The 57045-nt window shown below is 52.7% G+C and carries 56 protein-coding genes, 1 tRNA gene and 2 pseudogenes (2 of these 59 only partly in view); 21 read left to right on the forward strand and 38 right to left on the reverse strand.

Annotation, left to right across the window (positions count from 1 at the left end):
- Both ACXIZX_RS10760 and ACXIZX_RS10765 read right to left on the reverse strand, forming a co-directional pair.
- Positions 1-965 carry the 5' portion of an MFS transporter gene (locus ACXIZX_RS10760; protein ID WP_179450519.1) on the reverse strand. The gene continues 271 nt to the left of window position 1, outside the view, so the window shows 965 of its 1236 coding nt (coding positions 1-965); it begins with the start codon at positions 963-965; its stop codon lies beyond the left edge, outside the window.
- A 63-nt stretch (positions 966-1028) separates the two neighbouring features.
- Positions 1029-1982, reverse strand: a complete 954-nt coding sequence (locus ACXIZX_RS10765; RefSeq protein WP_479404118.1) for a sugar phosphate isomerase/epimerase family protein — start codon at positions 1980-1982, stop codon at positions 1029-1031.
- Positions 1983-2304: 322 nt separating this feature from the next.
- Here ACXIZX_RS10765 and ACXIZX_RS10770 point away from each other — a divergent pair, with 322 nt between their 5' ends.
- A complete protein-coding gene (locus ACXIZX_RS10770; RefSeq protein WP_154193782.1) occupies positions 2305-3186 on the forward strand; it encodes an SIS domain-containing protein in 882 nt (293 codons plus the stop codon).
- A gap of 11 nt (positions 3187-3197) precedes the next feature.
- Entirely contained in the window at positions 3198-4130 is a 933-nt protein-coding gene (locus ACXIZX_RS10775; protein WP_479404870.1) for a ribokinase, read from the forward strand.
- A gap of 43 nt (positions 4131-4173) precedes the next feature.
- Here ACXIZX_RS10775 and ACXIZX_RS10780 read toward each other — a convergent pair whose 3' ends face one another.
- Genes ACXIZX_RS10780 through ACXIZX_RS10790 form a run of 3 tightly spaced genes read right to left on the reverse strand, consistent with a single transcriptional unit; the run spans position 4174 to position 7095 of the window.
- Positions 4174-5049 carry a transporter gene (locus tag ACXIZX_RS10780; RefSeq protein WP_479404119.1) on the reverse strand — a complete coding sequence of 292 codons (876 nt, stop codon included), beginning with the start codon at positions 5047-5049 and terminating at the stop codon, positions 4174-4176.
- Positions 5046-6095 carry a phenylacetaldoxime dehydratase family protein gene (locus tag ACXIZX_RS10785; protein ID WP_479404120.1) on the reverse strand — a complete coding sequence of 350 codons (1050 nt, stop codon included), beginning with the start codon at positions 6093-6095 and terminating at the stop codon, positions 5046-5048. Before ACXIZX_RS10785 ends, ACXIZX_RS10780 begins: the two co-directional genes overlap by 4 nt.
- A gap of 1 nt (position 6096) precedes the next feature.
- Positions 6097-7095, reverse strand: a complete 999-nt coding sequence (locus ACXIZX_RS10790) for a carbon-nitrogen hydrolase family protein (RefSeq protein WP_479404121.1) — start codon at positions 7093-7095, stop codon at positions 6097-6099.
- 154 nt (positions 7096-7249) lie between these two features.
- Here ACXIZX_RS10790 and ACXIZX_RS10795 point away from each other — a divergent pair, with 154 nt between their 5' ends.
- Positions 7250-8191, forward strand: a complete 942-nt coding sequence (locus ACXIZX_RS10795) for a helix-turn-helix domain-containing protein (RefSeq protein ID WP_479404122.1) — start codon at positions 7250-7252, stop codon at positions 8189-8191.
- Here ACXIZX_RS10795 and ACXIZX_RS10800 read toward each other — a convergent pair.
- From ACXIZX_RS10800 to ACXIZX_RS10810, 3 genes are read right to left on the reverse strand one after another with little or no spacing between them, the layout of a single operon-like run.
- Positions 8188-9168 carry a LacI family DNA-binding transcriptional regulator gene (locus ACXIZX_RS10800; RefSeq protein ID WP_479404123.1) on the reverse strand — a complete coding sequence of 327 codons (981 nt, stop codon included), beginning with the start codon at positions 9166-9168 and terminating at the stop codon, positions 8188-8190. The two genes, ACXIZX_RS10795 and ACXIZX_RS10800, sit on opposite strands and share 4 nt — an antisense overlap.
- Before the next feature lie 57 nt (positions 9169-9225).
- Positions 9226-10299, reverse strand: a complete 1074-nt coding sequence (locus ACXIZX_RS10805; protein WP_479404124.1) for a sugar phosphate isomerase/epimerase family protein — start codon at positions 10297-10299, stop codon at positions 9226-9228.
- A gap of 12 nt (positions 10300-10311) precedes the next feature.
- Positions 10312-11553 carry an MFS transporter gene (locus ACXIZX_RS10810; protein ID WP_479404125.1) on the reverse strand — a complete coding sequence of 414 codons (1242 nt, stop codon included), beginning with the start codon at positions 11551-11553 and terminating at the stop codon, positions 10312-10314.
- Positions 11554-11767: 214 nt separating this feature from the next.
- Between ACXIZX_RS10810 and ACXIZX_RS10815 the strand changes: the two genes are divergently transcribed.
- Positions 11768-12157 carry a cupin domain-containing protein gene (locus tag ACXIZX_RS10815; RefSeq protein ID WP_479404126.1) on the forward strand — a complete coding sequence of 130 codons (390 nt, stop codon included), beginning with the start codon at positions 11768-11770 and terminating at the stop codon, positions 12155-12157.
- Here ACXIZX_RS10815 and ACXIZX_RS10820 read toward each other — a convergent pair.
- Positions 12154-12828, reverse strand: coding sequence for a GntR family transcriptional regulator (locus ACXIZX_RS10820; protein WP_008107597.1), 675 nt, complete (start codon positions 12826-12828; stop codon positions 12154-12156). The two genes, ACXIZX_RS10815 and ACXIZX_RS10820, sit on opposite strands and share 4 nt — an antisense overlap.
- Before the next feature lie 115 nt (positions 12829-12943).
- Between ACXIZX_RS10820 and ACXIZX_RS10825 the strand changes: the two genes are divergently transcribed.
- From ACXIZX_RS10825 to ACXIZX_RS10840, 4 genes are read left to right on the forward strand one after another with little or no spacing between them, the layout of a single operon-like run.
- On the forward strand, positions 12944-13624 hold the full coding sequence (locus ACXIZX_RS10825) for a DUF2848 domain-containing protein (RefSeq protein ID WP_479404127.1): 681 nt from the start codon (positions 12944-12946) through the stop codon (positions 13622-13624).
- A gap of 7 nt (positions 13625-13631) precedes the next feature.
- On the forward strand, positions 13632-14975 hold the full coding sequence (locus ACXIZX_RS10830) for an amidase (RefSeq protein WP_479404128.1): 1344 nt from the start codon (positions 13632-13634) through the stop codon (positions 14973-14975).
- A 2-nt stretch (positions 14976-14977) separates the two neighbouring features.
- The gene (locus ACXIZX_RS10835) at positions 14978-15613 is read left to right on the forward strand and encodes a hypothetical protein (RefSeq protein WP_479404129.1); all 636 of its coding nucleotides are present in this window, start codon (positions 14978-14980) and stop codon (positions 15611-15613) included.
- The gene (locus ACXIZX_RS10840) at positions 15606-16919 is read left to right on the forward strand and encodes an MFS transporter (RefSeq protein ID WP_179450498.1); all 1314 of its coding nucleotides are present in this window, start codon (positions 15606-15608) and stop codon (positions 16917-16919) included. The genes ACXIZX_RS10835 and ACXIZX_RS10840 overlap by 8 nt, the downstream gene beginning before the upstream one ends.
- Before the next feature lie 77 nt (positions 16920-16996).
- Here the strand turns inward: ACXIZX_RS10840 and ACXIZX_RS10845 are convergent, their stop codons facing one another.
- Both ACXIZX_RS10845 and ACXIZX_RS10850 read right to left on the reverse strand, forming a co-directional pair.
- Positions 16997-17200 carry a hypothetical protein gene (locus ACXIZX_RS10845; RefSeq protein ID WP_101764092.1) on the reverse strand — a complete coding sequence of 68 codons (204 nt, stop codon included), beginning with the start codon at positions 17198-17200 and terminating at the stop codon, positions 16997-16999.
- 61 nt (positions 17201-17261) lie between these two features.
- On the reverse strand, positions 17262-17891 hold the full coding sequence (locus ACXIZX_RS10850) for a TetR/AcrR family transcriptional regulator (RefSeq protein WP_479404130.1): 630 nt from the start codon (positions 17889-17891) through the stop codon (positions 17262-17264).
- 285 nt (positions 17892-18176) lie between these two features.
- Here ACXIZX_RS10850 and ACXIZX_RS10855 point away from each other — a divergent pair, with 285 nt between their 5' ends.
- A complete protein-coding gene (locus ACXIZX_RS10855; protein ID WP_008107582.1) occupies positions 18177-18386 on the forward strand; it encodes a CsbD family protein in 210 nt (69 codons plus the stop codon).
- Between the two features lie 43 nt (positions 18387-18429).
- Here ACXIZX_RS10855 and ACXIZX_RS10860 read toward each other — a convergent pair whose 3' ends face one another.
- Positions 18430-18708, reverse strand: a complete 279-nt coding sequence (locus tag ACXIZX_RS10860; protein ID WP_179450494.1) for a hypothetical protein — start codon at positions 18706-18708, stop codon at positions 18430-18432.
- A gap of 78 nt (positions 18709-18786) precedes the next feature.
- A complete protein-coding gene (locus ACXIZX_RS10865; RefSeq protein ID WP_479404131.1) occupies positions 18787-19410 on the reverse strand; it encodes a response regulator in 624 nt (207 codons plus the stop codon).
- Positions 19411-19627: 217 nt separating this feature from the next.
- Between ACXIZX_RS10865 and ACXIZX_RS10870 the strand changes: the two genes are divergently transcribed.
- The 7 genes from ACXIZX_RS10870 to ACXIZX_RS10900 all read left to right on the forward strand — a co-directional run bounded on the left by ACXIZX_RS10870 (position 19628) and on the right by ACXIZX_RS10900 (position 26080).
- Positions 19628-20158 (forward strand): fimbrial protein, encoded by a 531-nt coding sequence (locus ACXIZX_RS10870; protein WP_479404132.1) that lies wholly within the window; start codon positions 19628-19630, stop codon positions 20156-20158.
- A gap of 291 nt (positions 20159-20449) precedes the next feature.
- Positions 20450-22969, forward strand: coding sequence for an outer membrane usher protein (locus ACXIZX_RS10875; RefSeq protein ID WP_479404133.1), 2520 nt, complete (start codon positions 20450-20452; stop codon positions 22967-22969).
- 47 nt (positions 22970-23016) lie between these two features.
- Positions 23017-23760 carry a fimbria/pilus periplasmic chaperone gene (locus ACXIZX_RS10880; protein ID WP_479404134.1) on the forward strand — a complete coding sequence of 248 codons (744 nt, stop codon included), beginning with the start codon at positions 23017-23019 and terminating at the stop codon, positions 23758-23760.
- A gap of 26 nt (positions 23761-23786) precedes the next feature.
- Complete coding sequence (locus ACXIZX_RS10885; protein WP_479404135.1) at positions 23787-24269, forward strand: fimbrial protein; 483 nt, start codon at positions 23787-23789, stop codon at positions 24267-24269.
- A gap of 62 nt (positions 24270-24331) precedes the next feature.
- Complete coding sequence (locus tag ACXIZX_RS10890; RefSeq protein WP_179450483.1) at positions 24332-24763, forward strand: fimbrial protein; 432 nt, start codon at positions 24332-24334, stop codon at positions 24761-24763.
- A complete protein-coding gene (locus tag ACXIZX_RS10895) occupies positions 24763-25293 on the forward strand; it encodes a fimbrial protein (RefSeq protein ID WP_479404136.1) in 531 nt (176 codons plus the stop codon). Before ACXIZX_RS10890 ends, ACXIZX_RS10895 begins: the two co-directional genes overlap by 1 nt.
- Positions 25294-25303: 10 nt before the next feature.
- Positions 25304-26080, forward strand: a complete 777-nt coding sequence (locus ACXIZX_RS10900; protein ID WP_179450479.1) for an MrpH family fimbial adhesin — start codon at positions 25304-25306, stop codon at positions 26078-26080.
- Between the two features lie 21 nt (positions 26081-26101).
- Here the strand turns inward: ACXIZX_RS10900 and ACXIZX_RS10905 are convergent, their stop codons facing one another.
- From ACXIZX_RS10905 to ACXIZX_RS10930, 6 genes and pseudogenes are all read right to left on the reverse strand, one after another.
- Positions 26102-26953: an aldo/keto reductase gene (locus tag ACXIZX_RS10905; protein WP_179450477.1), complete on the reverse strand. Its 852-nt coding sequence runs from the start codon at positions 26951-26953 to the stop codon at positions 26102-26104.
- Positions 26954-27071: 118 nt separating this feature from the next.
- Positions 27072-28124 carry an alpha/beta hydrolase gene (locus ACXIZX_RS10910; RefSeq protein WP_479404871.1) on the reverse strand — a complete coding sequence of 351 codons (1053 nt, stop codon included), beginning with the start codon at positions 28122-28124 and terminating at the stop codon, positions 27072-27074.
- 57 nt (positions 28125-28181) lie between these two features.
- Positions 28182-28322: pseudogene (locus ACXIZX_RS10915) on the reverse strand (flavodoxin); the annotation flags it as partial.
- Between the two features lie 109 nt (positions 28323-28431).
- Positions 28432-29085 (reverse strand): annotated as a pseudogene (locus tag ACXIZX_RS10920) (carboxymuconolactone decarboxylase family protein); the annotation flags it as partial.
- Positions 29086-29103: 18 nt separating this feature from the next.
- Complete coding sequence (locus tag ACXIZX_RS10925) at positions 29104-30315, reverse strand: multidrug effflux MFS transporter (protein WP_479404137.1); 1212 nt, start codon at positions 30313-30315, stop codon at positions 29104-29106.
- Positions 30316-30436: 121 nt separating this feature from the next.
- Positions 30437-31276 carry a DUF817 domain-containing protein gene (locus ACXIZX_RS10930; protein WP_479404138.1) on the reverse strand — a complete coding sequence of 280 codons (840 nt, stop codon included), beginning with the start codon at positions 31274-31276 and terminating at the stop codon, positions 30437-30439.
- A 230-nt stretch (positions 31277-31506) separates the two neighbouring features.
- Between ACXIZX_RS10930 and ACXIZX_RS10935 the strand changes: the two genes are divergently transcribed.
- Positions 31507-32694, forward strand: coding sequence for an IS4 family transposase (locus ACXIZX_RS10935; protein WP_479403451.1), 1188 nt, complete (start codon positions 31507-31509; stop codon positions 32692-32694).
- Between the two features lie 65 nt (positions 32695-32759).
- Here the strand turns inward: ACXIZX_RS10935 and ACXIZX_RS10940 are convergent, their stop codons facing one another.
- From ACXIZX_RS10940 to ACXIZX_RS10960, 5 genes are read right to left on the reverse strand one after another with little or no spacing between them, the layout of a single operon-like run.
- Positions 32760-34139, reverse strand: coding sequence for an NtaA/DmoA family FMN-dependent monooxygenase (locus ACXIZX_RS10940; protein WP_179450457.1), 1380 nt, complete (start codon positions 34137-34139; stop codon positions 32760-32762).
- Between the two features lie 19 nt (positions 34140-34158).
- Positions 34159-35781 carry a dipeptide ABC transporter ATP-binding protein gene (locus ACXIZX_RS10945; RefSeq protein WP_479404139.1) on the reverse strand — a complete coding sequence of 541 codons (1623 nt, stop codon included), beginning with the start codon at positions 35779-35781 and terminating at the stop codon, positions 34159-34161.
- Complete coding sequence (locus ACXIZX_RS10950) at positions 35781-36638, reverse strand: ABC transporter permease (protein ID WP_479404140.1); 858 nt, start codon at positions 36636-36638, stop codon at positions 35781-35783. Before ACXIZX_RS10950 ends, ACXIZX_RS10945 begins: the two co-directional genes overlap by 1 nt.
- Positions 36635-37657, reverse strand: coding sequence for an ABC transporter permease (locus ACXIZX_RS10955; RefSeq protein WP_479404141.1), 1023 nt, complete (start codon positions 37655-37657; stop codon positions 36635-36637). Before ACXIZX_RS10955 ends, ACXIZX_RS10950 begins: the two co-directional genes overlap by 4 nt.
- Complete coding sequence (locus ACXIZX_RS10960) at positions 37654-39264, reverse strand: ABC transporter substrate-binding protein (RefSeq protein ID WP_479404142.1); 1611 nt, start codon at positions 39262-39264, stop codon at positions 37654-37656. The genes ACXIZX_RS10955 and ACXIZX_RS10960 overlap by 4 nt, the downstream gene beginning before the upstream one ends.
- A 299-nt stretch (positions 39265-39563) precedes the next feature.
- On the opposite strand from ACXIZX_RS10960, the gene ACXIZX_RS10965 reads away from it, so the two are divergent.
- The 3 genes from ACXIZX_RS10965 to gap all read left to right on the forward strand — a co-directional run bounded on the left by ACXIZX_RS10965 (position 39564) and on the right by gap (position 43006).
- Entirely contained in the window at positions 39564-40784 is a 1221-nt protein-coding gene (locus tag ACXIZX_RS10965) for an acyl-CoA dehydrogenase family protein (RefSeq protein ID WP_479404143.1), read from the forward strand.
- Positions 40785-40939: 155 nt separating this feature from the next.
- On the forward strand, positions 40940-41920 hold the full coding sequence (locus ACXIZX_RS10970; protein ID WP_179450445.1) for a GlxA family transcriptional regulator: 981 nt from the start codon (positions 40940-40942) through the stop codon (positions 41918-41920).
- A gap of 78 nt (positions 41921-41998) precedes the next feature.
- Positions 41999-43006 carry a type I glyceraldehyde-3-phosphate dehydrogenase gene (gap, locus tag ACXIZX_RS10975; RefSeq protein WP_479404144.1) on the forward strand — a complete coding sequence of 336 codons (1008 nt, stop codon included), beginning with the start codon at positions 41999-42001 and terminating at the stop codon, positions 43004-43006.
- Positions 43007-43049: 43 nt separating this feature from the next.
- Here the strand turns inward: gap and phoA are convergent, their stop codons facing one another.
- A complete protein-coding gene (gene phoA, locus ACXIZX_RS10980; RefSeq protein ID WP_479404145.1) occupies positions 43050-44456 on the reverse strand; it encodes an alkaline phosphatase in 1407 nt (468 codons plus the stop codon).
- 244 nt (positions 44457-44700) lie between these two features.
- Between phoA and ACXIZX_RS10985 the strand changes: the two genes are divergently transcribed.
- Positions 44701-44788 (forward strand) — tRNA-Ser (locus ACXIZX_RS10985).
- A gap of 79 nt (positions 44789-44867) precedes the next feature.
- Here the strand turns inward: ACXIZX_RS10985 and ACXIZX_RS10990 are convergent.
- The 13 genes from ACXIZX_RS10990 to ACXIZX_RS11050 form a co-directional block, all read right to left on the reverse strand.
- Complete coding sequence (locus ACXIZX_RS10990; protein ID WP_479404146.1) at positions 44868-46211, reverse strand: VasL domain-containing protein; 1344 nt, start codon at positions 46209-46211, stop codon at positions 44868-44870.
- 35 nt (positions 46212-46246) lie between these two features.
- The gene (tssE, locus tag ACXIZX_RS10995) at positions 46247-46702 is read right to left on the reverse strand and encodes a type VI secretion system baseplate subunit TssE (RefSeq protein WP_137386000.1); all 456 of its coding nucleotides are present in this window, start codon (positions 46700-46702) and stop codon (positions 46247-46249) included.
- On the reverse strand, positions 46699-47235 hold the full coding sequence (gene tssJ, locus ACXIZX_RS11000; RefSeq protein WP_479404147.1) for a type VI secretion system lipoprotein TssJ: 537 nt from the start codon (positions 47233-47235) through the stop codon (positions 46699-46701). The genes tssE and tssJ overlap by 4 nt, the downstream gene beginning before the upstream one ends.
- Positions 47213-48280, reverse strand: coding sequence for a type VI secretion system baseplate subunit TssG (tssG, locus tag ACXIZX_RS11005; protein WP_479404148.1), 1068 nt, complete (start codon positions 48278-48280; stop codon positions 47213-47215). The genes tssJ and tssG overlap by 23 nt, the downstream gene beginning before the upstream one ends.
- Positions 48244-49998: a type VI secretion system baseplate subunit TssF gene (gene tssF / locus ACXIZX_RS11010; protein ID WP_479404149.1), complete on the reverse strand. Its 1755-nt coding sequence runs from the start codon at positions 49996-49998 to the stop codon at positions 48244-48246. Before tssF ends, tssG begins: the two co-directional genes overlap by 37 nt.
- 105 nt (positions 49999-50103) lie before the next feature.
- Complete coding sequence (locus tag ACXIZX_RS11015; RefSeq protein ID WP_479404150.1) at positions 50104-50571, reverse strand: hypothetical protein; 468 nt, start codon at positions 50569-50571, stop codon at positions 50104-50106.
- Complete coding sequence (locus ACXIZX_RS11020) at positions 50568-51587, reverse strand: polymorphic toxin type 44 domain-containing protein (RefSeq protein WP_479404872.1); 1020 nt, start codon at positions 51585-51587, stop codon at positions 50568-50570. Before ACXIZX_RS11020 ends, ACXIZX_RS11015 begins: the two co-directional genes overlap by 4 nt.
- A gap of 629 nt (positions 51588-52216) precedes the next feature.
- Positions 52217-52639 (reverse strand): DUF1240 domain-containing protein, encoded by a 423-nt coding sequence (locus tag ACXIZX_RS11025; RefSeq protein ID WP_479404151.1) that lies wholly within the window; start codon positions 52637-52639, stop codon positions 52217-52219.
- Between the two features lie 604 nt (positions 52640-53243).
- Complete coding sequence (locus ACXIZX_RS11030; protein WP_479404152.1) at positions 53244-53627, reverse strand: DUF1240 domain-containing protein; 384 nt, start codon at positions 53625-53627, stop codon at positions 53244-53246.
- Between the two features lie 60 nt (positions 53628-53687).
- Entirely contained in the window at positions 53688-54125 is a 438-nt protein-coding gene (locus ACXIZX_RS11035; protein WP_179450370.1) for a DUF1240 domain-containing protein, read from the reverse strand.
- A complete protein-coding gene (locus ACXIZX_RS11040) occupies positions 54115-55371 on the reverse strand; it encodes a PAAR domain-containing protein (protein WP_479404153.1) in 1257 nt (418 codons plus the stop codon). The genes ACXIZX_RS11035 and ACXIZX_RS11040 overlap by 11 nt, the downstream gene beginning before the upstream one ends.
- A gap of 28 nt (positions 55372-55399) precedes the next feature.
- The gene (gene tssA, locus ACXIZX_RS11045; protein WP_479404154.1) at positions 55400-56980 is read right to left on the reverse strand and encodes a type VI secretion system protein TssA; all 1581 of its coding nucleotides are present in this window, start codon (positions 56978-56980) and stop codon (positions 55400-55402) included.
- Positions 56980-57045 carry the end of an ImcF-related family protein gene (locus ACXIZX_RS11050; protein WP_479404155.1) on the reverse strand. 3351 nt of this gene lie beyond the right edge of the window, so 66 of the gene's 3417 nt are visible here — the last part of the coding sequence; the start codon falls outside the window, past its right edge; its stop codon occupies positions 56980-56982. Before ACXIZX_RS11050 ends, tssA begins: the two co-directional genes overlap by 1 nt.

Consider the following 57045-nt stretch of genomic DNA (forward strand, 5'->3'; position numbering starts at 1 on the left):
ATGCCGCACAGACACAGCACGAACGCCATCACATAGAAGTTATGGCCCAGCACCTGCGGCACCGCCCAAACCAGAATCAGCACCGCGGCATAGCCAAAGCCGCCGACCCACATGATGGTGGTACGCCAGCCAAACTTATCGCCGAAGAAGCCAAAGAACAGGTTGGCAAAAATCGCCACCAGGAACACCGCCGACCACATATGCAGCCATTCGGTTTTGCTGTAGCCAAAACTGATCAGATACAGCGGCAGGAAGGTGGCTAAACCATATTGGGCGATGCCGTTGACCGATTTCACCACCAATCCCATGGCGATCACCGGACGCTGCAAAATGGTGATGCCTTTAATTAACTCCGCCGCGCTGAAGGGGTGAATTTCAGATGCAGGTACCACGTCACGGTTCACCCAAATGCCTAACACTGATCCCACCACCACAAACACCATACCGATCCACAGCACATGAATTTCGCCCATTACCGGCAGTGCCAGCGAGGAGAAGAACGGACCGATGACACTTAAACCCAGCGAGAAGGTAAACCAGAACCAACCCACTGCGGTAGAACGGCGCTCCACCGGCGTGCTGTAGTTAATCCAGATGAGAAACGAGTAGGCAAACAGCGGATAACCGATGCCGCGAATGGCATAAAATGGCAGCATCCAGGCCATGTGCATGGTCTTCAGACCAATGCCGATAAACCCGATGCTGCCGATGACGAAGGTGATCAGCCCATACACCATCACTTTGCGCGGTCCGAGGGTTTGCACCAGTACGCCAGTTACCCAGGCCGCCAGCGTCACCGTGACACCGTATGCGGTGATCAGATAAGAGGCCTGCGCGACGGACAGCCCTTTATCCACCAGCCAGATGGCAATCCACGCTTGTTCTACACCATCGCCGATCATAAATATCGCGAGGCCGATATAGCCCCAAAGCAAGTTTTTAGGCAAACCTATTTTATCGAACATAGTTTCCCCCAGTGTCAGACACTGACTGGTCGTAGTTAATAGAGGTAAGTTTTAATTTTGTTTTTATTCAGCGATGATTTTCATCAGCATGCCCTGCACTTTCAGTGCATCCTGGCTTTTAATCAGCTGATCGATCTCATCAATGCTCAGGCGGTCGATAAAGCTTGAAAGCGCTTTATACATGCGAATATTTTGCGCGCATTCGGCAACCGGATCTTCACGGCTTGGGAAGGTATCGAAATAGATCAGGCCGCTGAAGTTAACGCGTTTTGCGTAATAGATGTATTCCAGCGTCTGCATCAGATGCACTGAACCCAGCATCAACCCATCATCAAAATGGCCATAACCATCATTTAGGTGGAAACCCACCAGACGGTTTTTGCGTGCCGACTGGAACAGCGAGAAAGCGGGATTCTCTTTCTTCATGATCATGTGGCAGAAATCGAGGGTAATACCGAGATTGTTGGAGCCCACGTCATCAATCAGCATCAGCGTTGAAGAGACATCACCAATAAAGGAGAAGGTGCGCGGCTCATATGGCTTGTATTCAAAGCTGAATTGCATATCTGCGTGGGCCTGCGTCACGGTCTGTAATGCGCTGACCAGCCACTCATAGGCGCGGAAATAATCCTGCTGGAACGGATAATCGTAGCCATCGTAGCCAAACCACAGCGTGACGGTATTCCCGCCGAGGTATTTGCACATCTCTGCGGCTTCAAGGGTAATTTCAATCGCTTTTTTACGCAGTGCGGCATCCGGATTGGTGAATTCACCATCGATGAACTCTTTGTTATAACGCAGTGCAATGCCACCGACCTGCAAATTGTTATCGGCGATGGTCTGCTTGATCAGTTCTTTATCCTGACCAATAAAATGTTCCGGATAATTCAGCTCAATATGCGTCAAGCCCGCAACGGTACCCATACGCGTAATAAGATCGCAAGTATCCATTTTGTTCTTCGCCGCAAACAGATCGGCTCTGGAGCGAAATGAATTTATACGTGATGAGAATTTCATTTGTAAATTACCTTTAATGGGATTTCCACTTTCTTATAAATGAGAATATTCCTCAGGTAAATGCGGTCAGATAAATACTACCGCTAATAAAATAAAAAAGTGATTTATCATAGTGAAAATTTTACTGCGAGTAAAACCATTAAATTACAACAAGTTAAATACTCATTTTCCTGCCAGTAAAATAACAGACGCAATTGCACTACTAATATTTTACTGACAGTAAAATGCATCAGTAAAACGTTTTACAGCATGTGATCCAGTTAACACTTTTCCCCTAATCACCATGCTAGCTTAGCGACAACGTTTTTATTGAGCGCTCAACATGCATAACCGACTTAAAGGCAATGAGATATTCCTGCTGGCTCGCACGCTTGCACCTGAGCTGGGAAAAAAGGAACGTTCTATTGCACGATTTATTGACGACAATCCGCAGTCATTATCTAAAATGTGCATCACTGATATTGCGAATTATCTGAATGTCAGCGTATCGAGCATTACTAAAGTATCGAAGAAACTCGGCTTTACCGGTTTTCACGATCTGAAAATCAATATCGCCCGACAAGTTAGCTCGCAGGAAGAGATTATCGATATTCCAGTGATTCCGGATTCAGAGAAATATGTTGAGCAGGTGATTGAAAGCACCTTTTTAAATTCAGTGCTGGCGCTGCAGGATTCCCTGAGCGTAATTAACAGTGCCGTGATAAAAGCGGTGGCGTATCTGTTTATTAATAAGCCAGAAAGCGCGCGCATTTTTATTGCCGGATGCGGTGGTTCAGGCTCAATCTGTGATGACTTCAATCATAAGCTGCTGAAAATTGGCATCTTCTCATCGGTGTTCAGTGACAGCCACAAGCAGTTGATGACCGCCTCGTTGATGCAACCCGGCGATATCCTGCTGGCGATTTCCCACTCCGGCCAAACCACAGACATTATCCAGATGGTAAAAGCGGCGAATGAGAACGGCGCAGAAACCATCTGCCTGACCAATTATCCCAACAGCCCACTGAGTTTAATTGCCAGGCACTCGATTATCTCCTCGGTTAAAAACAATCCGATTACCGGAGAAAACGCCACCACGCGCATTGTGCATCTGAATATTCTCGATGCCATTTTTACCATTATCGCCAGCAAGACCAGCGAAAAAAGCCAGACCAGTTTACACAACACCAGAAATGCGGTTGCGTCCAAACGCACCGCCAATTAAGGGCCGAAATGATGAAACATAATATTGTTGTTATTGGCAGTCTTAACTACGACATTCTTGTCCAGCAGGATCGCCTGCCGGAAATTGGGGAGACGTTTACCGGCAACGAATTAATGCTAATGCCGGGCGGAAAAGGAGCAAACCAGGCGGTTCAGTGCGCCAAGCTGGGCTTGAACGTCAATATGGTGGGCTGCGTTGGCAATGATATTTATGGCAGTGAGCTCATAAAATCGCTGAATGAAAACGGCGTTTCGGTGGATAACATTAGCCAACGCGGAAAAACCTCGGGCATTGGCATCGTGCAGATTCTGGAATCCGGTGATTACTGCAGCACCATTATTAAAGGCGCAAACTACCTGATTACCGAATCCGACATTCACGATGGGTTATTCAGCGATCGCCCACTGTTAATCCTGCAGTCGGAAATTCCCGACCCTGTGGTTGAACGTGCCATCAGCGTGGCACGTCGTCACGATTGCCAGATTTTGCTCAACAACGCGCCAGCACGCGAAATCTCTTCGCAGGCGCTGAGCCAGGTTGATTTTCTGGTAGTGAATGAGACCGAAGCCAGCTTTATGAGCAAAACTTCCGTCACTTCGGTCAAGGAAGCGATGACCTGCGCAGCAGCGCTACAGCAAAAGGTGAATGGCCGGGTGATTATCACGCTGGGCGAGAAAGGCGCGGTGTTATCCGGTGATGCAGGTGCCAGACATTATCCCGCCGTGTTCTGCCCGGATGTGGTGGATACCACCGGCGCAGGCGATTCATTTATTGGCGGCATTGCCTATTGCCTGGTGAACAACATTGCTCTGGAAGACGCGATTCCTTTCGCTGCTGAAATCAGCTCCTGCTCAATCCAGAAATATGGCGGTCAGAGTTCTTTCCCGATGCTGCCTGATGTGGCACACGCGCTGACGCAAAACCGCCAGCGTCTGTTTGGCTGAAACTCACACCTACTGGTAAGCCGCTAACCGCATAGTGGCTTACTTAAAACAGCAGCCCCAACCGCAAGCTGATATTGGTGTCCTGCCTGAATCCCTGCTCTACCTTGATATCACATCCAGCGGAAAGCTGGAGCTGAACGCCTGGCATTACAAAATGGGCCGCCGACAGCCGCAAATAGCTGCTGTTGAGTCGGTCGTCCTGAGCAGTGCCATTAACGCGACTCTCCGCGCCGGTTATCCATCCGCCGCCAATGCCAAACTGTGTCGCGGGTGTCAGGTTATAGCGCAGATAAGCCTGATATTCGTAGCGCGGACTCTGCCTGAGCGTGCTGCTATTCGCGCCATAAGCATCATTCGCCGTGACCCAGGAAACGTCAGTACCGGTTTCAAATGCCCACGACGCAGAGAAATGGTGGATCCACACGCCCTGCAGCAGATAGCGCCAGCGATTTTCCCCAACGTTGAGTGCTTTTTGTTGGTCGTAACTGCCGGTTGGCGCATAGATAAACGGCGCCAGCGAGAGCAGATCCCTGCCCTGCGCATCCAGATTGAACTTGAACGGCACGCCAAAAATCACGTCACCCAATCCCGAGGCGTTGCCTAGTGCGCGCGCATCGCCCATCGCATCCGCGCTAACCAGGGGAACAATTACCTGCGGTTCGATGCTGATATTTTCTGCCGGGCGGAAGCCATGAATAAAGCGCAGCAGCGTGGCTTGAGTCCGCAAGCGGTAATCAGCGTTGACCTTCTTCCCCTGCGAATAATAATCGTCGCTGTGGGAATACTGAAAGTAGGCCAGCGCGAGGCTTTTATCGGCTGGCAGCATTTCGTAATCGCCGGGAGAAAACTCCAGCGCATAAGCAGGTAAGCACAGCGTTGCTGTCACCCAGGTCGCGATAGCACTGACTGTTTTCTTCATAACGATTCTCCGACGAACTGCCGCAATAAGCCGGTGTTCGCATGACAGTTGATGTACTCAAAATGCTGAGCCGATGCTGGAACCACCACGATTTCGTGCCACAGCCGCAGCGCGATATTGAAGTTCAGCTCCTGCACGTAACGCATAAATCCGCCGAAAATCGCCACGTGGGTAGGATGGCTTTTTGCCCACAGCTCAAGTGCCGCCATATCGGTAAAATGCGCCAGGCCAAAGGTCTTCTCCGTCACGGCATGCGTGTTCACATCAATGACCTGCATATAGCGACAGTTCATACAGCCGATGGTGTGGCCGCTGTCGCGCAGAAAGTGCATGCCTTCGCGCAGCACCGGTTCCACCTCTCTAAGGTACTTTTGTCTCTCTTCTTGCTGGGTAGCCGACCAATCCTGCCCGGAGCGGATCAGGCAGAGATTTTCCCGGCCAGACAGCACAACGCGTTTGCCGGTGCGCGTCGCTGATGGCGTCATTCCACTGCCACTTAGCGCATCGAACTGCGCGCGCGGCAGGCGATCGCGCGCACTGCCCCAATAGCCGTGCTCCTGCATTTCGCCACTCATGCCATCAGCCAGACAGGCCACGCCTTCAGGCGAGGCACGATCGGAGAAAATGGTTTCAAACCTGTCGGCTTGCGGGCTCACGATCTCGAGAAAGTAGCCATATTCGCCCGCTTCTCGTTCCGCTGCGTGCCACCATGCAGAAAATAAGCTGCCTGTTTTCCAGCGCTCAAACTGCTGCTGCGACGGCCAGTAGGCAATGGCGATCAGGTTATGAAACCCGGCGTCGTCTATATACGCCGCCAGGTCCCAATGTTCTGGCGCGTACGGGGAAGAAAAGCGTCCAGTCACCGCATTGAGAGCCACAGGCGCGACCGGAGTGGCTGCCTGAACGCCGAAGTACGCCATCACTACCTGGCCGGAAAGTGGGGAGAAGCGCGCCGTCCACGCCGGAAAAGGGGGTTGATGATCGTCAGGCATCGCCATCGGACAACGGCGCGCGACACGCAGATGCGCAGGAATAGCGGATTCCATGTTATTCCTCCTCTTCAGCTGGCAATTCACCTTGCAGCTCAGCAGGCAAGCCGCGTTTGACCACCGGCGGTTTGGCGGCGGAATTAAACAGAAGCTGGGTCACATCGGGACGTGAATAGTGTCCCACAGGATCGGCCGCCAGTTTGGCGAAGATGATGGCCGAGGGTGCCAGCGTGGCTAACAGCAAGCCCTCTTCATGTTCACCGAGCGGTGTGGCAAGTTCGCTGCCGTCCGGACCATAAATGCGGGCATGTCCGCCACCGGCGCTGAGTAATGCGCGACGGGCATCGTCCGGGCACAGCAGTTCGATCATCTCTGCGGAAACCACCGAGCAAGGTGCCAGCACGAAACACTGCCCTTCGGCGGCATACAAACGCGAAGCCGCCATGTTGACCTCGGGACCCAGCGCCGCTGTGGCGTTGTTGTAGAGACTGAAACTCGGCCAGGCGGCAATGTGGATCTCTTCATGCTGGGAATACATGGCGTAACGCGAGAGCGGCTGCAGATGCTCCCAGCAGCAAAGTGCGCCAACCACGCCAAGCGGCGTTTCCCAGGTGGTCAGTGAAGAACCGTCGCTCTCGCCGAACAGCGTCCGCTCGACGTGCGTCGCCTTAAGCTTGCGGCGCGTACCGATGGTTTCGCCGTCGCTGCCAATAATCCACTGCGAGATGTAAAGGCTGCCGTGGTCGCGCTCACTGAATCCGAGCACCACCATCATGCTGTTCTGCCGCGCGGCATCGGCAATGCGTTTCGCCTGCACGCTATCCAGAACCAGCGAGTTCTGATGATAGTCATACACCAGCGGCATATTCACGGCAGGTGAGTTCAACCACAAAAACCACGGATAGCCCGGAATCCAGGTTTCGGGAAAGGCGATCAGTTCCGCACCCTGCGCGGCGGCTTCCTCAATCAGCTTGATGGTTTTATCTATCGTCCCTTCCAAATTCATAAACAGTGGCGCGGCCTGTACGCAGGCCACGGTAATCGGTTTGTTCATCATGTTGCTCTCTCCCAGGTGAATGAAAATTAACTGGCAACAGATATAACCGCCGCGCCACGCGCAGGGTTATGACAGGAAGGAAGGGATGATTGTCCAGAATGGAAATGGCCTGGAGTTTGCAAGCAATGCCTCACCTAACGCTGAGGATGCAGGCATGAAAACCTTTAACACCGCCGACGTTTTGTATGCTGATCGCACCGATTACTGGCGCCACGCCATCAGCCAGACATTTGTGCCGCTGGAGAGCACCTATGCGGGCAGCGAGCGCAACGGCATCCTGCAAGCGGGCGTTTGGGGCGATCTGCGCTTATCCGAGGTGAGTTGCAGTGCGCAAGAGGTGATCCGTGGCCGCAAAGGCGCCGATAACAGCCCGGATAATATGATTCTGCTGAGCTTTGTCAGTCAGGGAAAAACCTCGGTGCTGCAGGGCGGAAATCATGCCTCGCTCAGTCAGGGTGAGTTCGCGCTTTACGACACGCAGTTTCCCTATGAGCTGCACCTTCATGGTGAGACGCGGCAACATGTGGTGCAAATTAGCAAAGATCATCTGAGTCAACGAGTGGGGAAAACCGAGCATTTGTTGGCTAACGCCTTTGGCAAACAGCATCCGCTGATGCCCTTCTTGCAGATGCTGTTAAACAACCTGATGACGCTGCCCGAAGACATTTCACTCAAGTATGCCGCCATGCTACACGAGCAGTTTCTCGAACTGCTGACATCGGTGATTGCCGACGAGTGCAGCAACCGAAGCCAAGCCAAAACCTATCACGGCTTGCTGTTCCAGATGAAAATCATGATCAACCAGCGGCTGGCCGATCCGGCGCTGACCGCCGCAACCATCGCTGACGCCTTTGGTATTAGCTCGCGCTATCTCAACATGCTGTTGAAGAAAGATGACACCTCGTTTGGTCGCTATGTGCTCAATCAGAGGCTGATAAAATCCGCAGAAGCTTTGCATTCTCCGCTGCATCGCGCCACACCGATTAGCCAGATTGCCTGGCGAACGGGCTTTAGCGACATGCCGCACTTCTCGCGCGAGTTCAGGGCGAAGTTCGGCTGCTCACCAACCGAGTATCGCCAGCAAGCAACCGCTTAAGTACTGGCACGCACCACAAAGTGCCAGTCCATCATAATGCGTTGAGCCGGCGAACCAGGCTGGTCGATCTTATTCAGCAGCAAAGCGAACGCTTTGCGCCCCATATCGCGCGACGGCTGCGCCAGCGTGCTCAGTGGCGGCGTGACCATTTCGGCGAGGTCGGTGCCATCAAATCCGGTCACCGCAATATCCTGCGGTACGCGCAGTCCGGCGGCGTGAATCGCTGAGAGCGCGCCCGCCGCTAAGGTATCCGACACCGCGAACACGGCATCTGGACGCTCGGGCGCTGCCAGCAAGCTTTCCATCGCCTGTTTACCGGCATTAAAACTCAGATCGGTGGCGTAAGAGATGGCCTGCCAGCTACGCTCTTCCTGGATAAGTTGCTGCTGATAACCCGCCTGTCGCAGCTGCGCATATTTATAGCTGAGATCATGGTTGATTAACGCAATACGCTGTCGTCCCCTGCTCGCCAGATACGCCACTACGTGCTTTGATGCCTGCACATCATCAATGCCGACGCAGGAGACATCCCCAGCATCAGCGTATTCCGCGCACTGCACCCAAGGCGTTTCGCCAATCAGCTGTGCCAATTCTGGCAACTTACTGAACGCATCCATAGTGATAATGCCATCCACCATTTTACCGGCCAGCAATTGCAAACTGGAGCGGGAGCGCTCGATGTCTGAACCAGAATTACACAACAGAATGCGATAGCGGTTCTTCTCCGCCTGCTCCTCAATGCCTTTCACCAACTCGGCGCAGAAAGGATTGGAGATATCCGACACCATAACGAGAATCATTGAGCTACGTGCAGTGCGCAACTGACGTGCTAACAAATTTGGCTGGTAATTACTCGCTTTAATGGCGTGCAGGACTTTCTCACGATTCTGCGCTTTTACCGTGTCGCTGTTATTCAGCACCCGTGAAACGGTCGCCACAGAAACGCCCGCTAAGCGGGCGATTTTTTGGATGGACATGCTTGCAACTCTTGCTCAGTCAGATACAACGGAGGCTAACATAAATCCGCGCCCACCTTAATCATGCGACTCTGCCGCACTCAGCCCCAGTTGCATGCGGATGCTGGCCGCTTGCTGCGATTGTGCGGCGAAGTCATCGAATGCCCGATCGGCCACCGGAATGATGTGGCGACGAATAAACTCAGCGCCCTCGCGCGCGCCGGTTTCCGCCTCTTTCAAACAACATTCCCACTCCAGAACCGCCCAACCGTCATAATCGTATTGCGCCAGCTTGCTGAAAATGGCCGGGAAATCGATCTGTCCGTCACCGGGTGAGCGAAAACGACCAGCACGATCTATCCAGCGCTGATAACCGCCATACACACCGCTGCGTCCGTTCGGCAGATACTCGGCATCTTTAACGTGAAACGCCTTGATGCGCTGATGGTAGATATCGATGAACTGCAGATAGTCGATATGCTGCAAGTGCAAGTGACTGGGATCGAACAAGATGTTGCAGCGCGGATGATTGTTCACCAACGCCAGGAAGCGTTCAAACATCACGCCATCATGCAGATCCTCACCGGGATGGATCTCGTAACAGACATCAATGCCGTAGCGGTCAAACTCGTCGAGCACCGGCAACCAGCGCCGTGCCAGCTCTGAGAAGGCTTCACTCAATAGCTGAGGATTATGCGGCGGCCACGGATAGAGATACGGCCAGGCTAACGAACCGGAGAACGTAGCGTGGGCCTGCAATCCCAGCCTGGCCGACGCGGCTGCCGCCAGCTTCACCGTCTGAATCGCCCATGCGGTGCGCTTTTCCTTGTCACCGCGTAAAGCGGCGGGTGCGAAGCCATCGAAGGCGACATCGTGCGCTGGGTGGACAGCAATCAGCTGACCTTCCAGATGCGTCGATAATTCACTGATCTGCAAGCCGTAGTTCGCCAGTAAACCCGTCACTTCATCGCAATAGGTTTGACTGGTTGCGGCGTGCGACAGATCAAAAATCTTCGGGTGATTACAAGGCACTTGTAACGCCTTATAACCGAGCGCAGAAGCCCATTGCGCCAGCCCTTCCAGTGAATTAAACGGTGGCTGCGGGCCAATAAACTGCGCGAGAAAAATTCCAGGTCCTTTTACCGTTTTCACGTACACCTCCAGTCAATCAAACTTTTCATCCCGGTATTTAAAGGTGAAGAGGAAAAGAACGGCGATCACCGCCGCCGCAATCGCGGGGATCCACCAGAATGTTGCCCAGTTTTGCGCCGTGCCCTGTCCGGCAATCAGGCGGTTGTAGAGTGCGCCGGAGATCTGCGAGCCCAGCAGCATGCCGATACCGTAGGTGAACATTACCACCATGCTTTGCGCCTGCCCTTTCACTTTTTCCCCTGCGATGCGGTCGGTGTAGATAAAGCCGACCACAAAGAAGAAGTCGTAACAGACACCGTGCAGCAGAATGCCCATGTAGATCAGTGCGCGGCTTTCATCGCTCATGCCCATGGCGAACAGCGCGTAACGCACAAACCACGCCACCATGCCGACCAGCAACATGTATTTGACGCCGAGGCGGCGGAACAGCAGCGGGATCACCAGCATGAAGAATATTTCCGACATCTGACCAAAAGACATCGCGGTACTGACGTTACTCACGCCCGCATCCGCCAGCCAGGACGCGGTGTAGGCGTAATAGGTGCCGAGCGGGATGGAGATCAAGGTGGCGCAGAGCGCAAACACAAAGAAGTGCCGTATTTTCAGTAGCGCGAAGGCATCCGCGCAGAACAGATCGCGCACTTTTAACGGCATGCCTTTCGCCGGTGCTGGCGTATGCGGCAGCGTCAGGCTGTAGATCGCTAACGCCACGGAACAAATCGCGGCCAGAGTGAAAATCCCGGTGCTGGAGGCGATGCCGGTGACACCGATAAAGATGCCCGCCACAATCCAGCCAATGGTGCCAAACACCCGCACTACCGGAAAACTTTTGTCACTGCTAGCGAGGCTGTGAAAGGCGATGTTATTGGAGAGCGCCAGCGTCGGCATAAAACAGAGCGTGTAGCCAAACAGCAATCCAATCAGCAGCGCACCGTTTTCGGCCACCAGCGCGGCCGGAACAAACCATAAGATCACCGCGCCCGCCAGGTTCATTACCGCCATGACTTTCTGCGATGGAAAAAAGCGGTCAACTAACATGCCCAATACAAACGGCGACAGAATCGAGGCGATCGGCCCCGCCGAAAAGGCGTCACCGATCAGCAATGACATGTTGTGTTGCGTCATCACCAGCCCGAGCGTAACGGACCAGCTTCCCCAAATGAAAAACTGCATGAACATCATTAACGACAAGCGGGGAATCAACAGACGCTGCTGTCTCACCGCGATTTCAGAACCTGTAGTTGTCGAAACCATGCTGACCTCACGCCAAAAAGAAATCGATTACATTCCACAGAGAAGTTAAAAGTAATCGATTACTTTAAGCAGTTCCTGGTGACCGATCACAATTCTTTTACAAGCGTCTCGGCCTTGATCGATCGACTTGTATTGGAAGTGAGCGCGCGCGCAGCCTTGCAGATTTGCACTATCCTGTGCGGGAGAGATTTTAATGACTATTCAGGGGAATAAGATGAAAGGTGACGATAACGAGCATGAAAACAGTGCAGAAACGCTGCTGCAAAGCGGGCAAGCATGGAACGGTCAGCACATCGAACACTATCCCGCCGGTCAGCCCGAGATCACCGTAATGAAGATGACCATTCCTGCGCATTCCGAGCTGCCGTGGCATACGCATCCGATGCCCAACACTGCGTATATTTTATCGGGATCGCTCACCATCGAGGACAAAGCAGGCGGCGAAACTAAAACCTTCAATGCAGGCGAAGCCTTTAATGAATCCATCGACATTGCCCATCGCGGCTTCACCACCGACCAGCCTGCCGAGCTGATCATTTTCTATGCCGGGGCTGAAGGTATGGATCTCTCCATTCCGCTACCGGGTGAAGAAGCGGAGTATTAATTATTCAGCAGCGCCTGCTTAAACGAATAGATATGCACCCGCGCCGCCTCTTCCGCCTGTTCGGCATTTCCCTGTTCCAGCGCGGCAATGATCGCTTCGTGTTCGGCGATCACTTCGTTCATGTGCGCAGCGCTGGAGAGCGTGGTGGCCCAGAAACGCTGTGCCTGCGCGTGGATGATGCTGAGAATATCGGCCAGACGACCATTGGCGGCGATATCCGCCAGCACCTGATGAAATTCGCGGTCCAGCAGCATCATCTGTTCGCGATCGCGTGAGGCGCTGGCATGGGCAATGCGCTGATTCATTTCCCGTAAATAGGCGATCTGCGCCGCATTGACCCGCTGCGAGGCCAGGCGCAAGCACAACGCCTCATTTACCAAACGCACTTCAATTAACTCCAGCGCATCATCAATCGACAGCGGCGACACCATCACGCCCTTGCGCGGGATGATCTGCAACAGCCCTTCCGTCTCCAGCCGATGCACTGCCTGATTCACCGGCGTTCTGCCCATCTCAAGGTCATCCATCACCTGCGCGATATTGAGATAGTCGCCCGGTTTGTAGCGCAGCGTGATCAGCCGGTGCTTGAACGCCAGATAGGCGCGCTCGTTAAGCGAAATGCTCTTCGGTGTCGTCGGCGAGCTCACATTTTCAGCCATCACATTACTCATCGCGCAAATCCTTATTAGGTAACTGAGACATATTACACAAAAACCTGGCATGAAAATGGCTAGATTGAAATCACAGTGAAATTTCACACGCATTTCTCAACTGGAGATCTATCCCATGCAATTACGGTTTACGACAGATTACGACGATGAGGCACTGCTGGATGTTGAGGTTAATCAACTTGTTATCGCGGGCTGGGTTGGACGCGATCAGGAAGCGGTGCTGCACCATATCAGGGAACTCGAAGCGCTCGGCGTGCCCGCTCCTGGTGCAGTGCCGCTGTTTTACCGCGTCGCGACCAATCAATTAAGTCAGCAAACGCAGCTGGAAGTGGTCGGCGAACAGACATCCGGTGAAGCCGAACCCTTTGTGTTTTTCCATCGCGGCGAATATTGGGTTTCGCTGATTTCCGATCATACCGATCGTCATCTGGAAACCTTCAGCGTGGCGCTATCGAAGCAGGCGTGCATCAAACCGGTTGCCGGACACGCGTGGCGCATGTCCGAAGTCAAAGCGCACTGGGATCAACTGGAGCTGCATGCCTGGATCAACGTCAACGGCGACTGGGTAACTTATCAGCAAGGCGCCCTCTCCTCGCTGCTGACGCCACTCGATCTGTTGAGCCGCTATTTTGCCGCAGGTCAGGTTGAGGAGGGTTTCGCCATGTCGTGCGGCACGCTGAGCGCCATCGGCGGGATTCGTCCTTCCAGTAAATTCCGCATGGCGCTGCACGATCCGGTGCTGAACCGCACGCTGGAACACACCTACATCACTGGCTCGCTGCCGGTTATTGCCTGAGGTTCCTATGACAACGTTATGGCAAGCGAGCCAACAGTTGCTCGCAGGGCAAACCAGCCCTGAAACCCTGACCCAGGATGCGCTGCGTGCAATTGCGGCGGAAGCCGGGGAAGGCAAGCGCGTCTTCACCAAAGTGTATGCCGAGGATGCGCAGCAGCAGGCGGCACAAGCCGGCGCGCGCTGGCAGCAGCAACAGCCGCGCAGCGCGATTGATGGTCTGCCTATCAGCATCAAAGATCTGTTCGATGTCGCCGGAGAAGTGACCACTGCCGGTTCCCGCTTGCTGAGTAACGCCAGCCCAGCCACGGTGAATGCCAGCATGGTGGATCGATTGCAGCAGGCCGGTGCCGCCATCGTTGGCAAAACCAATATGAGCGAGTTCGCCTTCACTGGCCTCGGCGTCAATCCGCATTACGGCACGCCCGCCAATCCTTGGCAGCGCGCGCAGCAGCGCATTCCTGGCGGTTCCTCTTCCGGTGCGGCGGTGGCGGTGAGCGATGGCATGTGCCTGGCGGCCGTTGGCACTGATACCGGCGGTTCGGTGCGCATTCCAGCGGCGCTGTGCGGATTAACCGGTTTTAAACCCAGCGCCAGCCGCATCGATCAACGCGGAACGCTGCCGCTGGCGGCGTCGCTCGATAGCATCGGCGTGATCGCTCACGACGTGCGCAGCTGCTGGTTACTCGATAGCGTGATTGCCGATCGGCCGCTGGAGCTCGATGAGCGGCATCTGTCGGACGCACACTTCGTCATCCCGCAGACGCGGGTGCTGGCTGGCCTTGACGAACACGTCAACGCCGCCTGGCTGCATGCGCTTGATGTGCTGCGCGCACAGGGCGTGAAAATCACCGAGCTGCCGCTGCAAGAGCTGGCAGAACTCGACACCATCAACGCGCGCGGCGGCATTACCGCGTGGGAGGCCTGGCAATGGCATCAGCATTACGCCCAATCTCAGCCGGAAGCTTACGATCCGCAGGTTCTGACGCGCATTCAACGCGGCAGTTTGCTGAATGAAGAGGATGCCGCCGAACTTTACCAGCTGCGCGCCGACTGGAAACAGCGCGTCGAGCAGGCCGTTGCGCCCTTCGACGGCATATTGATGCCGACGGTGCCGCTGATCGCGCCGACGCTGGCCGAACTCGAGGATCCCGCGCGCTACATGCAGGTCAATCTGCTGATGCTGCGCAACACCAGCGTGATCAACATGCTGGATGGCTGTTCAATTTCTCTGCCTTGTCATCAGCCCGGCGACGCGCCGGTTGGCCTGATGCTCTCTTCCACCCATGGCAACGATGCTGCGTTACTCAGCTGGGCTGCCGCGATTGAAACCACCCTGAAACGGAGTAGCTAATCATGACTCAACCCCACGGCATGCTGTTTGTCGCCACCAACATCGATGCTGCAGATGAAGCGGATTTCAACCAATGGTACGACCACGAACACGTTGAAGAGCGCGTGGCAATCAGCGGCTTTCTCAGCGGCACGCGTTATCAGGCGGTGGATGCGGAACGCAAATACCTCGGCCTGTACGAAACCGCATCGCTGGAAGCCTTTACCAGCGCGGATTATCACGCCGCCTTCACGCGCCAGACCGAATGGTCGGTGAAGAATCTCAACAAGATGGTCAATCCGATGCGCCGCGTGTGCGCCATCTCCCATCAGCATGGACAAGGCACCGGCAGCCATCTGGCGGTGCTGACGTTGAAAGCCGGTACAGATGTTGCATCTCTGGGCAACTGGCAAAACAGCGTGCAGCAAACGCCGGGCTATATCGCCTCACGTTTGCTGTCGCCTGACACCACGCTGAGCTCGCCGCTGCCACGGGAAACCAGCGCGACGCGACCGATGCATCCGATGCTGCTGCTGATCTGCCGAGACGCGCAAGTGTGTAAAACCCTCTCCGCCGACGCCGCGCAGGCGCTCAACGCGGATGTACAGCTTTACTCCCTCAGTTGGCAGTTAACCAAACAGGAGATGGCTCATGGCTAATACCGACTCAACGTTGCCGCACGCTTCAGGCGCGCGCGCCAGCCACAGCAAAACCGGTCGCCTTGCGGCGGCCAGCTCCATTGGAACCGCGCTGGAGTGGTATGACTTCACGGTCTACAACATCATGGCGGCGCTGGTGTTTAACCACGTGTTTTTCCCCAGCTTCGATCCGCTGGTCGGCACTATTCTGGCGTTTTCCACCTATGCGGTCGGCTACATCTCCCGTCCGGTGGGCGGCTTTATCTTTGGTCATCTCGGTGATGTCGCCGGGCGTAAAGCGGTATTGATCACCACATTAGTGATTATGGGCGTCACCACCGCGCTGATGGGCCTGCTGCCCGGCTATGCGGTGTGGGGCATCTGGAGTCCGGTGCTGCTGGTGGCTTTACGCTTCATTCAGGGCATTGCATTAGGCGGCGAATGGGCCGGTGCGGTGTTGCTGTCGATGGAGCATGGCGATGCCAACAAACGTGGCCGTAACGCCTCGTTTGCGCAGGTGGGTCCATCGTGCGGTACCTTGATTGGCACCGGATTTATCACGCTGGTGACGGTGGCGTTGAGCGGCGAGCAGTTTCAAGAGTGGGGATGGCGCATTCCGTTCCTGCTCAGTCTGCTGCTGGTGATGTTTGGCTTATGGTTGCGGCGCGGCGTGGAAGAGACACCGACCTTTGTCGCGATGCAGCAAGCGGAGAAAACCACGCATACGCCGCTCAAAGAGGTGTTTGTGCGCTATCCACGCGAGCTGCTGATCGCGGGCGGTTCACGCATCGGTTCCGACGTGCTTTATGCGCTGGTGGTGGTGTTTACCCTGACTTACGTCACCACGGTGCTGCAACTGCCGCGTCCGCTGGCGTTAATGGCTACCATGCTCGGTGCGATCGGCAATGCCATCACGGTACCGATGTTTGGCGCGCTCTCCGACAAGCTCGGCCGTCGTCCGGTTTACATTGCCGGTGCGCTGCTGGCGATCGTCTGGTCGTTTGTATTCTTTGTACTGCTGGATAGCTCGCAGCCGGTGCTGATCGTACTGGCGGTGATTGGCGGCTTGCTGATTCATGCGGTGATGTACGGACCGCAGGCGGCATTTGTCACCGAGCAGTTCCCCAGCCACGTACGCTACGCCGGATCGTCACTGGCTTACACGCTGGCGGGCATCATCGGCGGCGGCTTTGCGCCCTTGATCATTACGACCTTGTATAAAGAGATGGGCAGCACGATGTGGGTATCGCTGTATGTCAGCCTGGCGTTGATGATCACGCTGTTTGCGCTGTGGAAGGCGAAAGAGACCGCGCATCGCCCGCTTTAATCATTAAATGGCTGTTTGGCGAGGGATTGCCAGACTTCAGCATAGGAGAACAACAAGGCGCGGCACGCGCGACCCTATTAATGCAGTTTTTTCGCCAGGATACGAATGGCTTTCTCGCAGGCGACTTTGGTTTTGCTATCGGTAGAACGCAAACTCAGGCGATACAACGCGCCAATAAGTTCCTGAACGGTAAGCGCTTCATCGGGACGAAGGATACGTGTTACCACCCTTCCCACCAATGCGCGAATCTCTTCCGTAATATCTGAATCTTCGTCTTTCACTTGCCCTCCGGCTTTACGCTTCGCTTATTTAGGAAGTATCCGCCTCCTAATTAGACAAATTTTAGTCCAGCAGCTTCATTACTAACTTGATGGTCTCAGGTTCATCTTTTACATCCGTGATCTTGCCCACAACGCGCATGCCAAAGGCGATACAGAGGATCAATCCTGCGGCGGTATCGACATCCAGATTGGGCGTGACCGATCCATCTTCCTGGCCCTGTTTGAGTAACGAGGCGAGGAAGTTTTTATTGCGTATGACCGCTTCACTGACCAGTTGCGAGAGATCGTCATCCAGCACCTGTAGCTCCACCGCGCTGCCCACCACTAAACAGCCGGTGCGACCTTCCACCGCCCGCGCGGAATCCAGGTAAAACTGCAGCAGCTCGCTAAGCTTCTCGCGGCCAGTGGTGAACTGCGCCAGACGCTGACGCAGATCGGCATTACGCACCGAAAGGTAGCGTTCAAACACCAGCAGGAACAGGCTGCGCTTATCTTTGAAAGCCTTGTAGATGCTGCCCGCCGTCAGCCCCATCGCCTCGCCCAAATCATTCAGTGAAGCGGCATGAAAACCCTTTTGACGAAAAACGATCATGGCTTTGTCCAGAGCCTGTTCGATATCGAACTCTCTTGGGCGGCCACGCTCTCTGCTTTTCGTGTCGGTGGTTAGCGTTTTGCTCATAGCGGATGGCATTGGGTAATGCGGGTTTCCAAAAGTTGACGGAAATGTCTTATCGGCGGTTACTATATCGCAACAAACCATTGCCTGTATAGCCAGGTAAACATAACGCCTTATAGAGCAATGAGTTAGCTTGTAAAATCTGACTTTATCACCGCTTCACCTCACGCAATTTCAAATCTTCGAGATAGCTCACAGCCCTGCCAGGCAAAGCGTAAATCCTGTGCCAGGATTAATTCACCCGCTGGCATCAGGCCAGCAAAGGGGAGCACTCAGTAACCACTAACCAGGGAGTTCGACATGAACGAAGATCGTATTAGCGGCAACTGGAAGCAGTTCAAAGGGAAAGTGAAGGAAAAATGGGGCGACCTGACTGATGATGATATGACCGTGGTCGAAGGAAAACGCGATCAGCTGGTCGGTAAAATTCAGGAACGTTACGGTTATGAAAAAGACCGTGCTGAGAAAGAAGTCAAAGAGTGGGAAGATTCGAATAAGTTCCACTGGTAAATCCTGACGTTATGCCGGACAACCCGTGTCCGGCATGCAACGCTCAGTGCTTAGTGGAGTCATCCGCCGCGACGTTCTTAGCCATAAAGCTCATCACGTTCTCTTCAGATCTATTAGCGTTGTTGGCTGTGCTGCTGCTCTTCACCAAATCTAAAGCCAGTCTGGCGACTCGCACATCTTCCGCCGTGTCACCGGCATGAATCATCTTCTCTAATTGCGCGAGCAGCGTGGTGCGCGAGACCGGTGCATCCTGATTAAATAATTCAAGCACGGCATCACCAATCGCAATGTCGCATAGCTGTTTATCATTACTGTTTTTCATGGGCTCTCTGTAATCGTCTCAACCAACCCTGGCCGGAAGATCCTGACGCTGCAAAGCATACCCATTCATACCCTAAAATTAAAGGCTATTTCTCTGCCCAAATTCATATAACTGTTTAACCGTTTTGAATTTCAACTTGTCCATTAAACGGCATTTATAAGTGGCTACGGTTTTGGTGCTCAGGTTCATCTTCAAAGCAACTTCGGTATTTTGCAAACCATCCACCAGCAACTGGAAAACCCTAAACTCCTGGGTGGATAACATCGCAATTTTTTGTTGATCCGACAATTCACTGCCCTCTCCCACCTGATGTTTGATCAGCGGGAAATAACTATAGCCGTTAATACCTGCGTTAATCGCACTAATGACTTCCTGCAAGTTTTTATCTTTGCTAACAAAACCATTCGCCCCTGCAGACGCACTGAGTGGAGCATAATAGTCAGGATTTTTTGCAGATAAAACCACAATGACACCACTAAAATCCCTGCGTCGAAGATGTTTCACCACCTCAATGCCATCGATGCGCGCAATATCAATGTCGATAACCAACACGTCGGGATTATGTAATTCAACCAGCTTTTGACCTTCAAGGCCATCATCCGATTCTGCGACAATGAGGAATTGATCTTTTTCTAATAATGTCCTGACGGCTAAACGGATTAAAGGATGATCGTCAATAATAATTGAGCGTATAAGTACCATACGTAATCTCTCTAAATAATTCAAACTACGGTTTAATAATCCTGCACGTCATTTACTGCCCGGCAATGTAGGTTTCACCCTACAGATCCTGACAATCCATTCTGATTGAGTAGGAATTTCCCTACTTGTACACTCATTCCAACTCGTAACAAGCTGGTTTTCAGTAAGATTTTTTTAATAAAAAAATCATCAAAAACAAAACATTAAAGGACTAAACATGAAACTTAACGCACTTGCCATTGCCACCTTAATTGCATTGGGAACAACCTCAGCTTCCCACGCTGCTGACCAGGGCAGCGGTACCATCACTTTCACCGGCTCCATCATTGAGGCGCCATGTTCTGTTTCTCATGAAAATAGCGACCAAACAGTCGATCTGGGTCAGGTCTCTAACGTGTCTCTGGCGAACGGCGGCAAGTCTCAACCTCGTCAGTTCAATATCATGCTGGAAAACTGTGCCCTAACCACCAAGAAAACCGTTACCACGACCTTCACCGGTCCAGCGGGCAACTCAGACCGTGTAGGAATTGCCGGCACCGCTAAAGGCGCGAGCATTGCTATTGTTGATGGCACCTACAATTTAATTAAGCTGGGCACGCCTTCAGTTGCTCAGGCACTGCAGGATGGCAACAATAATCTCAGTTTCGCTGCTTACCTGCAGGGAGATAAAGATGAAGACGATAACGATCTTCCCATTGTTCCAGGTGAATTCCAGGCAGTGGTTAATTTCGGCCTCAACTACCTGTAATCCTCAATCGAGCATGCGGTTACCGCATGCTCTTTGTAACGCCTCTTTGCGCGACAACGCTAAACTCTGTTAATCCGGCCAATATAAGCGACAGTAATTGGCAGGAATTAATACCTGTTCGCCCCGCTTCTTTCGGCTAACGGCCTGAACACACCTCGACCCTCAACCTGTAAGAAAAATCCTGGGGAAAATTTAATTTCCTCCTCAGCGTGTCGCTCTCTCTCATCGTTATATTTTCATACTCGGTTCGGAATGCGTCTGCACACCTCAGGGAAATCAAAGGTTAAGATTATGAAGGTGGTTTGTTACAAGATTTCCCCGAGATTCCGGCCAACGCAGCTGAGTTTATTAATAGCGAGTTTTTTCCTGGGGTTTTCCAGTTATAGCTTGTCTGACAATATTGAATTCAATACTGATATTTTGGATATCAATGACCGGAAAAACATTGACCTTTCCCGATTCTCAAACAGCGGATTTATTCTCGCTGGGGAGTATGAAATGTCAGTGTTTATCAACAAACAAGCACTGCCAGAGCAAACCGTCATTATTCAGACTCAAGAAGAGACGAATAAAAGCACGGTATGCATCACGCCAGACCTTATTAAACAATTTGGCCTGAGAAAGAGTGTGATTGAAAAAATCGTTTGGCAGCAACAGGGGAAATGCATTGACACTGCCAGCATGACAGGATTAGAGGTGCGCCCTGATCTGGCCACCTCGGCGCTGTATATCAGCATTCCCCAGGCTTATTTACAATATGTCGATGAAAACTGGGATGCTCCGGCGATGTGGGATAATGGTATTCCCGGCGCATTGTTTGATTACAACTTCAATGGGCAAACACAGAGTCAAAAAAACGGGCAGCGTCTGATGCTTAACGGTAATGGCACCGTTGGCGCAAACCTTAACGCATGGCGTTTTCGCGCCGACTGGCAATCTCAACCTGGAAGATCGCAAAATAATCAAAGCAAAACCTTGGCACAGCGGTTTGACTGGAGCCGCTATTATGCGTACCGCGCCATTCCAGGCTGGGAAGCAAAAGTCTCTGTCGGAGAAGATTATCTAGGTTCAGAGCTCTTCGACAGCTTCAGCTACGCGGGGGTTAGCGTAGCCTCAGATGATAGCCAATTACCGCCTAACCTGCGCGGTTATGCCCCTGAAGTTACCGGCATTGCACGTACCAATGCGCTGGTGATTATCAGCCAACAAGGTCGTGTGCTTAAAGAAGTTCAGGTCGCTGCTGGCCCATTCCGCATTCAGGATATTGATAATGCCGTCTCCGGCAAACTGGATGTCCGTGTTGAAGAGCAGGATGGCACGGCGCAAACCTTTACCATAGAAACGTCTAGCATTCCCTATCTGACGCGACCTGGACGCATGCGTTACAAATTCGCAGCGGGAAAATCTTCTCAATCTCGCCATCAGTTTAAAGGGCCTGCATTTGCCAGTGGCGAATTATCCTGGGGCGTGAGTAACGGTTGGTCGCTATTTGGTGGTGGTGTGGCGGCAGGAAATTACAATGCTTTGGTGCTGGGTATTGGTCGTGATTTGTACTGGTTGGGTGCTTTATCATTTGATATCACACAATCACGCGCCGCCTTACCTGATATTGCGGAAAAGCTGACTGGACGATCCTATCGACTCAGCTATTCAAAAAACTTTGAGCAGTACGACAGCCAGATTACTTTTGCCGGTTATCGTTTCTCCGAGCGTAATTTCCTCAGCATGAATGAATATCTGGAAACGCGCAAAACGGGCAACCGTCAGCAAAATAGCAAAGAACTTTATTCGGTCACCGTTAATAAGCAGTTCCGTGATTTACGTTTGAGCACCTATTTCAACTATAACCACCAAACGTATTGGAGCTTGCCGGATAACGATCGTTATAGCGCTAACCTGTCGCAATATTTTGATATTGGCAATTTACGCAATCTGAGTTTATCGCTGTCCGCCTATCGCACTATTAATAACGGCAGCAAAGATGATGGCGTATTTGTCTCGCTGTCGATCCCATTTGGTAACAACGCCACGCTGAGTTATAGCGCCGCTCAAGGCCGCGATGGGACAAATCAGCGCGTTAATTATTATGGGCGTCTGGACCAACGCAACAGTTATCAAGTGGGAACGGGGATCAACAGCCATGGCAGCACGTCGAACGGCAGTATAACGCATGACGGCGAGCTGGCGCATTTGAACGCTAACGTCAGTTCGCAAACCGGAAAATCTACCACGTTTGGCTTCAATGTGCGCGGTGGTGCAACGGCAACGACTAAAGGCGCCGCGTTGCATCGTTCCAGCAACATGGGCGGCACACGTTTAATGATTGATACCGACAATGTGGCCAATATTCCTGTTAGCAGTGGCGGACTAGCGGTGCGCAGTAATCGCTTTGGCAAACTGGTATCGACTGACGTCAACAGTTATTACCGCAATAGCGCCAGCCTCGATCTCAATAATCTACCGGACAATGTCGAAGCTGAACGTTCGGTAGTGCAAGCCACGCTGACTGAAGGTGCCATTGGCTACCGTAAATTTGCCGTCATCGCCGGAGAGAAAGCGATGGCGATCATCCGGCTGGCCGACGGTTCCTATCCACCGTTTGGCGCCACGGTGCACAATCGTAAAAAACAGGAAGTGGGCATTGTGAGTGACAGCGGCAATGTCTATCTCACGGGCATTACCGTAGGTGAAAGTATGACAGTGAAATGGGCAGAGAAAGTGCAATGTAGCATTGCGTTGCCAGAATCACTTAACCCACAAGACTTTACTGCAAATCTATTTCTTCCTTGCCGAAGAGACGGTGAGATTTAATTAAAACTGCAGCCTTTAACTGGCTATTGTAATAACGGGATATAACCATGTTTTTTCAATTTAAAAATGCATTGATGTCTACACTTTTGGTCAGTGTTATTGGCTTTCAACCCGCCTACGCAGCGATTTCGCTGGATCGCACGCGCGTTGTATTTGATAGCACGCAGAAATCCGTCAGCTTACGTATTAGCAACGAAAATAAAAAAATGCCTTACCTGGCGCAAGGCTGGCTGGAAGATGCTGAAGGAAATAAGATCACCGGTCCTTTAGTGGTACTGCCCCCGGTACAACGTGTTGAACCTGGCGCCAGCAGCCAACTGAAAATCCAGGCCTTACCGGCAGTCGCATCATTGCCCCAGGACAGAGAAAGTTTGTTCTTTTTTAATTTACGTGAAATTCCACCGAAATCATCGAAGCCCAATACGCTACAAATCGCCTTGCAAACGCGCATTAAACTTTTTTATCGCCCAGCCGCTATTATCACAGATAAAAGTGCCGCGCCATGGCAAGAACAGCTCAAGCTTAGCCGTGAAGGTGATAAATATCGCATTCACAACCCAACCAATTACTACATTACCTTGGTTGAAGGACGGAAAAGTGCAAAAAGCAAAACGATTGAAAGTTTTAAACCCCTTATGCTAGCACCTCAAAGTCATCAATTGCTGACGTCATCGGTAACGGAATTGGGTTCATCACCGGTAATAAACTACGTCAATGATTACGGTGCCCGCCCCAAACTCCAGTTCAGTTGCAAAGTTAATCTCTGTATTGCCACACCACTAGATAATTAAGTCTGATTTCGTTAAGGCAAAAGAAAATGAGTTGGCTAACGGCAGTAAAGAAAGTTGTTATTTTATCGGCGTGTCTTTTGCCGCTGACTGCTTTGGCGTCCAATATTCACGTTAATGTCGAGGTGTTAGGGCCTTCGTGCACTATCAATAACGGTGAAACGATTGAGGTGGACTTTGGTGATGAAGTCTTATCCACCAAACTTGACGGAAATCATTACCTGGAGATGTTTTTTGTTAACTTCCAATGCAATGCCTCCACACCAAACACCATCTTTCTTAAAATTGAAGGCGAGCAATGGGACAACAGCATTAAAGTACTTAAAACCAGCAAAGAGAATTTGAGCATTGAATTTTTTAGAGCCGGTAAATGGTTTCCACTTAATGAGCGGCTGGAAGTGGACCCTCTGAGATCTTACGCATTCGAAGCTGCACCTTACAAAATTGGCAATGTTAAAGTACAAGCGGGTCCGTTTAGCGCAGCAGCAACGCTGGCGGTATATTACGAATGAATAACACCCGATTTAATATTCTCACTCTGATGATCATTGGTGGGCTTTTGTGGTGTAGTAACATGGCCAGAGCCGCACCGAATCTATTACTCAAAGGTACAATCATTGAGCCGCCGCCTTGTAAAATAAATGACGATCAACCCATTGATATCAGTTTTGGCGAGGATTTGGGTGTAAGTAAAATCAATGGGGATAATTATCGTCAGAAAATTAATTACGTCATTAAATGTGCAACTAATGATTCTTCATTTAAATTGATGCTCACTGTGAGCGGCAATATCATGAGCAAAGATAATACGGCGATTCGAACGAGTAAATCAGGATTGGGTATTCGCATATTGCAAAACAATCAGCGCGTTCGTATTGGTTCAACATGGATTATTGATATGACTAGTCCTCCCGTATTGGAAGCGGTACCGGTAGCCGATCCAGCGATTAAATTGTCCGAGGGCAGCTTCCTCGCAACCGCCTCACTCGTTGCGGAGTACCAATAATGGGTTTATGGATTCTCTGGCGAAATATAGTGGTGATACTTCTGTCGCTGGTTTCCCCGTTATCGCTCGCTACCGATATCCATTTTAGTGGTGCACTGATTGCCGAGCCTTGTGTCATCGAAGCCGGAGATAACGCTCTAGAGCTTAATTTCGGCAACGTTATCGACCGAGAACTGTATGTCAATGATCGATCTCAAACGATGCCTTTCACACTGAACCTGATCGGTTGCTCCATCGATACAGCTAAAACTGTCGCCATTACATTTAGCGGCCAGGAGAGTAATGAATTGGCCGGATTTCTGGCGACACAGGCCGGTAGTAAAAATGCGGGTATCGCTATTGGCATGGAAACATTGTCCGGGGAAGCCGTGTTACTGAACAAGGTCGCCCCGCCTGTTACGTTGCAAGCCGGACGAACCTTGATTGTATTACGTGCGTATATTCAGGGCGAACCCAATGCTATTCGCGATCGCACCATTATTCATGGTGCTTTTAGTGCCATCGCGACTTTTAATTTGAATTACCAATGAGGAATTCCGGGTGAATATACGCAGTTTATTACTCCCTTTTCTTGTATTCTGGCTATCGGCAGCCATTGCAGGGCCATTCCCGGTACCATTATCAATCACCAGAACCGATGATCGACCCGCTCGCTTACGAGTGATCTGGACAACTATTGATATCCCATTTGCTGATACCCAGGCACCGGAAAATTATTGGTTTGGCAGTTCCTGGTCAACAGGTTCTAAATTTGAAGTCGTACAAAGTGAGACCTGCGTCAATGATATATGTGGTTCAAAAGTTATACCGGGTGAAACCATCAGTGCTACCGCCATGCGAGCGTTTAAGAAAGGACCATCTACGACCTACTATTCTGCGGCTGGCGGAGCAAATGGTCGTTGCGTGGCATTTGGTGGTATTCCACAGGGCAATACATCTTATGCAACCGCCATATTACCAACAGGTTGTTTAAAAACACAACCGCCCAATGTTTATTGTTATATCGTTACGCCAGAAATAAACTTAAATCACGGATCCATTTCAATTAAAGACGCAGCTACGTCGACAGCCAGCGCATCAGTCAGCATCAATTGCTCACAAAAAAACAATATAAAATTAAGTCTGGAGAGCAAGCTTACTTATGTCCCACTTAATAATGATGCTAAAGCCAATATTCTTATAAATAATAAACAGCCGGGCGATAAACATTCTCTGGAAACGGGCCTATCTTCCCTGACCATTACCAGCCAGCTGGAAGGCATTACCCAAGGCGGCACCTATTCAGGTACCGCCGTGTTAATTATTGAGCCGGTCTAAAGAGATTGATATCAGAACTGTTTAGACATCCAGTTTTCTGCCGGTCAGCCACTCGACCATTGCGGGATCGCGGTGCGAGAAGAAGGCGCTGGTCGCGCTATCCAGCGCGGTAATTTGCTGCATTTCTGCCTCGCTGAGTTCAAAGTCCAGCACGTTGATATTTTCTGCCATGCGCGCTTTGCGCACCGATTTCGCCAGCGACACGATGCCGCGCTGGAAGATCCAGCGCAGAACCACCTGGCCAACGCTCTTGCCATATTTTTCGCCAATCTTCGTCAGCAGCGGATGCTGGAATAAACCGTTTCTGCCTTCAGCAAATGGTGCCCAGGCCTCGGGCTGAATATTGCGGCTCTTCATCCATGGCACGGCGTGTAGCTGTTGATTGAACGGATTGACTTCAACCTGATTGACTGCCGGAATCACCTTGTTGAACGCGAGGAGGTCCGCCAGACGATCCGGCTGGAAATTGCTGACGCCAATCGCTTTGATCTTGCCCGTCTGCTGCAACTCTTCCATCGCCCGCCAGGCACCGTGCACATCGCCGTACGGCTGGTGAATCAGATAGAGATCGACGTAATCCATCTGCAAGCGATTAAGTGAGCGCTCAAACTGCGCCTTGGCACCTTCATAACTCGTGTCCTGTAGCCACAGTTTGGTAGTGACGAACAGTTCATCGCGCGCGATGCCGCTCTGCTTGAGGGCATTGCCGACCTGAGTTTCGTTTTGATAAGACGCGGCGGTATCAATCAGGCGATAACCGGTTTCAATGGCGTCGATTACCGCGCGCTCGCACTCAGTGGCATCGGTCATCTGAAACACACCAAAGCCCAGCAGAGGCATATCGAGGCCGTTATTGAGTTTTACAGTTTGCATGGCGTTATCCTTTTGAGCGTTTCCAAAAGCATAACGCCACCGCATTGATTTGATTAGACCTAGTAATCAGCTAGGGTTTATTAGTTGTATTCATCAATCCATAAACCCTGCCGTTGAGCTATTGCAGATGCTTCTGCTGCAAAAACTGGCTGACCTGATCGGCGATCTGTACGTTATTCAGGTCGGAGAACGGGAAATGAGTGTTGCCTTTAATGCCGATTTCCGGCAGGTGAATCACCTGCACATCGCCACCGTGTTTATTCACCACATCTTGCCACTGGCGCGCCATCGCCAGCCTTACGCGCCAGCTGTCCTGCGCCGGCATGGCGCTGGGTTTATCCGGGATGTTATCGCCATAGAAGATCAGAATAGGAATTTTGGTCAGCGCCATAAACTTATCCAGCGCCACCGGTTCACCCTTCAGCGTATCGAACGCGCTGGGCATTGCTGGCGGTAATTCATTTTCTGGAAACACAAAGCCGCTGCCCGGTTCAAAGGCGACAATCGCTTTAACCTTGCTGTTTTTCATCGCGGTGTACCAGCCTGGTCCGCCGCCCTGCGAATGGGTAAACAGAATGGCGGGACCGCTTTTATCCACCACGGCGGACAGCGCATCCGAAATTACATTGACGTCAAACGGCCCGGTATTCGGCGTCATCTGGCGGAAGTATTGGTTCAGCGCCTCTTTATCCTGTGAGAACTGCACGCCTTTGAAGAAGGTGGGCCACACGCCGAGGCGGAACTGATTGAACCACAGCTGCTCATCCGGTTTCGGCGTTAGCGTACTTTCCACCGTACTGCGACCGGCGCTACCGCGACGTGGCTGATCAACCAGATAGGTGGCAAATCCGCGCCGTAGAAAGAGGTTCTGGAACCCTTCGCGCCCATCCGGCGTGCTTTCCCAGGTGCGGGAAAACTGCCCGGCGCCGTGCAGCATAACGATGGGATATTTATGCGCATGCGGCGGAATTTGATAAAACACCGCCGCGTGATCGCCGTGATAGGTTTGGCCTGCAGGATCCAGCGGCTTTTTGGCATCGAATTGCCCTGGTGCGGTTATCACCGTGCCGCCCGCCGCAAAACTACCTTGTTCCTGAATCACTAAAGGTTGCGCCTGTGCGGCGACGATAAAGCTGGTCGCCAGCACGCATAGGCTGCAGATTTTGATCAATTTCTTCACGTCCCTTCCCCTCTAAATATTCCGCTTAACTTAATGACGATAGCCAGCTTCGCTGTCACTAATGCCATAACCGCCATGCGTGATAAATGGAATCACGCGTTTATTGCTTAAATCGTGGCTGCTGAGAAAGGTATTTACCAGCGGAGGCAGCGTGGTGCCCCAAATCGGGAAGCCGAAATAAACCGTTTGTATGCAGGTGCGCATGAATGCGCACCCTACGAAAAACGCGCCAATCCTTTGTAGGGTCGCCATTTATGGTGACCGAAAGATGCTTAACTGACGCGCATTACCAGCGTTATCACGCGTTTTGCGTTGCCAACAGCGCTGCTTCCGCGCGATCCGCCGCCTCAACTTCCCCATTGGCGCGCAACAGCTCCGCCAGCTGCTGCAACTGGCCGCGCGTGATCCCTACGCGCAAGCTGGCGCGCGTATGTGACAGCAGCTGCGATTCTGCTCCCGGCGTGGCGGCCAAGGCACCCACCGTGGCCAGCTCACGGCTTTGCCAGCCAAGGTTGTCACGGGCAAAAATATCGCCAAACAGATGGGTTTGCAGGAACTGGTTGATCACCGGCGCGAAGTCGAAAAGTGGTCCTTGCACCGGCGCGCCAGAAATTTTGGTCTGGTTGTCGGTGCCCAGCTGACGCAGCGCATCGCCCACCGGAACCGGCTGCACTGGTTCTTTGCCGATTTCATCCTTGATACCGCGCTGATTACGCGCTTCCGTGACTTTCATCAGCGCGCTCAGCGCGTTGAGACTGCGCGGGAAACCGGTGTAGGCATACAGCTGCACCAGGATTTCTTTGGCTTCGTTTACCGTTAATCCGGCGTCCAGCCCCTGATTAAGCGCCGCATCCAGTTTTTCCATGTTGCTGGTTGCCATAAACGCCGCCATCAGCGGAATGGCTTGTTGACGTGCCGAGAGCGTCTCGGACTGCATTGCTGATGTATTCATATGAAGGTTTTCCTCGTTTTAGTGGTGCGACTTTGCCGTGGCGGCGCTGATCGCCATCACCGCGCTCGCCACGGTAAACAGCGCGATAATCCAGCCCATGGTCCACGGCGTGCCGTCGCTTAACAGCGCCAGCAGCAGCGACGAGATGATGCCGCTGCCGTATTGCAGCGAGCCAATCAGCGCCGAGGCGGAACCCGCCATATTCGGCACCGCATCCATCGCCGCCGCCGTTGAGGTGGCCGCGATAATGCCGTTCATCGAGAAGAACACGAACACCGAGAGAATGATCATCACGATGCCGCCGAGCTGCAGTTTGGTGCAGAGCGCGAGGATCAGCGCTGCCACTGTGGCGGTTAGCACGGCAAACTTCAGCAGCGACTCAAGCGGATAGCGATGCACCAAACGTCGATTCACCATGCTCACCGCCATCAAACCCACCACGTTGACCGCAAACAGCCAGCCATAGTGCTGCGCATCAATGCCGAAGTAAGAGATGTAGACAAAAGGCGAGCCGGTAATAAAGGCATAAGCGGCGACGTAATAGAACGCCACGCACAGGGTAAAACGCATGAAATGGCGATTTTTCAACAGCGCGAAATAGTTACGAAACGCGCCCGGCAGCGAGGCTTTTACCCTTTTCTCCGGCGGCAAGGTTTCCGGCAACCAGCTGATCAACATCAGCATCACGCCGCCGATAGCCGCTAAAAGCCAGAAGATGGCATGCCAGGATGTCACACGGATCATCTGCCCGCCCAACAGCGGCCCGGCAATTGGCGCAATCGCCATAATCACCATCAGCGTCGAGAGCATCTGCGCGGCACGCGAGCGAGCAAACAGATCGCGAATCATGGCGCGCGCCAGCATCGGTCCGGTACAAGCACCCAGCGCCTGGAACACGCGCCAGAACACGATGTGGGTAATGTCAGTGGAGAGCGCACAACCCGCAGAGCCGATGACAAACAGCGTCAGCCCAATAAACAACGGCGTTTTACGGCCGAAGTGATCGCTCAACGGCCCCCAGATCAGCTGGGCAATACAGAAGCCGATAAGAAAGCCGGTGATGGTGAGTTCCGCATCGCCGTGCAGCTCGCGCGCCATGATCGGCATGGCGGGCAGATAGATGTCCGTGGATAGCGAGGTGATCGCCATCAACGCACTCAGAATGAGGATAAACGGCAAACCGCTCGATTTGACGGTGAAGGATTGCGTACGCGTTGAGGCGTGATCCATGTTGAATTCCAGAGAGATCGAATTCGTCCATGTTAGCGGAAGGGATTGTGAAGATAATGGCCTGAAATGACATTGCGCCTATGAGGAAAATTCATTAATAGGCGCAATGAATTGACATGACTTACTGCGCAATATGCACGCGTTTTTTTATATCCTTAAGGAACAGCGTGATAGTAAATGTCATCATCACCAGCATTGACCATGCGCCCCACTTGCCGACATGCACCGTCGCCCACGCGCCAAGCTGATTGGGATATTGCCAGACGCCAAAAAAGGTGCCCAGATTCTCTGCCAGCCAAATAAAGAAACCGATCAGGATAAACGCTACCAGCAGCGGCATGCGAAATGGACGATCGTGGGGGGTAAATATCACTTCCGAGCGTGCATATAAGCCCAACGCCACCGCTGCGATATACCAGCGGTAATCACCGATATAGTGATGGGTAAAGAAATTTGCATAGAGCGCCAGCGAGAGCAGCACCGCATGAAGAATCGGCGGATGATGGCGGATTTTAAGATCCATCAGACGCCAGCACTGAATTATGTAGCTTCCAACCGCCGCATACATAAAGCCGCTAAAGAGCGGTACACCGCCGATTTTACTCCAGCCCGCTTCGGGGTAATGCCATGAACCAATGGCTGACGAGGTTTTGAATAGCTCTAAGCCAAAACCGAGCAGATGAAACAGAGTGATGGATTTCAGTTCATCCCAGCTTTCCAGTTTGGTGGCAACCATTACTAGCTGGATAGACACGGCGATCATCAGCAGCAGGTCGTAACGCGCAATGCCGAACATGCCGCCACGCGGCACACAAAATATCGCGAGGAAAAACAGGCCAGCAAATAAGCACGCTCGCGCCTCTTTAATGCCAAACCAGATAAACTCGATGCCAAACCGCCTAATACCGGTTAAGCGCATTGCAGGAGGATGAATGAGAAACTGATCGAGGCGATTATGCATAACGGATTCCCTGCGCAGTGAAACGTCCTTTTTATCAGCATAATCAAAAAGTCAGGCAGCGTCGCGTAATGCTTTTTCGTCGGTGAGTGCGGTCGCCATGAATGGCGACCCTACGGGATTTATTGCGATAGTGAGTAGAATCGTAGGGCTGATGAATCCCCACAAAAACGAAGCAGGCACAGTGGAAAAATGATCTAATTATTGCGCCAACAAAAAATAAGATCGCCACTATGCCTGCTTCCGCATTTTGCCATAAATTTTTACGGGAATCTTTAGCCAGCACCCATCAGTATCGTCGTAACGCCCTCACTGATATGACGATTTCCCTGACCCGCGGTGCTTCCCTCAATCTGACCAGCATTGGTCGCTCTCTTGCGGGCGATGCCCGCGTTAAGCACAAAATCAAACGCGTTGACCGCCTTATGGGGAATGCTGCCCTCCACCGGGAGGTGCCCGCGCTGTCACGCGACATTATCTGCTGGCTTATCCGGGACATGAAGGAGTGCGTCATTGCCGTGGACTGGAGCGCCTGGCCGACTCAGTCCTTCAGCCTTTTGCGTGCCAGCCTGCTGGCGGACGGACGCGCTATCCCGCTGCTGAGCCTCATCGCAGAAGGCGATAAGCTGGGAAATCCCGACCTTCAGAACCGCTTTCTGGACGAACTGGCCGGGTGTATGGGAGACAGGAAAGTGACCATCGTCACCGATGCCGGGTTCCGCCGCGAGTGGTTTAACCGCGTTCAGTCGCACGGATGGCACTTCATCGGCCGGCTCAGGGGCAACGGCGTTCTGAAGCTGGCCGGAACGGATGAGTGGGTAACGCCGGGTCAGCTAAAAGCCGGCACAACGCCGCGCTGTGCTGGTGCGGCCCGGCTGACGCGATATAAAAAATCACCGGCTTACGGCTTCGTGCACGTTCATAAGAGAGCGCCCAAAAATCGTCACGGAAAGAAAAGCCGGGATCGTTTTTTTTACACGCGCGAAGAGGCAAACCAGAGTCGCCTGGCCCGTGAGCCGTGGGTGCTGTTTACCAGCGATGCGGAGCTGAAGCCACGGACGGTAATGAAGCTTTACAGCCGGAGAATGCAGATAGAACAGAACTTCCGGGATGAAAAGAGTGAACGTTACGGTATGGGGCTGAGAAGCAGCTTCAGCCGGAGTGTGGAAAGGATGTCAGTGCTGAACCTGCTGTCGACGCTGTGCAGCATCTTACTGTGGCTGATGGGCTACGCGCTTGAAAGCAAAGGCGAGCACCGGTTTTATCAGGCGAACACGGTGCAACACCGGCGAGTACTGTCATACCTTACGCTGGCAAGAAATGCGATAAGGCACAACCCGGCAGGGATCAGTCAGCTGGATATAGAAACGGTGCGAGCCGAACTATCAGCGAGTTACAGGAATATCGTATATGTGTATTAACGATATTCCTGGGGATCCCTCAGATCGTAGGGTGCGCATTTATGCGCACCTGGATAATCGTGATGCTAATCCAACGTCAACGTCCGTTGCGGATGCGTCGCCGGCAGCTTGCTCTCCTTGCCGAAAATCTTCTCGCGCAGCGTGCCTGATTTATACGCCGTTTGCGCCAGGCCGCGTTTTTGCAGCACCGGCACCACGTGTTCGACCCACTCATCCCACCAGCCGAGCGTGGTGATCGGCACCACGTTAAAACCATCAACGCCGGCATCAGCAAACTGCTGCACCCGGTCGGCGATCTGTTCTGGCGTACCGGCAAAACGGCCCGGCAGCAGAGCGTGCTGAATCAGGTATTCGCGCCACGTTAGCACACGGCCTTGCCCATAATCAGCATCAACCGCGATACGGAATTTCGAGCGCATATGCTGGCTGAACTCCTCGCGGCGGCTGAGTTCGGTCAGCGGCGTATCGGGATCGATATTCGCCAGATCGATGCCCGAACCGCCGCTGTAGAACCCCTGCAATGCATTGATATCAATGTTGTCGAACAGATATTGCTGCTTGCGCTTCGCCTCTTCCTCAGTCGATCCAATCACGGTGGACAGCATCACCAGCTTCTTCAAATCCTCCGGCTGGCGACCGAAATCCACCACATCCTGATTGAGGATGGCGATATCTTTGCGCGCGGTGTCTGGCGTTTGCGATGGCAGGAACGTCACTTCGGCGTTGCGCGCGGCAAAGCGGCGTCCGGCATCCGAGTTGCCAGCCTGGAAGAACACCGGGCTGCGCTGCGGTGAAGGCTCAACAATGTGCGGCCCTTCCACCCGATAGCGCTTACCAACGTGGTTGATTTTATGGATCTTGTCGGCATCGAAAAAGCGGTTGGTAGCGGGATCGTGCAGCACTGCGCCCTCTTCCCACGACAGCTCCCATAGCTTATACGCCACATCGAGATACTCCTGCGCCCATGCGTAGCGTTCGTCGTGCGGCACAATGTCCTGATAGCCGTAGTTGCGGAAGCCGTTGGAGAGATACGAAGTGACGATATTCCAGCCGATGCGACCGCGGGTAAATTCATCCAGTGAGGAGATCTGGCGCGCAAACGAGAACGGATGGGTCTGAATCACGTTGCTGGTCACCACTAAACCAAGATTTTCGGTGGCTAAACCCAGTGCCGAAAGAATGGTGATCGGATCGGGCTCGGGGAACTGAGTACCGGCACTAATCGTGGTTTTGCCGTCGCCATAATCGATGTCATACACGCCCACCACATCGGCGATGAACAAGGTATCAAACAGCCCTTTCTCCAGGGTTTTCACCGTCTTTACATAGGCATCAAGCTGGTTGTAGTTGTACTGAACCTGGCCTTCCGGCGTGCGCCAGTAACCGTGGCTATGGTGGTTCGGCGTGAGATGCAAAAATCCGTTATAAATCAGTTCGCGTGACATGTTCGCTCCTGTAGCAAAGTTAGGCAGTTTCCCGCGCGGTCAGACGTGGCAGCGAGGCAAGTAACGTCTGGGTGTAAGGATGGCGCGGGCGGTAGAACACCTCATCGGCGGCGCCCTGCTCGACCGCCTGGCCGTTCTGCATCACCAACACGCGATCGCTCATGTGATGGATCACGCCAAGATCGTGCGAGATAAACAGATAGCTGACGCCGAGTTGCGCCTGTAGATCGCTGAGCAGATCGAGAATCTGCGCCTGAATGGTGACATCTAGCGCCGACACTGCTTCGTCGAGCACAATCACTTTTGGATGGGTAGCAATCGCGCGGGCTATCGCCACACGCTGGCGCTGGCCGCCCGACATGCGCGCTGGCCACTGCGTGAGATGCTCTGCGCCGAGCCCAACCGATTGCAGCAGGCTAATCGCCCGCTCGCGCGGTGTTTGCGTTGGCGCATGCCGATCGAGCGCAATCGCATCCAGCAGGATGTCGGCCACGCGCCAGCGCGGATCGAACGAGGAGAGCGGATCCTGATACACCACGGCGATCTGGCGGCGAATGGCACGTTGATCGGCGGCGGACGCGTGGCTCCACGGCTGACCGGCAAACAGCACCTCGCCGCTGTCCGGTGTTTCCAGCGCCAGCGCAATGCGTGACAAGGTGGTTTTGCCTGAACCCGACTCGCCGACAACCCCCAATGTCTCGCCGCGTTTTAAGCTAAAGGAGACGTCATCGACGGCGCTGTGCCCACGAAAACGCTTCACGATATGTCTCGCTTCCAGCAGCACTTCCGCTGATGGCGTCACGGATCGGATTAACACACTTGCCGCGCTGCCCGAAAGGCGTTGCCCTTTAGTGTGCTCGCTGGGAATCGCGTTAATCAAACCTTGGGTATACGCATGCTGCGGCTGCTGCAGCACCTGCTGCGCCGTACCCGCCTCAACAATCGATCCGCCCTGCATCACCAGAATCTGATCGGCGATTTTCGCTACCACCGCCAGATCGTGGCTAATCAGAATTACGCTGGTGCCGCGATCCAGCATCTGCCGTAAGACCTCCAGCACCTGCGCCTGCACCGTGACATCCAGCGCGGTGGTGGGCTCATCGGCGATCAGCACATCCGGATGCAGCGCAATCGCCGAAGCGATCAACGCGCGCTGGCGCAAGCCTCCCGATAACTCTCCCGGCCGCTGGCTGGCGCGATAAGCCGCCTGCGGCACGCCGACTTCTTCCAGCAAGGTCTGCACTTTCTGCTGACGGCTGGCGGCGTTGCCCCAGCCATGCAGCGCCAGCGCTTCGGCGATCTCTTTACCCACCGGACGCAGCGGATCCAGCGACACCAGCGCGTCCTGCAAAATAAATCCCACTTTGCTGCCGCGCACTTTGCGCCACCAGCTGTCGCTACGCTGCTGCAGCGTCTCACCGTGCAGGCTCAGCGTTGCAGCCTGCACCTGCAATCCTTCACCGGCTAATCCCACCAGCGAACGGGCGGTGACGCTTTTTCCCGAGCCCGATTCACCCACCAGCGCCAGACATTGGCCGCGTTGCAGTGCGAAGCTGACATTTTTCACAATATGGCGCGGTTGCCCGCTTTCGCTGCTGGCCCAGATATTCAGGCCGCGCACATCAATCACATTGCTGCTCATTAGCGCTTCTCTCCTTCCGCTCGCTGCTGGATGTAGCGGCCAATCTGCGTGAACGACAGCGCCACCAGCACAATCGCAATGCCCGGCAACACTTCCAGCCACCAGGCGACGGTGACGTTAATTTTTCCGGCTTCGAGCAGCGCGCCCCACTCCGGCGACGGCGGCACCACGCCTAATCCAAGAAACGACAGACCGGATGCCCACACCACCGATTGCCCGATGCCTAACGCCACCAGCGAGAACAACGGCCGGAACACGTTGGGCGCGATGTGCTGGATAAACAGCCGCGGCCAGGGATGACCGAGCGCACGCGCCGCTTCGACATAACCGGATTGTTTGACCTGCAATGCCTGCGCACGCACCAGTCGCGCATAGCCCGGCGCGGTGCCAATGCCGACCGAGATCAGTAAACTGCTGGCGGAGGGACCCAGCAGCGCAACAAACAGCAGCGCCAGCAGCAAGGTGGGAAACGCCAGCAGGATTTCCAGCAGACGATTGACCGGCTCCGCTAGCCAGCGCGGCCCGAGCGCGGCGCTAAAACCAAGCACCACCGCACCCAACAGCGCGATCGCCATCGCGCCGATGCCAATCAGCAGCGACTGACGCGTGCCCCAGATAATGCGGCTGTAGAGATCGCGCCCAATGTCATCTGTGCCGAGCCAGTTAGCCCACGAAGGTGCTTGCAGCGCGCGATAGAGATCGGTGCTGAAGGGATCGTGCGTCGCCAGCACGCCGGGCGCGATGGCCGCGACAATAAAGAACAGCGCCACGAGGGCGGAGAGCAGCACCGAAAGCGGCAGTTGCCAGCTGAAGCGCGTGGTGCGCGGTGCGGCGTAATCCGTGAGATGAGTTGTCATGCGCGACCTCTCAGACGGGGATCGACGATCAGGTAAATCAGGTCAACCGCCAGATTAATGACGATGTAGAGGAAACTGATAAGAATCACGATGCCGGAGACCAGCGCAAAATCCTTGTTGCTCACCGCATTGACCAGCACGTTGCCGAGTCCCTGCCGGGCAAATACCGCTTCCACCAGCACCGCGCCAGAGAGCAAATTGCCGATCGCCCAGCCGCTCAACGTGATGGCCGGAATCAGCGCGTGGCGTAACACATGGCGCAGCCGCACGCCCGCCAGACTCATACCGCGCGCCCGCGCCGACAGCACAAACGGCTGCTGCATGCTGCGTTCAAATTCGCCGCGAATCGCGTGTCCAATAAAGCCCGCCAGCGGAATCGCCAGCGTGATGGCGGGAAGCACGGTGCCGAGCAGGCTGGTGCCGCCGACCACCGGGAACCAGCGCAGGCCGATGGCGAAAACGATCAGCAGCAGAATACCAATCCAGTACTGTGGCAATCCGGCCATGATGGTTTCCACCGCCGAACCAAACGCCGCCAGCCGACGATGGCGACCGGCGGTGAGCAGCGTCCACGGAATGGCGATAATCCACGCCAGCAGCAGCGCGGCAATCGCCAGCGTAAAGGTCGGCAGCAATTGCTCGGCGATGATGTGCACCACCGGCCGCTGCAGCTCAAATGAGAAACCAAAATCGGCGTGTAGCAGCCGCCAGAAATAGTGCAGATACTGCTCGACAATAGGCTTATCAAAACCGTATTGCGCGTTGATCGGTGCCAGCTCAGCCGACGTGCGTTCAATCACCTGCCCGGAAGTGATATTCAGCAAGATAGTGGCGCGATCGCCTGGCAGCACCGAAAGCACCAAAAAAGTTACGGTGATGGTGCCCCACAGCACGAACAGCGCGGAGGCGATACGCAGTGAAATCCGCCGCAGCAACAACGCCGTGCGGCTGCGTGGCGTGGCCACGTTTGCCAGATGGGAGGCGCTGTTTTGCGGCGACGATGACGTTAATTCACTCATGGCTGCTCCTGCACGAAGTAAGCATCGTTAAAGTTCAGCAATCCGTTGCCCTGATCCTGCCAAAGCCCGCGTAGGTTGTTGGCGATGGCAACGTTGTAGGTGAAGTTGTAGCCGCCGATGGCAATCGCCTGATCGTCAAACCACTTTTGCAGCAGGTCGAATTTTTGCTGACGGCGTTGCGCGTCGGGATCGCGCTGCGCATCAAGGATTTGCGCTTCAACTTCAGGATTATTGAAAAAGCTGGTGTTGTTGCCGTTGAACGCGCCGTTAAGCGCATGGTTGTAGACGATGTCGAGGATGTTGGGTGACGGCCAAACCCAGTAACCAAAGCTGATTTCCTTATCTCCCGGACGCGAACGTGCACCGGCAAAGCCTTCGGTTTGCGTCAGCGGGATCAGATCCAGCTTGATGCCGACGCGTTTGACCTGGTCCTGCACCGCCTGCAGCATCAACGCGCCTTCCTGGTCGATAATTGCCTGAATAAACGGTAAGCGCGCATCCAGCGTTTTACCGTCTTTGGTGCGATAGCCGGCGGCATCGCGTCCGGTCCAACCCGCGTCATCCAGCAGTTGATTGGCTTTGGCGATATTGAGCGAATAGCGATCGTCGACATTCAGATAAAGCGGTGTGCTTTTACTCAGCGAGCCGTTGCCCTCATACGGCACAGCGCCTTTAAACACGGTTTTGACGATCTGCTTGCGATCCAGCGCGTAAGCAAACGCCTGGCGCACCCGCTGATCGGTAAACGGACCGCGCTGCACATTAAAGGAGAACGCCTGCGGCCGTCCCGTGGCAACGTAAGAGAGCGTTTGATAGTGACGTTGCAGCGCCTGCCACTGCGCGGATGGCGGTTGATAAATCACCTCCGCGCCGCCGCTCACCAGCGCGCCCCAGCGTGTGGTGGCATCCGGTACGAACTTCCACTCCAGATGCTTGATATACGCCGGGCCGTTGTGGTGCGCGTTTGGCGGTGCCCAGCGATAATCATCATTGCGCACAAAGCTGATGCCATCGCCGCGCACCCAGCGCGCCACTTTCCAAGGTCCGGTGCCGACCGGTCGTAAGCACTTCTGCTCGCTGCTGTTATGCGCCAGCGAATCGGGCGATTGAAATCCGTAATGACCATTTGCCAGCACATTATAGATTTCGGGATTCGGCTCAGATAAATGCAGCGCCACGGTATAATCATCGACCTTGGTAAATCCGGTCATATAAGTAAAACCGTGCCAGCCTATTCCTTTTTGCCACGCTGGATAATTCGCAATAACCGCATCGGCATTAAATACATCGCCATCGGTAAATTTAACGTCGTGGCGTAAATGAAACGTAATGGTTTTACGATCGGCGGATTCACTCCAACTGGCAGCCAGCCACGGACGAATTTGTCCGTTGTCATAACTCACCAGATAATCAAAAACCTGACGCGATAAATAAGCTTGCTGCACCCAGCCGCCCCACAAGCAAGGTGGCTCCTGCTCATGCAGATAAACCAGCGTTCCGTTGCTATAACGGGGCGAATCGGTCTGCGCGCTGACGCTCAAGGGCAACGTACCACTTATTGTCGCCAATATCGGCATGAATAACCGCTGAAGAGACAGATATTTCATTTCGCTACATTTCCCGGTTAAAGACAAATAACAGATTTCGCATGGATCTATTCCGCTTGAAATTATATTTTTTGGAAATTAATGGGTAACTCACGGAGTAGCGTTTGAATAGAGCACAGATATAAAACGCGGCAAATAACAATAGTGGCAGTGAATATGCAGAATTGAATTATTTGTTCCATATAGTGAAATAAGCAGCGATTAGTTATTTGGTGAAATAGCTTACGCAGAAAAAGCATTAATTTGCGCCCGATGGCGATGACATAGTAATGAAAATTTCTACGCTGGAGGGAAACGTCATGTCGCACATCGAATCAGGTTGGGGAGCTGGCCCGTCATCCCGTTATGAACAGCTGGCGGAGCGTTTCCGTCCGGTGCTCCAGAAAATACGCGCGGGCGCGATTGAGCGTGAGCTGCAGCGTCAACTGCCGCTGGAGCAAATTGCGTGGCTGAAACAAGGCGGTTTCACCGCACTGCGCGTGCCGGAAAGCCATGGCGGCTTGGGCGCGACGCTGCCTGAGCTTTTCGCACTGCTGATTGAGCTCGGCGAGGCGGATTCCAATCTGGTGCAATCGATTCGCGGTCATCTCGGCTTTGTGGAAAACGTGCTGAACAGCGGCAGCAGCCCGTTTCGTGACAAGTGGCTGACGCGGCTCGGACGCGGCGAAATCGTCGGGCCCGCGTGGAGCGAAACCGGCGATGCGCGCCAGTCTGAATTCTCCACGCACATTGCGCGCAGCGGCGAATCCTGGCGGCTTAATGGCCGCAAGTTTTACACCACCGGCTCGCTCTATTCCGACTGGATTGATATCGGCATCACCGATGAAAACGGCAAAGGCGTATCGGTGACGGTTTCCCGCACCGCCGAGGGCGTGACGGTGCTCGACGACTGGAACGGCTTCGGCCAAACCCTGACCGCCAGCGGCACGGCAATTTTCGCTGACGTGGCGATCGCTGCCGATGACATCAACGAAGAGATTCATTTCAGGTATTCACCGGCGTTTTATCAGCTGATTCATCTGGCGACACTGGCCGGCATAGGCCGCGCGCAGAGCGGCGAAGTGGCGCAGCAGGTGGCTTCACGCACACGCACTTACAGCAACGGCAATGCGCCGCGTGCCGCGCAGGATGCGCAGATTTTGCAGGTGGTTGGACGCCTGCGTGGCGCGGCCTACAGCAGTGGCGCGATTGTGCTGCACGCCGCCAGCGCGCTGCAACGTGCCTATGACGCCCACTTCAGCGGCGATCAGGAGCACGAGAACCACGCGGTGGCGATTGCCGAACTGGAAGTGTCACAGTCGCTGAATGTGGTGAGCGATTTGTTGCTCAACGCCAGCTCGACGCTGTTTGATGCGCTGGGCGCGTCGGCCACGTTGAAACCGCTGGCGCTTGACCGCTTCTGGCGCAACGTGCGCACCCTTTCTTCGCACAATCCGCGCATCTATAAGGATCGCATCGTCGGCGATTTCGCCGTGAACGGCACGTTGCCGCCCGAGCAGTGGCGCATCGGCGTAGCGTAAGGTCGCCATTTATGGTGACCATTTAACCAGGTGCGCATGAATGCGCACCCTACGATTTTGTAGGGTTGCCATTCATGGCGACCTGGTATGCATGGCGTTAATCCCTGCCTCATGAGACACTCTGGCTTATTTCGTTAATAAATCCATTTCACGCCATGAAAACCTTTCTGATTATTGTGCCCGACGGCGGCATGCTGTTTGAAGCGGCGGGTATCGCCGACATCCTGATGCGCGCCAATCAGCACCTTCCGGTTGGCGTTGATCAGCAACGCTATCGCGTCAGCCTCGCCACCACTCAATCACATCAGGTGATCCACGGCCAATCGGGCCTCAATCTATTAGCCGACCTCAAACTGGCCGATCTCGATCCGCGCACTGCTTGGGACACCATCATGATCACCGGACGCGGCGACAGCGCGGAAGAAGGCAACATGGTGGTCGATTTCATTAAGCTGGCGGCTCCGCAGGCGCGCCGCGTGGTGTCGGTATGTGGCGGCGCGATGCTCTTAGCGGAATCCGGCTTGCTGGATGGCCGTCGTGCCACCACGCACTGGCGTTTGCTCGATACTTTGCAGTCGCGTTATCCAAACATTCAGGTGGAAGGCGGCCCGCTGTTTATTCAGGACGGACCGATCTGGACCTCCGGCGGCGTCAGCTCGGGCTTTGACCTGACATTGGCGCTGGTGGAAGAGGATTTCGGCTTTAGCGTGGCGCGCGATATCGCGCAGGATATGGTGATGTATCTGCGCCGTCCGGGCGGACAGATGCAGTTCAGCCGTTTTCATCTGCAAACGCCAAGCGGCATCGGCCCGATCGGTGAACTGCAGCGCTGGATCCGCGCCAACCTCGCTGACGATCTGTCGGTGGAGAAGCTGGCGGAGCGCGTTGCCATGAGCCCGCGCAACTTCACCCGCGTGTTCACCCGTGAAACCGGCGCGCCGCCTGCGCGCTATGTAGCCGAAGCGCGCCTCGCCGCCGCGCGTGAACAGCTGGAGCAAAGCAACGACACGCTGGATCGCATCGCGCAACATACCGGCTTCGGCAGCAGCATCAATTTACGCCGCAGCTTTGAGCGCCAACTGCATCTCACGCCGGGCGAATATCGCCAACGCTTTCACTGCAGAAAATTGGCGTAAAGTGATCCTTTTTTGGCGTTTACGCCACGGCGTCGTCGGCCTAGAGTGACTCCAGCATCTTCGGAAAAGGAGTCAACCATGACTAAGATCGGCATCAACGGCTTTGGCCGTATCGGACGTAACGTTTTTCGTGCAGCGCTGGGCAGCGACGATATTGAAATCGTCGCCATCAACGACCTCACCGACAGTAAAACTCTCGCGCATCTGTTGAAACACGATTCCCTGCTCGGCCGATTACCGGCGGAAGTGGAAGCCGGCGAAGGCGAATTGCGCATTGATGGCAAAGCGGTGCGCGTGTTTAGCGAGCGCGATCCGGCGAATATTCGCTGGCGCGATGTCGGCGTGGATATCGTGATTGAAGCCACCGGCTTCTTCACCGAACGCGACAAAGCCGCCGTACACATCACCAGCGGTGGCGCGAAACGCGTGATTATCTCCGCGCCGGGCAAGGACGATGACCTGACAATTGTGTTGGGCGTCAACGATCAGCGTTACGATCCGCAGCAGCACTTTGTGGTGAGTAACGGCAGCTGCACCACCAACGGCTTAGCGCCAGCGGCGGCGGTGCTGCATCAGGCGTTTGGTATTGAGCACGGTTTAATGAACACCACGCATGCTTATACCAACAGCCAGGTGCTACACGACCAGCCAGAGAAAGATCTGCGCGGTGCGCGAGCGGCGGCGCTGTCGATTGTGCCTTACTCAAGCGGTGCGGCGAAGGCGCTCGGTCGGGTGATTCCGGAGCTGGAGGGTCGATTGACCGGCTATTCCCTGCGCGTGCCGGTGCCGGTGGTTTCGATTGTGGATTTAACCGTGACGCTGAAACGCGATGTGACAGCAGAAGAGGTGAACGACGCCTTTAAAGCGGCGGCAGAAGGTCCGCTGAAGGGGATTCTCGGATACAGCGATGAGCCGCTGGTATCGAGCGATTATCAGGGCGATGCCCGTTCATCGATTATTGATGGGCTTTCTACGCTGGTGATTGGCGGCAATCTGGTGAAGATCCTTGCCTGGTACGATAACGAATGGGGCTTCTCGAACCGTTTGGTGGATTTAGCCCGCTTGATGGCAAAACGCGGCTTGTAAGGTAAGGTCGCCATTAATGGCGACCTTCTCACCAATAACCCCGTTACTTCAAACCCATCGCATCCTTCAACGTAAAGAACAGATCGGTCTGATCGGTCAAGCCCACCACGTTGGCCGCATGTGGGCCATACGCTGCAATACGCACCTGCGTGCCGGTGTGTTCCTGCGAATCCTCTTCTGAATTGCCGTAACTGATGGTCATCACTGCACCATCTTTGGTATTCACCGCCTGCGTCAGGCCCGGCGCCTTGGTGCCGTTTTCCACGATCTGGCTGCTGTGCGCGTGATCGGCGGTCACCACCACCAACGTGTCGCCGTGCTCGCGCGCAAATGCCAACGCCTGCTGCACCGCTTCATCCAGATCGACGGTTTCACCAATCTGACCGCATGGATTAGCCGCATGGTCCTGCTTATCAATTGACGCGCCTTCCACCTGCAGGAAGAAGCCTTTTTCATTGGTGCTCAACAGATCGATGGCCTTTTTGGTCATCTGCGCCAGCGTCGGTACCGAAGCTGGGCGCTCTTTATTCACTTCACAGGTCACCACCGGCTTATCAATGTTGCCATGATAGCTGGCTTTCGGTCCCTGCCAGCGCACCGGCATATTGCCGTCGGCGAACAGGCCAAGCACCGGTTTGCTCTGGTCGGCCTGTTGAATGGCGTTCATGCCATCCAGATTATCAATCCACTGATAGCCCAGCGCCTGGGCCTGTTCGCGCAGGGTTTTGCCCTGATACTCGCCGGCTTTGGCGGTTTCGCCGAAAGATTTCGCGCCGCCGCCTAACGTGACGTCCGCACGGGTTTTCAGCATCTGCTCGGTAATCGATCCTTTACCGCCCTGCTCCAGCGCGTTTGCCGGACACAACTCGCTGGTTTTCTCCGGGCCGTAGCATTTGCGCGAGGTAACGTGGGCGATTAACGCCGCTGGCGTGGCGTCCTGCAATTCAGCAGTGGAGACGTTGCCGGTGGCTTTACCGGCGGCTTTCGCCAGCTCAAGAATCGTCACCTGATCTTTGCCGTTCACATCGACGCCAATTGCGCCGTTATAGGATTTGGTGCCGGTGGCCCACGCGGTGGCCGAGGCGGCGGAATCCGTCACGTAATTTGGCTTGTGGGTTTTCTTATCTAATGAATAGTGCGTGTATTGACCGGTGAGCGGCAACGCATCAAGACCGGGGAAGAAACCGCCTGCACCACGCGCCTGATTACGCGCGGCGGTGATTTCCGAATCGCCCATACCGTCACCAATCAGCAGAATCACGTTTTTCGCTGTGCTATTGCTTAGTGAAGCTTTCAGCGCTTCGGTCTGGTCGCCAGTGAGACGACGCGCTCCACCGTGTTCGGTGACATCGCCGGTGGCGGCGCGGGAATATTGTGCATCTTCTGCCACTGCTGATGTCGCGATCAGAGAAGCCAGCAGCGTAACCGTAAAGAGAGGTATCTGTTTCATTTATAAGCATCCTTATCCATAGATATAACCAAATGTTTCCGCGGACAAGTCTGCGACAGTGCGGTGACATTTTTGTGACAGAAAGGGAATGATTTGATGACAGAATCGCCATTGTGAACAGGCTAACGGCAATACGCTCAGAGCTTAAGCGAATAGAACAAAAGGAGAAAATAGCACTTGACCCTTTTCAGCGATCTCCCTATAGTAGCGCCCCGTTGACCCAGCGCGGTTGACAAAAAAATGTGGTGAGGTGTCCGAGTGGCTGAAGGAGCACGCCTGGAAAGTGTGTATACGGCAACGTATCGGGGGTTCGAATCCCCCTCTCACCGCCATATTTTGAAAGAGAGTCTGAACTAACGTTCAGACTTTTTTTGTACCTGATTTTTGTCGGACCGGGGATTTTGCTTAATCCTACTCTCTTGAAGATGTGACTAACGCTTGATAACTGGCGATAAGCTGCTTCAGGTGCATTTCCGCTTGTGTTAACTGATTCTGTGTAGCGTCATTGTCCGATTGCTGCAACACCCGCAGTTCCTCTTCCAGTGGCACCGTTCCGTTGAACGCCTGCGTCATATCGTAGACCGCTGTTTTCAGTTCGCTCACCGTTAGATATTTGCCGCGCTGCTCATCAAGTCCATTCAGGCGCTGCGACAACATGTTGAGCTGCTCCATGCCCTGTTGCCATCCCTGCATTTTCTCAGCAGGCAGCGCTGCCGCCTTAAGTTGCTTCTGCCAGCGCGCGCTCATCGTTTTAACCGCATCCGAATCAGGCAATAACAGGCTGGCCTGCATCACCAGCGCATTACCGTGCTGCAGATTCCAGTCCGGCGAAGCGCCCAGCAGCCAGTTCAGTTGCTGCTGAGTTTGCTCCAGCCATGCACCACCGTTTAGCCATTCGGGTGGATTAGCCTGGAGTTTTGCAACCATTTCTGGCGCGAGAGGCGCAGGGATTGGCGATACAGAAGTCATTAATTCCTGCTGCAACGGAGATTCCCGCTCAGTATTTTTCCCAACGAAATAGCAAACGGTGGCAATGAGTGACACACTCAGCAGCGTTGCGCCCACGCCACTGATAAACGCCCGACGGCGCAGCAGCCGCAAATCGGGTGCAGGCGCTCCCGTAAACGGAACATAAACCCAGCCACTGGCTTCTGCAGCTGCTAACGCCAGTGCGGGCTTCTCAATCGGCGCGATTTCAGACCGCGTAATCACGGCATCAGACGTTGAGATATCGCAGCGCTCCAGCATCACCACCGCACTGCGGATGCGGTCCAGTAGCAGATCAAGCTGGCTAAGCTGACGCAGTTCAAGACGTTGCAGATGATCGCCGGCCTCACTTAGCAAGCGCGCAGCATGGTTAAGCGCGGTTAAGTCTGCTTCGGTTATCGTTTGAGTACGCAGGAACTGCTGCAATCGACGACTCAGTCCCGCCAGCAGTTCGATACGTGAATGAGCCGGTTGCGGCCATAGCGTCGACCATTCGCGGGTAATCAACGCCACCAGTACCGACAAGCCTTCCGTCATACCTGACACTCCGGCACTGTGCGCACGAGAAAGCGTGTACCAGACGGCGCTTTGCAGTTCTACACCGTTTTTTTCAAACAGCGTTAAACAGAGCTTGGAGATGTGCAGCCAATCCACATCCGGGCGCGCCGGATGTGCCAGCTTCTGCATTTCCTGACGCAGCGCAGCATATTCCGCAAACCCACGCGGATCGCCGCCGGTTTTGACATAGCGAGGTTGAGATGAAGTCATTGCTGTGTTCCGAAAGCCCTAATCAGGCTAAAAAATTAAACAGATGCCCGGGCATCAAGGTATTGCTGCTGCTTCATGTGACGGATCATCACGCGTCCTTCCGGCATAAATTCGGTGCCGAAGCGCACCAGTCCGCCCTCTTTGAGTTCGGCATCAATGGCATAACGCAATTCGCCGGGCATGCTCTGTTCCAGTAACACCACATCAATGCGCTTCAGACGTGGCTCGTATTTCAGCAGCACCTCAGAGAGCGTATACAGCAGCTGATGCGCGGTGCCGGGCATGCCTTGCAGGATGCGCGTCATATCGGGCAGGCCATAATCAGGGATATGCGACAGCGACCCGGCGCGAGTATTGAGGATGCGCTGCATGTTATCGAGCACGGAGAGGATCACCTGATCCTGTTCCTTCACTCGGTCCAGCTCCAGCCCACCCGCGAAGCTGCCTTTCAACAGCTCATACAGCGAAGGTTGATGATTGCCGCCACTCATGGTTTTACCTCGCTGATCAGGCGCAGGCTGTTGCTGCTTAACTCAATCACGCGCGCTTTATCCGGATCCAAATCGTTGCGCTCCAGCACCAGCCGCCAGCTGTTTTTCGCCATATCCGGCTGCTGGAACAGCGCGACTACCGCGACAAATTTAGCCTCTTTTTCCATCGGCATATTCAGCGACACGTCGCCGCCCGGCGTCAGCACCACATCGCGGTCGGCGAGGAGTTCGGCTTTGAGCACGTCCGCCGCATCGCCGGTCAGTTGCTGATACACCGCGCCGTCAAACGCTTTGCGCTCGCGCAGCTGGACCACGCGCACCATCACCGGCTGCGACAGCGGATTATGCTCGCGGCTGTCGCTGTTGAGGCTTTCACGCGCGCTGAAATCAAGATGCAGGGTTTTAATCTGCTTGTAGAAAATCGCGTCAAACGCCGCGACGGATCCATCGGTTACTTTCTGCTGCAAACCGCAGCCGCCGAGCAGCACAGCCGCGCTGCACATCACAATTTTAATCAAAGTGGTAACTGACACGTCGCTGCTCCTCGCAGGGTTTGACCGGGCTCATGCCTGCATAGCAGCCCAGTTCGGTAGTAAAGGTTTGGGGGATGTCGCTGCACGCCTGGTCCGCGCCCAGTACGCCGGTCATGCCGAGCCAGAACGGCGCATCGCCCAGTTCCGGCGGGGCCAGCAGCTGCGTCTCCAGACACAATCGAATCCGCGCCCGGTAGCGCCAGCCGAGATAGACACGCAACATCACCAGAAAATCCTGATACAACTGGCCGTCCGGCAGCCAGCGTTCGGCTTCATTTGGACAAGCGGTTTGCAGCTCAATCAGCAGCTGGCTGTTGGCATCCATCGCCTCATCGCCGAGCGGCGCGTTGCCATCCAGTACGAACTCGCATTCCAGCGGATGGCTAACCGGCACCGGACGCAGACAGTGCGGCTGCACGGTCACCGAGGTGTTCGGCGCAAGCAAACGCACCAGCGCGCGAATGCCCTCTTCCGTTCTGCCCGGCTGGCGCATGACGCCGAGTAGCGCCAGAAAGCGCGAAACCGGCGTGGCGATATGCTTGCCGGTGCCCGGAATGCCCAATCCCACCAGCCCGAGCAACGACTGCGAAGTGCTGTCGCCACCGCCCACCTCAAAAGTTGCCGGATACGAGTATTTGCGCCAGATGCGATAAAACTGCGTCAGGATGCGGTGGTTAAAAATATCGAGAAAGCCCTGCAGCGCTTCATGCCCTTCATCGCGCTGGGTGATGTCATCGATATAGCTGCCGGGCAGCGGCGAATCCACGCCGTACAATCCGAGGAAAGTGGTGCGCACCACTGGCGGCACGGCGGCATCAGTTTCATTGTATTCAACCGCTTTCAGCTCGCCAACCGGGAACCCCATGCCGGGATGCGGCAGCAAACGCACCGCATCGTTCTGCGGTTTGCTGGTGCTGCCGAGCGGCGGCTTATCGCGATGCTGATGTTCAATCAGCTGACAGAAGCGATAAAAGTTCAGCCGCGTCAGCTCCTGCTCCAGCCGGGGCTTCAGCCGGAGATGCGGCGATTGTGCTTCTCTTCCCATTCGAGGCGCTCTCCGGTTGGCTGCAGGATTAAAATCAGACGGTTAAACAGGTGAATGTCGGTATACAACGCGAAGAAGCGGCTGAGCATTTCGCCAAACAGGCAGATATCGCCGCTGCCGGCAAAGCCGCTGCTGTCGAGGGTGATTTCAATCTGCACGCCACGCAGCAGATAACCTTGCTCAAAGCGTTCGGTCTCTTTGTGGCAAACGTGCAGGATGGCGTCCAGGCGGCGGCGGTTCATTTCGCTGTGCGTCCAGTCGTAGAGCGCCAGCGTGCCGCGCAGCACTTCGGCGTTGTCCATCATCCACAGAAAACTCGAACCAAGGTGGCTTAACACGCGCCAGTGGAAGCGATCACGATTGGGCGGATAACACGGCAGCGTCGGCGCGCACAGGTTACGCACCTGCATCGCCACGTCGGTGCTGCTCACGGCGGTATCCAGCAGCGTGCTCTGTAGCGCGCGACGCGGCAGCTGGCCGTTGGTGCCGGTGACGCTCACCGACAGGCTTTCGTTTTCCGGCAGGCTGTGATTATCAAAGGCTTCGCCGCCGAGGATCATCCAGGTTTCGTGCAGCCCGGACGGCCCGCGCCGCACGCGCGTGTGGAAGTAATGCTCCGGCGCTTCATGACGCAGCATGCCGCCTTTGTGGCGGAAGCTGCTGAACGGCACGTACGGCAGACCTTTCGAGGAAATCACCGAATCCACCGAGTAGATTTCGGTGTGTCCGTCCTGCACGCGCATTGGCCGCAGCATATATTCGGTCTGCAGGCCGTTGATCATCAGCGGATCAGATTCCATCGCAAACAGGTTAATCACCGGCACGGCGTTGAGGCGCAGATGTTTTTCACTGAACTGAAAATCATGCTCCCAGCGTTGTGCCAGCACCACATCGAGTTCAAACCACGGCAGCGACGCGGGCAGCGCAATCTGTTCCAGCCCGCGCAGGTTCACCGCCATAAACTTCTCGCGGAAGGTGAAATACTCAAGCAGTAGCTGATAGCCGCTGAAGCTGCCCTCATCGCCCGGCCACAGCCGATCTTCCTGGCTGAAGCCCTGCGCGCTGAAGTGCCCGTCGAAGCGGCGGCTGTCGGTTTCGCCTGGCAAGCGCAGTGCGATGCTGGCGACGTTAAGCGTCAATGCTTCATGCAGCGCGCAGGCCAGCGGCGCATCGGCATTGAGATAGAGCGGAATGCGGCTGACGTCGATACGGCTCCAGTCGGCCAGCGCGCCGCCGTTAAAGCGCAGGCGGACAACCGAGCGTCCTGCGGCATCGGTGGTTAATTTTGCCGACTCCAGCGCCAGCGGCAGCACCTGCACGTCGCGCGTGGTGGTGTAACGGCAGCGCGTGCCTTTTTCACCCACCGGACGAGAGATTACTTCAAAGCCGCGTGCCAGCCGCATCGGCTCTTTCATCTCGCGCCAGTCGGGCGTGAACTCCACCACCGACATCGACGGAATGGTGCGCAGGTAGTGTGGCCACAACAGGCTGACCAGACCTTCGGTGAGTTCTGGCAGGTCGTCGTCGAGCTTTTCACGCAGCCGGCCGACCATAAAGGCAAAGCCTTCGAACAGCCGTTCAACGTAAGGATCGCGCGCGCCGGCTTTGTCGAGATTGAGCATCGCCGCCTGCTCAGGATGTGCGCGGGCGAACTCTTCGCCAGCTTCCTGCAGGTAGCGCATTTCAGCGTCGTAATAACGCAGGGTTAAATCGTCCATAATTATCTTAATTAAGTATCAAACAATGTATTTAATTCCCTATAAGCGGGAAATTAATTATAGGAATTAACTAAAGCCACACGATAGTGAGCATTGAAGTTAATCTCAATTTTTCTGATATTTATACCTGAATGGCTTCATTTTTTTATAACAAAAACCATCGTTTTCTTCATCAAATGAATCATTATTGTAACCTTCATTAACTACAACCGATATGGAGCAGGCCCCCTCTTCGTCTGATAGAAGAAAATTCCATCCACCACCACCTGAAGCCGCATGTTCATATCGAGCACCTATGTTCCAACCATGATCAATTACTGAATCATCTTTCATTAATGAACTAAACGAAGGGGAGATCTTCATTACCTCTCCAGGCATAATAACACCAGGCCTTTCCTTAATAATTTCATCTATTTTAGCAGGATCGGATTCAACTCCATATCGGCTTTCACCTGAAAGAACATAAATTGGCTTTACAGTATTATTTTTAACGATCACATGAGGCTTTGCACTCATCATGTAAATAAATGCTAAAATCATTAACACAAAAATAACAGATATGGTCTTCTTCATTTCGGCTCATCTATATATTCAGGATTTTTACTATTCCAGCACCAGTGCTTCTGCTTTGAAACTTTCATTAATTTATTGGGAGTGTTGTGTGAAGCATCAAGTATATGTTCGGCCGTGAGATTTTCCGCATATTTACCGTACTTATGAAATAGTTCAAATCCTAATTTCATGCTCGTAACATCATCTAAAGTATCATTCCCCATTGCACCCAGAGTCATATTTTGCTCCAAGGTAGAACCTTTTAACAATAAGGACTCAGAAAAACCAACACTTAACCCAATGTATCCATAATGGATATTTGACCAAACATCATAAAAATAGTCATATCCTTTATATTTATGAAAGTATGATTCAGAATAAGCATTACTTGGTGCAGGGAGAGGACGGGCAACAGCTACAGAACCAAACTTATCTCGAATTTTTGGTTTATGATCCCAGGTCGATTTTGTTTTCACAGTCTGATACCAAATACCCATCGCAGCAATTAAATTCGGTTGGGGAGGCGATGATAACTTGGCATAAAAAGGGAGATTATTCCACTCAGCGAATCGTTGTCTGAGCATTTCGTCGTCAATGAAATAACGGATTCTATCTGCTATCTCACTTTTAGCGTTTACTTTTATTTCATTAAGTATATATTTTGCAACCTGTATGGCACCATCAGTATGAAAGCAATGATGCTCAATATTACCTTCCTCACGCAGTGCTTTGTAGGGTTCCTGTCGTCCCTTCATGAGTTCATTAAGAGAAGATGTGGATTCTGAAGCTTCCCCACCTTTTTCATAAGTATCCTGCAGCATCGATGGAATAAACTTCGCCTTACAGGGGCAAGTGCTTTCACTGTCCAACGTGCCGGCCATACGGCGGCCATGGATGGTGTCGTTGACGATGCCACCGGCAATAAGAAAAGTGCCGGGATGTTTGCCGCAAAGAACCCGATCTTTTTCACGCGCAGCCGCCTTGCCAAATATTGTATGGTCAGTTGCGCCCTCAATGATTCGTCCGCCGCAGGTGATTTTATCCCCCTTGCTTTTTCTTTCATTTTAATAACTCTCTGGGATAATATCATTAATTGTATTTCTTAAATAAATTCGAATTTTATGCTCGATAACCAACTTACTTTTTCAACCAGTCATTCAATTTTAGCTCTCATACACCCAATAATTGGAATTAGTCGATAGTAGCTAAAAGATGTATATTGATATTTCTACTTAACACAATTCGAGAGTGATCTTACATATTCAGTAGCCATACCAATAGTCCAGCCTCTTGGATTGCCTGAGCAAATAAAATAGCCTTGACTAACAAGGTAATTCTTATAAAACACAATAAACATGACAACAAAAAAAATACACCCAACCAATAAATATATAAACACTCTATTTATTGGTTTAAATTTCTTTATTGCCAAATTCTCTCCATAACGCAAAACCATATACAAATAAATACAAGGGAATGATAAGATCACGGGCGAGAATGGATATAGTAATTCGTAAGGAGAGAAAACAATCCGTGCACCGAAAGAAAAAGCCTCTTCAAATGCTTTTATTCCCCCCCAGACAGAGCCGAATGAAAAAATAAACCAAAAAATCACTGAACTAAAAAATCTACATTTAGCACTTATCATATCTAACACCATTTAAAATCATTTATTTTTATTGCATAAATCTTTACTTATTACATATTTTGTTGCCATTCCAGGCATCCATCCAGAAGGAATACCCTTGCAAGTGGTATAACCTTTATACTTCAATGTAGAAACATAGAAAAAAGACATCAAGATTGATGTAATAATAGAAAATATACACACCCACTTGAAATATGTTATGACACGATTCACTTTAACCAATGCCACATCATGTCCAAAAACCAAAAATGAATAAAACCAATATGTGGGAAATGGCAACGTCAGCGGAATGAAAAAAAAGCTAACTGACATCCATGAAAAAATAATCACATCCTTAAACTTAAGATACCCTGAAAGTTCATCAATCCAAAGATAGAGAGATAAAATAGAAATTGACATCAAAATTAAAATTGAGAATAACGCTCTTGCTTTTTCTTTCATTTTAATAACTTTCTTGGATAATATCATTAATCGTATTTCTTAAATAAATTCTAATTTTATGCTCGATAACCAACTTACTTTTTTCAACCAGTTATTCACTTTTAGCTCTCATAACCCCAATAATTGGAATTAATCGATGGTAACTAAAAGATGTATGTTGATATTTCTACTCAACACAATTCGAGAGTGATCTTACATATTCAGTTGCCATACCAATAGTCCACCCTCTGGGATTCCCTGAGCAAATAAAATAGCCTTGACTAATGAGGTGATTCTTATAAAGAACAATAAATACAACAGCACAAAAAACATAACCAACCAATAAACATATAAATAGTTCATTAATTACTTTGCATTTTTTTATAGCTAATTTCTCCCCATAACGAATGACCATAAACCAATAAATGCAAGGGAAGAATAAAATTATTGGTACCAGCGGCAATGATAAAGCATAGGGAGAGAAGACAATACGTACTGCAAATGAAAAATAGTTATTAAATGATACTAAAGCCCCCCAGCAAGAACCGAAAGACAATATTAACCAGAAGATTACTGACACTAAAAACCTACACTTTACATTTATCATATCAGACATCATTAACAATCATTTATTTTTATTGCACAAGTCTTTATTTATTACATATTTCGTTGCCATTCCTGGCATCCATCCTGTTGGTATGCCAGCGCAACTATAATAATCCTTGCTATTCATACTACTAATGAAAAAAACTTTAAAAGAGAAACCATAAATAAGTGACAAAAAAATCCCTGAGAGTATTATCATCGCTGCAACTTTCTGATGCTTATCATTCATACGCTGCCCTTTAATGAAGCCATAAATACCAGATAACCAAAATGGCAACATTATAAATGCGGATAAAGTTAGAGAAACGAGCCCTGTTGAGTATGTCAATACATCAGGAAATGCCAAATACTCTTTTGTAGAAAGGAAACCGATATAAGAGGCAATTATAGATATACCACACATAATTACACTCCAGATCAGAAGCATCACGCGTACAGCCAATGAGAAACTATACACCGAGAATTAATCCTTTCTCATGTAACAAAGTTCTTTAGATTTTACGTACTTTGTTGCAGTCCCTGGCATCCATCCTGAAGGAATTCCTTTGCAGATTAGATAACCTTTTCCTTTCATCTCTATTTTATAAAAAACTATAAATATAATGCTTGCAGAAACCAAAATTATGCAAAGCCATTTAAAACATCCCATGTAACCTTCAATGATTTTAAGAGCTTTACTCTCTCCTTTCAAAAGAAACAACGAAAAATAACTTATAGGGAAGATCATTGCGAATGGGAGAATAACAAGTGAAACTGATAACCAAGAGAAAACAACAATATCACCAAATGAGAAATAATTGCTAAAAATTTCATTCGCCAAGTAAATACTTGCAACGCTCATTATAAATGCAACTATAATAGCAAAGAACGGCCTAATATTTACTTTCATTTTAAAACTCATTTCTTACGATCTCCTTTACTTTGTTTTTTATGTATTTCTTTATTTCATATAAAATAACTTCCCTTCCTTTAGTCAGCATTTGTTCAGCATGCATAGCACCCAGATCTAGCAGACCTTGCTCCGTTTCCCGAGCCACATTTGCAAATTCCTGCTGGGCTGACTCTATGTATTCTACAACTTTATCTTTTGCACCGAATTTATCATCCAAATAGTTGAGTGCTATTGCAGAAACGCCGCCTACTACAACAACAATCACAAGATTTACAGCTATGAGTGGTGTTACAAAAAGGGCACCGACACTCCAAACAACTGCTGATGAAATACCAATTTTAACGACATCAGTAGCCAAACCGCCCAAAAACTCTGCAAAAGATGTTTCATCATTTGCAATATAATCAATTGTACGAAAAGCTGCCGCTATATAGAATGTAACTCTCGCCCCCTTAACTATGGACTTTGCCAGTCCATATTTACCAATACCTATGTCAATAACCTTAGGATTTTTTATGGCAAAAACTGGAGCATTTAATATTTTCCTAATCCCGGGATAGCCACTTATTTTTATCAACTCGGTTCCTTTATGATTAACATAGAAAGTCGCTGTTATCATGAAACTTCCAAGCTTATTAATAATTCGCGAAGTAGATATTACCTCTTTTATGTTAGCTAAATAATTGACTACTATTTCCCCTGGCGCACTTTGGCTAATATACATCCAGCCAGACTTCCACGATCCCCAAGAAGCCAACACCTCAAATGCTTCTTCAAGCGTAAGCAGCATTACGTCTTGATTATTATTTTTCAGCATCGACCTTAGCGCCATATCTGGCAGATCATGCGTGTTTCTCAACACAGGATAATCAGGCACAAACCCAGAAGGTACTTTTTCGCCCGTTAAATAAGCCGGTAATGGTCGCGCTACAGGATTTGAAGCAGATGATTCACTGGCCGTTGCATAGCCGCCACTCGCCTTCTCATAAGTATCCTGCAGCATCGATGGAATAAACTTCGCCTTACAGGGGCAAGTGCTTTCGCTGTCCAACGTACCTGCCATACGGCGGCCATGAATGGTGTCATTAACGATGCCACCGGCAATAAGAAAAGTGCCGGAATGTTTGCCGCAAAGAACCCGATCTTTTTCACGCGCAGCCGCCTTGCCAAATATGGTATGGTCAGTTGCGCCCTCAATGATTCGTCCGCCGCAGGTGGTTTTATCCCCCTGAACTAAATAAAAACCTTTTGCCATGTTTCACTCCCTGAATAGTTGTTGTGGCTTAACCGCACAACACGGCGGCACGGGCAGGATCGATAGTGATCAATCCCGAGAGCAGCGCGTCCATTTCTGGTTGCAGCCGAACTCTGTCGCTCTCGCCCCGGGCGGCTTTCACTCGCAGCAGTTTGAGCCTGCGCGCACGCACTTCGAACATTAAGTCAGGTGACCACTGCGTTAATGTCAGTCCATCTGCCTGGGTATTCAATTCTCCCAGCAAATGCAGCGCCATATCGTTGCGACCAAACTGTTCGCATACCCGAGCCATTAACAGGCGCAACAACCATTGATCGCGCACGCTACTGACACCCGGCCGCAATTGCAGCCAATACAACGCCGCATCCACACCTTCCGCATCCGCTTTTTCCAGTGCTTCAGCTTCAAGTGAAAGCACATCACTTTCCGGCTGACTACCGTTAACCATCGTTTCTGGCTCATGATAAGCTCCGCCGCCAGTGACACGCTGAGCGATCCAGTTGAGTGTGACGTCATCAGCAAACGGTGTGCCGTCGGCGAAGGTCAGTGTTTCCAGCCCTGGTAAACGCAGCAGCAGCGCATTGAGGTCCTGTTCGATAATGGTCGCCAGAGTGCTTTCTTTATTACTGCGGGTCAGTGCTTCCCACGCATACCATTGCAAATCGAGCCACAGATGATTAGTTGCCTGGCTGAACAGCGAGTCCGTCAGCTCAGTCAATTCAAGCCAGCTTTGTTGCAGATAAAGACGTTTTAAATGTGCGCGGTGTTCGGGTTTCGGTGTCAGCAGGCGCGTATTGCCGCCAGCACCTAACGCAGGAAGCTGCGTCATCGTGTCCCAGCGCACACTCTTCATCAGATGATGTGCGGCTAACCATCCGCCCGGTTGCTCGCGCAGATAAGTCGCCAACACTTTGGCCTGCGCTTTGAGATTTTCACCTGAATTAACTGGCTTGAGCGATGACGCATCAATATCACGTCCGGTATTAAATTCCTCAGCACTGTGCTGTGGAACCATCGCGTCAGCGCCACCATTTTGGGCCAGCCTGACCTCCAGCGCGTTAATCAGAGGCTGAATTGCCGCACGCTCGCCCTCCAGCAATGCTTCGCTTATCAGCAGCAAGCCACCGCAAATACGTCGGGTACAATCTAAATCGGCTTCCGGCCACAGCGATAAACTGTCCAGCATGCGCGCACTACCTAACCAGGCGAGTGCGGCTTGTCTACTGCGCGGACGCTGCGGATGGAGTTCAGTGCCGAAGTGCTGCAACGCCGCCGCCAGTAATTCAACGCCTTCAGCCAATCCGGTTTCGCCATCCTGATGCAGCCGCGCCCAGAGATAAAAGGTAATGATGCGAATATCTTTGCTGACAGAATTAAGCAGTGGCTCCGTCAGTGAAGTGATTAACGCAGTATCAATGCCGGAGAGTTTGTTGACCTCTTCACGGATCAACAAAAACTGGTCGTCATAGGCGGGATCTGCACCGCAAGGCGTTTCTGCTGCGATAGGTTGTAACCAGTTTGACCAGTGATTCAGGCGCTGCTGAGCATCAGCCCGCAGCGTAGAAACTTCGGCTCCACACGCGCCGATTAATACATTAATGTCCGCCATTATTCCGCTCCATCCATGTCTGTGGGTAATTCATCCATTGCCGCTTCGCGCGGTGCCATCGATTG

It is taken from the genome of Candidatus Pantoea symbiotica (assembly GCF_056491525.1).

Bases quoted from the DNA above. Each gene is read 5' to 3' on its own strand.
- ACXIZX_RS10770 (WP_154193782.1), top strand. From the start codon at position 2,305: ATGCATAACCGACTTAAAGGCAATGAGATATTCCTGCTGGCTCGCACG.
- ACXIZX_RS10850 (WP_479404130.1), bottom strand. From the start codon at position 17,891: ATGCCATCCGCTATGAGCAAAACGCTAACCACCGACACGAAAAGCAGA.
- ACXIZX_RS10830 (WP_479404128.1), top strand. From the start codon at position 13,632: ATGACAACGTTATGGCAAGCGAGCCAACAGTTGCTCGCAGGGCAAACC.
- ACXIZX_RS11040 (WP_479404153.1), bottom strand. From the start codon at position 55,371: ATGGCAAAAGGTTTTTATTTAGTTCAGGGGGATAAAACCACCTGCGGC.
- ACXIZX_RS10785 (WP_479404120.1), bottom strand. From the start codon at position 6,095: ATGGAATCCGCTATTCCTGCGCATCTGCGTGTCGCGCGCCGTTGTCCG.
- ACXIZX_RS10815 (WP_479404126.1), top strand. From the start codon at position 11,768: ATGAAAGGTGACGATAACGAGCATGAAAACAGTGCAGAAACGCTGCTG.
- ACXIZX_RS11015 (WP_479404150.1), bottom strand. From the start codon at position 50,571: ATGAAGAAGACCATATCTGTTATTTTTGTGTTAATGATTTTAGCATTT.
- ACXIZX_RS10890 (WP_179450483.1), top strand. From the start codon at position 24,332: ATGGCCAGAGCCGCACCGAATCTATTACTCAAAGGTACAATCATTGAG.
- ACXIZX_RS10925 (WP_479404137.1), bottom strand. From the start codon at position 30,315: ATGGATCACGCCTCAACGCGTACGCAATCCTTCACCGTCAAATCGAGC.
- ACXIZX_RS10795 (WP_479404122.1), top strand. From the start codon at position 7,250: ATGAAAACCTTTAACACCGCCGACGTTTTGTATGCTGATCGCACCGAT.
- ACXIZX_RS10875 (WP_479404133.1), top strand. From the start codon at position 20,450: ATGAAGGTGGTTTGTTACAAGATTTCCCCGAGATTCCGGCCAACGCAG.
- gap (WP_479404144.1), top strand. From the start codon at position 41,999: ATGACTAAGATCGGCATCAACGGCTTTGGCCGTATCGGACGTAACGTT.
- ACXIZX_RS10950 (WP_479404140.1), bottom strand. From the start codon at position 36,638: ATGACAACTCATCTCACGGATTACGCCGCACCGCGCACCACGCGCTTC.
- tssG (WP_479404148.1), bottom strand. From the start codon at position 48,280: ATGGGAAGAGAAGCACAATCGCCGCATCTCCGGCTGAAGCCCCGGCTG.
- ACXIZX_RS10935 (WP_479403451.1), top strand. From the start codon at position 31,507: ATGCCTGCTTCCGCATTTTGCCATAAATTTTTACGGGAATCTTTAGCC.
- ACXIZX_RS10860 (WP_179450494.1), bottom strand. From the start codon at position 18,708: ATGAAAAACAGTAATGATAAACAGCTATGCGACATTGCGATTGGTGAT.
- ACXIZX_RS10960 (WP_479404142.1), bottom strand. From the start codon at position 39,264: ATGAAATATCTGTCTCTTCAGCGGTTATTCATGCCGATATTGGCGACA.
- ACXIZX_RS11030 (WP_479404152.1), bottom strand. From the start codon at position 53,627: ATGTGTGGTATATCTATAATTGCCTCTTATATCGGTTTCCTTTCTACA.
- ACXIZX_RS10945 (WP_479404139.1), bottom strand. From the start codon at position 35,781: ATGAGCAGCAATGTGATTGATGTGCGCGGCCTGAATATCTGGGCCAGC.
- ACXIZX_RS11025 (WP_479404151.1), bottom strand. From the start codon at position 52,639: ATGAAAGAAAAAGCAAGAGCGTTATTCTCAATTTTAATTTTGATGTCA.
- ACXIZX_RS10825 (WP_479404127.1), top strand. From the start codon at position 12,944: ATGCAATTACGGTTTACGACAGATTACGACGATGAGGCACTGCTGGAT.
- phoA (WP_479404145.1), bottom strand. From the start codon at position 44,456: ATGAAACAGATACCTCTCTTTACGGTTACGCTGCTGGCTTCTCTGATC.
- ACXIZX_RS10965 (WP_479404143.1), top strand. From the start codon at position 39,564: ATGTCGCACATCGAATCAGGTTGGGGAGCTGGCCCGTCATCCCGTTAT.
- ACXIZX_RS10835 (WP_479404129.1), top strand. From the start codon at position 14,978: ATGACTCAACCCCACGGCATGCTGTTTGTCGCCACCAACATCGATGCT.
- ACXIZX_RS10855 (WP_008107582.1), top strand. From the start codon at position 18,177: ATGAACGAAGATCGTATTAGCGGCAACTGGAAGCAGTTCAAAGGGAAA.
- ACXIZX_RS10790 (WP_479404121.1), bottom strand. From the start codon at position 7,095: ATGATGAACAAACCGATTACCGTGGCCTGCGTACAGGCCGCGCCACTG.
- ACXIZX_RS10905 (WP_179450477.1), bottom strand. From the start codon at position 26,953: ATGCAAACTGTAAAACTCAATAACGGCCTCGATATGCCTCTGCTGGGC.
- ACXIZX_RS10940 (WP_179450457.1), bottom strand. From the start codon at position 34,139: ATGTCACGCGAACTGATTTATAACGGATTTTTGCATCTCACGCCGAAC.
- ACXIZX_RS10840 (WP_179450498.1), top strand. From the start codon at position 15,606: ATGGCTAATACCGACTCAACGTTGCCGCACGCTTCAGGCGCGCGCGCC.
- ACXIZX_RS10885 (WP_479404135.1), top strand. From the start codon at position 23,787: ATGAGTTGGCTAACGGCAGTAAAGAAAGTTGTTATTTTATCGGCGTGT.
- tssE (WP_137386000.1), bottom strand. From the start codon at position 46,702: ATGAGTGGCGGCAATCATCAACCTTCGCTGTATGAGCTGTTGAAAGGC.
- ACXIZX_RS10870 (WP_479404132.1), top strand. From the start codon at position 19,628: ATGAAACTTAACGCACTTGCCATTGCCACCTTAATTGCATTGGGAACA.
- ACXIZX_RS10930 (WP_479404138.1), bottom strand. From the start codon at position 31,276: ATGCATAATCGCCTCGATCAGTTTCTCATTCATCCTCCTGCAATGCGC.
- ACXIZX_RS10970 (WP_179450445.1), top strand. From the start codon at position 40,940: ATGAAAACCTTTCTGATTATTGTGCCCGACGGCGGCATGCTGTTTGAA.
- ACXIZX_RS10880 (WP_479404134.1), top strand. From the start codon at position 23,017: ATGTTTTTTCAATTTAAAAATGCATTGATGTCTACACTTTTGGTCAGT.
- ACXIZX_RS10990 (WP_479404146.1), bottom strand. From the start codon at position 46,211: ATGACTTCATCTCAACCTCGCTATGTCAAAACCGGCGGCGATCCGCGT.
- tssF (WP_479404149.1), bottom strand. From the start codon at position 49,998: ATGGACGATTTAACCCTGCGTTATTACGACGCTGAAATGCGCTACCTG.
- ACXIZX_RS10800 (WP_479404123.1), bottom strand. From the start codon at position 9,168: ATGTCCATCCAAAAAATCGCCCGCTTAGCGGGCGTTTCTGTGGCGACC.
- ACXIZX_RS10810 (WP_479404125.1), bottom strand. From the start codon at position 11,553: ATGGTTTCGACAACTACAGGTTCTGAAATCGCGGTGAGACAGCAGCGT.
- ACXIZX_RS10895 (WP_479404136.1), top strand. From the start codon at position 24,763: ATGGGTTTATGGATTCTCTGGCGAAATATAGTGGTGATACTTCTGTCG.
- ACXIZX_RS10775 (WP_479404870.1), top strand. From the start codon at position 3,198: ATGAAACATAATATTGTTGTTATTGGCAGTCTTAACTACGACATTCTT.
- ACXIZX_RS10780 (WP_479404119.1), bottom strand. From the start codon at position 5,049: ATGAAGAAAACAGTCAGTGCTATCGCGACCTGGGTGACAGCAACGCTG.
- ACXIZX_RS11035 (WP_179450370.1), bottom strand. From the start codon at position 54,125: ATGAGTTTTAAAATGAAAGTAAATATTAGGCCGTTCTTTGCTATTATA.
- ACXIZX_RS10865 (WP_479404131.1), bottom strand. From the start codon at position 19,410: ATGGTACTTATACGCTCAATTATTATTGACGATCATCCTTTAATCCGT.
- ACXIZX_RS10765 (WP_479404118.1), bottom strand. From the start codon at position 1,982: ATGAAATTCTCATCACGTATAAATTCATTTCGCTCCAGAGCCGATCTG.
- tssA (WP_479404154.1), bottom strand. From the start codon at position 56,980: ATGGCGGACATTAATGTATTAATCGGCGCGTGTGGAGCCGAAGTTTCT.
- ACXIZX_RS10955 (WP_479404141.1), bottom strand. From the start codon at position 37,657: ATGAGTGAATTAACGTCATCGTCGCCGCAAAACAGCGCCTCCCATCTG.
- ACXIZX_RS10820 (WP_008107597.1), bottom strand. From the start codon at position 12,828: ATGAGTAATGTGATGGCTGAAAATGTGAGCTCGCCGACGACACCGAAG.